Origin of the sequence: Echinicola pacifica DSM 19836, assembly GCF_000373245.1 — a bacterium.
GTDB classification, from domain to species: domain Bacteria; phylum Bacteroidota; class Bacteroidia; order Cytophagales; family Cyclobacteriaceae; genus Echinicola; species Echinicola pacifica.
The window spans coordinates 1-57,671 of sequence record NZ_KB890740.1 but is presented as its reverse complement, the minus strand read 5'-3'; the positions used below and the strand labels follow the sequence as shown (position 1 = coordinate 57,671).

46 protein-coding genes and 1 pseudogene (1 of these 47 running past the window's edge) are annotated in these 57,671 nt (G+C 43.7%); 22 read left to right on the top strand and 25 right to left on the bottom strand.

The features are described from left to right. Window positions 1–281: the end of a SusD/RagB family nutrient-binding outer membrane lipoprotein gene (locus tag B050_RS0108980; RefSeq protein ID WP_018473581.1), read on the top strand. 1,117 nt of this gene lie to the left of the window's left edge; 281 of the gene's 1,398 nt are visible here — the last part of the coding sequence; its start codon lies beyond the left edge, outside the window; its stop codon occupies window positions 279–281. 69 nt (window positions 282–350) lie between these two features. Beyond that, on the top strand, window positions 351–1,649 hold the full coding sequence (locus B050_RS0108975; RefSeq protein ID WP_018473580.1) for a D-alanyl-D-alanine carboxypeptidase/D-alanyl-D-alanine-endopeptidase: 1,299 nt from the start codon (window positions 351–353) through the stop codon (window positions 1,647–1,649). 453 nt (window positions 1,650–2,102) lie between these two features. Here the strand turns inward: B050_RS0108975 and B050_RS22195 are convergent, their stop codons facing one another. From B050_RS22195 to B050_RS0108960, 3 genes are all read right to left on the bottom strand, one after another. Continuing rightward, on the bottom strand, window positions 2,103–2,462 hold the full coding sequence (locus B050_RS22195; RefSeq protein ID WP_044202181.1) for a PEGA domain-containing protein: 360 nt from the start codon (window positions 2,460–2,462) through the stop codon (window positions 2,103–2,105). A gap of 578 nt (window positions 2,463–3,040) precedes the next feature. Next, window positions 3,041–3,529, bottom strand: coding sequence for a thioredoxin family protein (locus B050_RS0108965; RefSeq protein WP_018473578.1), 489 nt, complete (start codon window positions 3,527–3,529; stop codon window positions 3,041–3,043). A 35-nt stretch (window positions 3,530–3,564) separates the two neighbouring features. Further along, the gene (locus B050_RS0108960; RefSeq protein WP_018473577.1) at window positions 3,565–5,931 is read right to left on the bottom strand and encodes a TonB-dependent receptor; all 2,367 of its coding nucleotides are present in this window, start codon (window positions 5,929–5,931) and stop codon (window positions 3,565–3,567) included. Window positions 5,932–6,327: 396 nt separating this feature from the next. Here B050_RS0108960 and B050_RS0108955 point away from each other — a divergent pair, with 396 nt between their 5' ends. Then, on the top strand, window positions 6,328–7,659 hold the full coding sequence (locus B050_RS0108955) for a hypothetical protein (protein ID WP_018473576.1): 1,332 nt from the start codon (window positions 6,328–6,330) through the stop codon (window positions 7,657–7,659). Between the two features lie 94 nt (window positions 7,660–7,753). Here the strand turns inward: B050_RS0108955 and B050_RS0108950 are convergent, their stop codons facing one another. From B050_RS0108950 to B050_RS0108910, 9 genes are all read right to left on the bottom strand, one after another. After that, window positions 7,754–8,551, bottom strand: coding sequence for an MbnP family protein (locus B050_RS0108950; protein ID WP_026235756.1), 798 nt, complete (start codon window positions 8,549–8,551; stop codon window positions 7,754–7,756). Between the two features lie 137 nt (window positions 8,552–8,688). Further along, window positions 8,689–9,057, bottom strand: coding sequence for a hypothetical protein (locus tag B050_RS0108945; protein WP_018473574.1), 369 nt, complete (start codon window positions 9,055–9,057; stop codon window positions 8,689–8,691). 4 nt (window positions 9,058–9,061) lie between these two features. Next, entirely contained in the window at window positions 9,062–10,156 is a 1,095-nt protein-coding gene (locus B050_RS0108940) for a transporter family protein (protein ID WP_018473573.1), read from the bottom strand. Window positions 10,157–10,165: 9 nt separating this feature from the next. Next, complete coding sequence (locus tag B050_RS0108935; RefSeq protein ID WP_018473572.1) at window positions 10,166–11,227, bottom strand: cytochrome-c peroxidase; 1,062 nt, start codon at window positions 11,225–11,227, stop codon at window positions 10,166–10,168. Further along, a complete protein-coding gene (locus B050_RS0108930) occupies window positions 11,227–11,970 on the bottom strand; it encodes an MbnP family protein (protein ID WP_018473571.1) in 744 nt (247 codons plus the stop codon). Before B050_RS0108930 ends, B050_RS0108935 begins: the two co-directional genes overlap by 1 nt. A gap of 5 nt (window positions 11,971–11,975) precedes the next feature. Next, complete coding sequence (locus B050_RS0108925) at window positions 11,976–13,100, bottom strand: cytochrome-c peroxidase (RefSeq protein WP_018473570.1); 1,125 nt, start codon at window positions 13,098–13,100, stop codon at window positions 11,976–11,978. 359 nt (window positions 13,101–13,459) lie between these two features. Continuing rightward, the gene (locus B050_RS0108920) at window positions 13,460–13,840 is read right to left on the bottom strand and encodes a hypothetical protein (protein ID WP_044202188.1); all 381 of its coding nucleotides are present in this window, start codon (window positions 13,838–13,840) and stop codon (window positions 13,460–13,462) included. Window positions 13,841–14,430: 590 nt separating this feature from the next. After that, window positions 14,431–15,771 carry an oxygen-independent coproporphyrinogen III oxidase gene (gene hemN, locus B050_RS0108915; RefSeq protein ID WP_018473568.1) on the bottom strand — a complete coding sequence of 447 codons (1,341 nt, stop codon included), beginning with the start codon at window positions 15,769–15,771 and terminating at the stop codon, window positions 14,431–14,433. 301 nt (window positions 15,772–16,072) lie between these two features. After that, on the bottom strand, window positions 16,073–16,354 hold the full coding sequence (locus B050_RS0108910) for a hypothetical protein (RefSeq protein ID WP_018473567.1): 282 nt from the start codon (window positions 16,352–16,354) through the stop codon (window positions 16,073–16,075). Window positions 16,355–16,601: 247 nt separating this feature from the next. Here B050_RS0108910 and B050_RS0108905 point away from each other — a divergent pair, with 247 nt between their 5' ends. Then, the gene (locus B050_RS0108905) at window positions 16,602–17,966 is read left to right on the top strand and encodes a sulfatase family protein (RefSeq protein WP_018473566.1); all 1,365 of its coding nucleotides are present in this window, start codon (window positions 16,602–16,604) and stop codon (window positions 17,964–17,966) included. 265 nt (window positions 17,967–18,231) lie between these two features. On the opposite strand, the gene B050_RS0108900 is transcribed toward B050_RS0108905, so the two are convergent. Next, window positions 18,232–19,593: a Gfo/Idh/MocA family protein gene (locus B050_RS0108900; RefSeq protein ID WP_018473565.1), complete on the bottom strand. Its 1,362-nt coding sequence runs from the start codon at window positions 19,591–19,593 to the stop codon at window positions 18,232–18,234. A 522-nt stretch (window positions 19,594–20,115) separates the two neighbouring features. Here B050_RS0108900 and B050_RS0108895 point away from each other — a divergent pair. The 3 genes from B050_RS0108895 (at window position 20,116) to B050_RS0108885 (ending at window position 23,418) form a co-directional block, all read left to right on the top strand. Continuing rightward, complete coding sequence (locus B050_RS0108895; RefSeq protein WP_018473564.1) at window positions 20,116–21,351, top strand: DUF4861 domain-containing protein; 1,236 nt, start codon at window positions 20,116–20,118, stop codon at window positions 21,349–21,351. 336 nt (window positions 21,352–21,687) lie between these two features. Then, window positions 21,688–22,527 carry a 5-dehydro-4-deoxy-D-glucuronate isomerase gene (kduI, locus tag B050_RS0108890; RefSeq protein ID WP_018473563.1) on the top strand — a complete coding sequence of 280 codons (840 nt, stop codon included), beginning with the start codon at window positions 21,688–21,690 and terminating at the stop codon, window positions 22,525–22,527. A 102-nt stretch (window positions 22,528–22,629) separates the two neighbouring features. Then, entirely contained in the window at window positions 22,630–23,418 is a 789-nt protein-coding gene (locus B050_RS0108885) for a gluconate 5-dehydrogenase (RefSeq protein ID WP_018473562.1), read from the top strand. A 180-nt stretch (window positions 23,419–23,598) separates the two neighbouring features. On the opposite strand, the gene B050_RS22190 is transcribed toward B050_RS0108885, so the two are convergent. Then, the gene (locus B050_RS22190) at window positions 23,599–24,300 is read right to left on the bottom strand and encodes a 2'-5' RNA ligase family protein (protein ID WP_044202178.1); all 702 of its coding nucleotides are present in this window, start codon (window positions 24,298–24,300) and stop codon (window positions 23,599–23,601) included. Window positions 24,301–24,509: 209 nt separating this feature from the next. On the opposite strand from B050_RS22190, the gene ygiD reads away from it, so the two are divergent. Then, window positions 24,510–25,349 (top strand): 4,5-DOPA-extradiol-dioxygenase, encoded by an 840-nt coding sequence (ygiD, locus tag B050_RS0108875; RefSeq protein WP_018473560.1) that lies wholly within the window; start codon window positions 24,510–24,512, stop codon window positions 25,347–25,349. Between the two features lie 30 nt (window positions 25,350–25,379). On the opposite strand, the gene B050_RS0108870 is transcribed toward ygiD, so the two are convergent. Then, a complete protein-coding gene (locus B050_RS0108870) occupies window positions 25,380–26,555 on the bottom strand; it encodes a hypothetical protein (protein WP_018473559.1) in 1,176 nt (391 codons plus the stop codon). A gap of 319 nt (window positions 26,556–26,874) precedes the next feature. Between B050_RS0108870 and B050_RS0108865 the strand changes: the two genes are divergently transcribed. Then, on the top strand, window positions 26,875–29,718 hold the full coding sequence (locus B050_RS0108865) for a glycoside hydrolase family 2 protein (protein WP_018473558.1): 2,844 nt from the start codon (window positions 26,875–26,877) through the stop codon (window positions 29,716–29,718). Window positions 29,719–29,869: 151 nt separating this feature from the next. Here the strand turns inward: B050_RS0108865 and B050_RS0108860 are convergent, their stop codons facing one another. Genes B050_RS0108860 through B050_RS0108850 form a run of 3 tightly spaced genes read right to left on the bottom strand, consistent with a single transcriptional unit; the run spans window position 29,870 to window position 30,963 of the window. Beyond that, window positions 29,870–30,313 (bottom strand): MarR family winged helix-turn-helix transcriptional regulator, encoded by a 444-nt coding sequence (locus tag B050_RS0108860; protein ID WP_018473557.1) that lies wholly within the window; start codon window positions 30,311–30,313, stop codon window positions 29,870–29,872. After that, window positions 30,300–30,740, bottom strand: coding sequence for an EVE domain-containing protein (locus B050_RS0108855; protein WP_018473556.1), 441 nt, complete (start codon window positions 30,738–30,740; stop codon window positions 30,300–30,302). The genes B050_RS0108860 and B050_RS0108855 overlap by 14 nt, the downstream gene beginning before the upstream one ends. Beyond that, window positions 30,733–30,963 (bottom strand): DUF2798 domain-containing protein, encoded by a 231-nt coding sequence (locus B050_RS0108850; protein ID WP_018473555.1) that lies wholly within the window; start codon window positions 30,961–30,963, stop codon window positions 30,733–30,735. Before B050_RS0108850 ends, B050_RS0108855 begins: the two co-directional genes overlap by 8 nt. Window positions 30,964–31,318: 355 nt before the next feature. Between B050_RS0108850 and B050_RS0108845 the strand changes: the two genes are divergently transcribed. After that, complete coding sequence (locus B050_RS0108845) at window positions 31,319–31,822, top strand: DinB family protein (protein WP_018473554.1); 504 nt, start codon at window positions 31,319–31,321, stop codon at window positions 31,820–31,822. 781 nt (window positions 31,823–32,603) lie between these two features. Here B050_RS0108845 and B050_RS0108835 read toward each other — a convergent pair. From B050_RS0108835 to B050_RS0108810, 5 genes are all read right to left on the bottom strand, one after another. Continuing rightward, a complete protein-coding gene (locus B050_RS0108835; RefSeq protein ID WP_018473552.1) occupies window positions 32,604–33,464 on the bottom strand; it encodes an endonuclease/exonuclease/phosphatase family protein in 861 nt (286 codons plus the stop codon). Window positions 33,465–33,958: 494 nt separating this feature from the next. Further along, window positions 33,959–34,822, bottom strand: coding sequence for a transglutaminase family protein (locus tag B050_RS0108825; RefSeq protein ID WP_018473550.1), 864 nt, complete (start codon window positions 34,820–34,822; stop codon window positions 33,959–33,961). Then, a complete protein-coding gene (locus tag B050_RS0108820; RefSeq protein WP_018473549.1) occupies window positions 34,812–35,555 on the bottom strand; it encodes a hypothetical protein in 744 nt (247 codons plus the stop codon). The genes B050_RS0108825 and B050_RS0108820 overlap by 11 nt, the downstream gene beginning before the upstream one ends. After that, complete coding sequence (locus tag B050_RS0108815) at window positions 35,552–36,532, bottom strand: alpha-E domain-containing protein (protein WP_018473548.1); 981 nt, start codon at window positions 36,530–36,532, stop codon at window positions 35,552–35,554. The genes B050_RS0108820 and B050_RS0108815 overlap by 4 nt, the downstream gene beginning before the upstream one ends. A gap of 12 nt (window positions 36,533–36,544) precedes the next feature. Continuing rightward, window positions 36,545–37,969, bottom strand: a complete 1,425-nt coding sequence (locus B050_RS0108810) for a circularly permuted type 2 ATP-grasp protein (RefSeq protein ID WP_018473547.1) — start codon at window positions 37,967–37,969, stop codon at window positions 36,545–36,547. Between the two features lie 209 nt (window positions 37,970–38,178). On the opposite strand from B050_RS0108810, the pseudogene B050_RS0108795 reads away from it, so the two are divergent. From B050_RS0108795 to B050_RS0108780, 4 genes and pseudogenes are all read left to right on the top strand, one after another. Then, window positions 38,179–38,520: pseudogene (locus B050_RS0108795) on the top strand (glycoside hydrolase domain-containing protein); the annotation flags it as partial. Between the two features lie 222 nt (window positions 38,521–38,742). Continuing rightward, the gene (locus B050_RS0108790) at window positions 38,743–39,618 is read left to right on the top strand and encodes an ROK family protein (protein ID WP_018473544.1); all 876 of its coding nucleotides are present in this window, start codon (window positions 38,743–38,745) and stop codon (window positions 39,616–39,618) included. Between the two features lie 406 nt (window positions 39,619–40,024). Further along, the gene (locus tag B050_RS0108785; RefSeq protein ID WP_018473543.1) at window positions 40,025–42,712 is read left to right on the top strand and encodes a glycoside hydrolase family 78 protein; all 2,688 of its coding nucleotides are present in this window, start codon (window positions 40,025–40,027) and stop codon (window positions 42,710–42,712) included. Between the two features lie 56 nt (window positions 42,713–42,768). After that, complete coding sequence (locus tag B050_RS0108780; RefSeq protein WP_018473542.1) at window positions 42,769–43,677, top strand: serine hydrolase; 909 nt, start codon at window positions 42,769–42,771, stop codon at window positions 43,675–43,677. Between the two features lie 151 nt (window positions 43,678–43,828). On the opposite strand, the gene B050_RS0108775 is transcribed toward B050_RS0108780, so the two are convergent. Further along, a complete protein-coding gene (locus tag B050_RS0108775) occupies window positions 43,829–44,416 on the bottom strand; it encodes a TlpA family protein disulfide reductase (RefSeq protein WP_018473541.1) in 588 nt (195 codons plus the stop codon). A gap of 382 nt (window positions 44,417–44,798) precedes the next feature. Here B050_RS0108775 and B050_RS0108770 point away from each other — a divergent pair, with 382 nt between their 5' ends. The 3 genes from B050_RS0108770 (at window position 44,799) to B050_RS0108760 (ending at window position 49,098) form a co-directional block, all read left to right on the top strand. Further along, complete coding sequence (locus B050_RS0108770; protein WP_018473540.1) at window positions 44,799–47,051, top strand: Tex family protein; 2,253 nt, start codon at window positions 44,799–44,801, stop codon at window positions 47,049–47,051. Window positions 47,052–47,869: 818 nt separating this feature from the next. Next, entirely contained in the window at window positions 47,870–48,463 is a 594-nt protein-coding gene (locus tag B050_RS0108765; protein WP_157492665.1) for a hypothetical protein, read from the top strand. Between the two features lie 2 nt (window positions 48,464–48,465). Continuing rightward, window positions 48,466–49,098: a hypothetical protein gene (locus B050_RS0108760; protein ID WP_018473538.1), complete on the top strand. Its 633-nt coding sequence runs from the start codon at window positions 48,466–48,468 to the stop codon at window positions 49,096–49,098. Window positions 49,099–49,307: 209 nt separating this feature from the next. Here B050_RS0108760 and B050_RS0108755 read toward each other — a convergent pair whose 3' ends face one another. After that, window positions 49,308–51,632, bottom strand: coding sequence for an outer membrane beta-barrel family protein (locus B050_RS0108755; protein WP_018473537.1), 2,325 nt, complete (start codon window positions 51,630–51,632; stop codon window positions 49,308–49,310). A 567-nt stretch (window positions 51,633–52,199) separates the two neighbouring features. Here B050_RS0108755 and B050_RS0108750 point away from each other — a divergent pair. The 5 genes from B050_RS0108750 (at window position 52,200) to B050_RS0108730 (ending at window position 55,977) form a co-directional block, all read left to right on the top strand. Continuing rightward, window positions 52,200–52,430 carry a hypothetical protein gene (locus tag B050_RS0108750; protein WP_308428822.1) on the top strand — a complete coding sequence of 77 codons (231 nt, stop codon included), beginning with the start codon at window positions 52,200–52,202 and terminating at the stop codon, window positions 52,428–52,430. Window positions 52,431–52,442: 12 nt separating this feature from the next. Then, the gene (locus B050_RS0108745; RefSeq protein WP_018473535.1) at window positions 52,443–53,213 is read left to right on the top strand and encodes an XRE family transcriptional regulator; all 771 of its coding nucleotides are present in this window, start codon (window positions 52,443–52,445) and stop codon (window positions 53,211–53,213) included. Between the two features lie 456 nt (window positions 53,214–53,669). Further along, window positions 53,670–54,368, top strand: coding sequence for a carbon-nitrogen hydrolase family protein (locus tag B050_RS0108740; RefSeq protein ID WP_018473534.1), 699 nt, complete (start codon window positions 53,670–53,672; stop codon window positions 54,366–54,368). Window positions 54,369–54,601: 233 nt separating this feature from the next. Continuing rightward, window positions 54,602–55,372, top strand: a complete 771-nt coding sequence (locus B050_RS0108735) for a 3-keto-disaccharide hydrolase (protein WP_026235752.1) — start codon at window positions 54,602–54,604, stop codon at window positions 55,370–55,372. Then, a complete protein-coding gene (locus tag B050_RS0108730; RefSeq protein WP_018473532.1) occupies window positions 55,369–55,977 on the top strand; it encodes a 3-keto-disaccharide hydrolase in 609 nt (202 codons plus the stop codon). Before B050_RS0108735 ends, B050_RS0108730 begins: the two co-directional genes overlap by 4 nt. Window positions 55,978–57,671 lie beyond the last annotated feature (1,694 nt).

Sequence of the window (57,671 nt, the reverse complement as noted above, 5' to 3'; positions counted from 1 at the left end):
CTCAACCTGATATAGCCTATAATCCTAACACTGCAGTTGAACAAATTGCCACTCAAAGATGGATTCACTTGTTTATGCATGGATATGAAGGTTGGGCAGAATACAGAAGAACTGGTTTTCCTGACAATATGGTATCTCCAGGTGGAGCAGATGTTCCAAACCGACAAATATATATTGAAGCAGAACAATTCAATAATACCGTAAATTATAATGAGGCAGTTCAACGCCAATTTGGAGGAACAGAAAGCCTTTACGGAAAAGTTTGGTGGGACGTCAACTAATAAAATCACATCTACTTATGAAATCTCCTGCAAGCAATGCAGGAGATTTTTTTTAGTTAAAATAAGACTATGAAAAAGCTTTTACTGGCAGCATTGGTGGCTTTGTCGGCTTGCACCGCTCAGAAGGTCAAAAAATCGATGAAGCATTCCACCGTTTTTGAACAGGGTTTTACAGGATTTATGCTCCTGGATCCCCAAAAAGATAAGGTGGTCTATGCCCTGAACGAAGACAAGTATTTTACCCCTGCCTCTAATACCAAACTATTTACCTTCTATGCAGCTTATAAGGTGCTCGGAGAGCAGGTAAATGCCGTCAACTACCTTGAAAATGAGGATTCATTGATCTTCTGGGGAACAGGAGACCCCTCATTATTGCACCCGGACTTTAGCGATAATAGTCTGATGGAGCTCTTGAAGGACTCTGATAAACAACTGTACCTAGCAGATAATTTTGATCAACTATCTGCCTATGCCTCTGGATGGTCTTGGAATTGGTATAATTACTATTATGGACCCGATCGATCCGCATTGCCGATTTATGGGAATATAGTCCGCTTCCAAAAAGAAAAAAATGCCTCTGGGATGACCTTTTCACCCACTTATTTTAAAGATAATATTCATATTGACCCTAGCCTGACCACCAGTGGATATAGAATCCTCCGCGATCAAAAGAAGAATGATTTTCGGATAAATATGGCCTCCAAAGGTCTCGAATTTGCTACCGACAAGCCTTTTATGACCTCCAGTGCTTTGGCGATGAATATGCTGCAGGATACACTGGACCAAGAGCTTCGCCTGATAAGTATGGATCATGTCAAAGGTAGAAGTCACCAAAAACTCAAGGGGATAGCAGCAGATTCACTTTATAAACAAATGCTCAAGATAAGTGATAACTTCCTAGCTGAGCAGCTGATGGTTTTGGTAGCAGATGAGTTGTTTGATTCCCTAAATGTGGACGAGGCCATCGATCAGGTAAAGCAGAAATACCTTGGGGATCTGCCAGACGAAGCGCAATGGGTGGATGGATCCGGCCTTTCCAGTCAAAATAAATTTACCCCTAGAAGTATTATTAAGCTCCTAGATAAAATCAGGAAGGAAGTGCCTGAGGAAAAAATATTTGCCTATTTCCCTTCAGGGGGCCAGTCAGGCACTATAAAAAACTGGTATCCTTCTGATGATGAAAATCCTTATATCTATGCCAAAACAGGCACGCTCAGCGGTGTACATTGCCTTAGCGGCTATTTGCTAACCCAGCGTGGCAAAATCCTTTATTTCAGTTTTATGCATAATAACTATGTGATAAGCTCTGACGAGCTAAAGAAAGAAATGCAGAAAATACTATATATGGTCCATACAAATTATAAATAAGACGTTTCAGTACTTTTTGCCATTTCACCATTATACAGATTCAAATATCGAAGGTGTATAATGGGGATTTTTGCTTAGCTATCTCCGTTATACACTTTTAGGCCTTGACCTAGAAGCATACTTTTACGATCTCAGCCTCCATTTTACCTCCCTCATTTTTCCTCATAGTGCCAAAGGGCTTAAGATGATTGAATGTATTTACGTTAAAAAAAGGACGAAAAAAAGCCCTCGAAAGAGGGCTTATAGTTATAGAAACTAGCATAGAGAATAAATATAGTGGTTCATATTTAGAATAAACAGACATTCATCTTTAAGTTTAAAATGAATTGTAATAATATTGTATATTCTTAGGACATTTATATTTGTAAGTTTTTATGCTTTTATCAGTAGCTGGTTTTATTTACCTATATTGCTAAACTTAATTAAGGTTTCTATTTAATGGTATCCTATAAATTACTGTTTGTCAGTACTTATTGGTTTTAATTCATAGGTTCTTTCCGGCTTGTATTTCATAGTCCAAATGAAGGGGAATAACAAAAATACACCTCCGATAATGGCGCCCACATCGGCTTTTTCATTTCGTGAGAAGTAGCCATAAAATACTTCATAGCCTTCCATTTCGATTCTTACATCGGTGGTGCTACCGACAATTTTAGTGTCTCTGTGCTTATAGGGGGTGATTCCTGCATATTCACCGTTCAAATACAGTTTGCCTCCTGCCGGAATTGTCCTGATCATTGTACTACTTGCGCAGCTACAGATTAGGAGTAACATTGATAGAAATAAGGCCATGCTATTAATTGACTTTTTCATAATTGTTTGTTTTTTAGTAGAGTTTCGAAGCTTGAAAAATAATTAATATTTTTCTATCTAAAAAATATTATTGATAAATAAATTGATTTTTTAAATTTTGTCTAAATTACAAAATTAGATAGGAGGGTGGTTTATAATAAGTGTTAAATGTTTGTTTAAAATTAGTTATTATTTTAATGCTATTTGAACCCTTGTTTTTGTATCTCCGTCCAAAAAGTTAATAATACTAGTTTCCCGAGGTGGTTTGGTGGCTATTTCCACAGGTTTAGGCTTTACCAAGAATAAAATTATAATAGGCAGTGGTTTTCTTTATAATCTTAGCAGGTCTGAAGATTGGAGGGTTTAAATAAGGGTTTTTTCTAGCCACAATCACTTAGATATCCCGCGAGCTTTTACCTACTTTGCTTTCCTACCAAATCGTGGGATGCTTATATCTATAATTTGTGCTGGTGGTTGACGAGGGGGGTAGGCTGCTGTTTATCCATTTCTTTTGCATCGTCCTGAGTAGAAGAAATGGGGGCTAATTGGTTAACTCTGACTGATAAAATGGAGAAGGTAATGGGCGGTGATTATTGGTGTCAGGGATTATTCACTAGCTCTTTTCGCAACCAAGCCATGAGCTTTTCACTGGAGAGGTACTGGAATTTGCGGTCGATAACGGTGAACTGTTCATCGAGCAGAAGAAAAACCGGAGGGACAAATTCACCTTGCCGGCTGCCCAGCAGCAAGGCCAATTCGTGAAACCCCTCGCGTTTGGCAGTGGCTTGGCGATTCTTCCACCATCGCCCGTCAAAGTAAATGTTATCTCGGGATTCAGCATCCATCCTTACAGCATATACCTCATTATTAATCCATTGGACCACTTCCGGTTTCGTAAAAACCTCCTTGTCCATCTTTTTGCAGTAGCTGCACCAGTCGGTATAGAAATCGATAAAGATGGCTTTGGGAGCAATCGCCAAAGAATCTTCCAATTGCTCAAAATCCATCCACCGAATGGATGCCTGAGCATGGGCGAAGGTGGATAAGAGGCTGCTGCTGAGAAGAAGTAAGACGAGTTTATTTTTCATGAGTCCTTGTTTGATCTATTTAAAGGGATTCCCAACTAGTGGAAATCACCAATTTTCAGTCCGAAGAAAAATGTTCTTGGCCGGCCAGGCCCATAGATATAATTGGAATCTCTTAAGGCACCACGGTCGAAGTCACTTTGATAGCTGTTGAGGAAGTTTTGGACTCCTCCCGCAAGTTCGAGATGATAGCCCTTTATCAGGTCAAAATGGTAAGAAAGCTTTAGATTGGCATCAAAGAAATCAGGGGACTGGACCAGGTCCATATAACCGGTGGTGGAGATGATATGGGGCAGGAGCATGGGGCCGGTATAGGCGCCAGTGAGGTCTATTCCCCAGTGCTCCGATAAGGCAAAAGACCCACTGATATATCCATAGCTATTGGGAGATCGTAGGAGGGTGGTGCTGCTCACTACGGGTTCACTCTCTAGCACCGGATCGGTCTCAAAAAGCACTTGTGGGCTGTTATAGGTCGACTTTTGGAAGGTTATCCCCGATTGGATATTTATCGGGGAGGAAGGGGACAGGTTGAGTTCCAGATTTAAGCCACGGACCTTTGCCCCTGTACCATTAATGACCTCCTCTACAATGGAGCCATTTTCCAGGCGCCTACCTGTGCTAACAGTCGTGAAGGGTCTATGCAGCAAGGTATAAAATCCCTCAGCGAGGAGGCTGAATTGCAGATCACCTATGGTATGGCTATAATTTAGGGAGCTGGTATAAGCATCAGAAAGCTCATTTTGGAGCTCATCAGAAAGGATCACAAAGGTAGGTTCTCCGCCTACCGAACTGATGTGTAGGTCTTCATTAAAAGCTTGTGGAGCCCGAAAACCCCGGGCATAACCGAGCCTGAATTGCAGATTTTCTCTAAGGTCGTACAGAAGGTTGATCCGTGGGCTAAGTACTGCGGTGCTGATATCGGAGTCCCTGCTGAGCTGTCCAAGCTGATAATATCCATCCACCTGCGTCAGATCATATCTTCCGCCGGCGAGGGCAGTAAGCTTATCATTGGGTCGCCATTCATATTGCCCATAAAAACCCAGGGTATTTACAGACTGGTCGATCGTCCTTAGGTAGCCGGGAATATGGTCTTCGACCTGACTGATCTGGTATTCTAATCCCATGATGAGCATGTCTTCATTGGTGAAATTCCGGGAGAATTGGCTGCCCATCACTAAGGAAAAGTCATTTGTTTTTCCATAGGCATTGGCGGCCAGCAGGCTGTCGGCCTTGGTTCTTCCGCCTCCTAAGCCCCCATAATAGCTATCTCTGGTGGTTTTCTGACCTGATATATAGGTGGAGAAATTATTTCTATGATCGCCGCTAAAGGCCTCATAAGTAATCCCGCCAATGAGGGTGTTATGCGTGAGTTGCTCCGTGATATCAGTAAGATGCGCGGGGAGATCCAGTTGGTTGCCGCCTCGCCGGTATTCTTTTATGGCCGAGAAATCAAGGCTTATTTTATTTCTCTTGCCGGGCTTCAGGAAGGTTTTCATTCCGAAGGTATTATTTTCCAACTGGGTGATTTCGGTAAAACCGTCCCCATTGGCATCATAGCTGCCTCTCTGCCGATACATACCATGGAAGGTGACGCCTGAGCTCAGGTCCTCGCTGGTCATGGAGCCGTTGAAGTTTAGGGTATTGTCTACTGTCTTTCCGTCGATTAAGGCAAAGTTGGAACCGATCTGCCAGGTATTTTCTACGGGTTCCTTGGTGATGATGTTGATGGTTCCCCCAATAGCATTGGAGCCGTATAAGGCTGAGCCTCCACCGCGCACCACTTCCACTCTTTCTACTATATTCGCGGGGATTTGGTCCAAGCCATAGACGCTGTTTAAGGCGCTGAATACGGCCCGGCTATTGATCAAAATCTGCGAATAGGCACCTTCAAGGCCATTCAGCCGCACCTGTGTAAAGCCACAGTTTTGGCAATTGGTTTCCACACGTACGCCTGGCTGGTAGTTTAGTCCCTCCGAAAGCGCCATGGATTGGGTCGCATTGAATATTTTGGAGTTGAGTACGCCTACCACCACCGGAGATTCTTTTCTGTCTAGCTCATACCTCGTGGCGCTGATGACCACTTCATTTAACCCTAACTTATCCTCTAGCAGATGCAGGTTTACTTCAGCGGTCTTTCCTGCCAATACCTGCACCCTTGCTTTCTTGGATTGATACCCCATGTATTTTACCTCTATCTCATATTCTCCAGGACTAATATCGTCCAGAACAAAACTACCATCTGCCTCAGTCATGACCCCTCTACTGCTGCGCAAAAGCTGGACGGAGGCATATACACCATCGGATTCGCTAATGGTTATTTTCCCTATTATTTTACCTACATCCTGTGAATATGCCATGGTATTAGTAATCAATACCAGTATCAATACAGTCAAAAATCTATTCATATGAGTTATAAGGTGTTCTAAATATATTTTTCGATATATACAAAAATAAATATTAAGGTAGTGTAAATAAAATATTAGGTAAGACTAAATAATATATTTTGATGATCCGATGCTGCTCATAGTCAGTGGAAAGGGACTCGTGGTCATGAAGAGGGTGATTTGTGGACAAATAGAAGCGTCAAAAAAAAATGAAAATAATGGTAAAACATCCAACTGAGACCAAAAAATGGCCGTATGATAGAATTTCAGGGATGTTTTTTTAGAATACCCCTAAAAATTTACCTGAATAGAAACCATGCTATCTATTGTCCTACTTAATCTGCGTAGGCAAAGCCCTGAAAGCACCCCTAAAAACGAGTTAAATTCAACTTAATATATTTCATTTTTACAAGTATTATGAAAAAGTTTATCATCTGTGCAGCCATGTCAGGGCTGTTTTTTGCCAATGTGGATGCACAGGAAACCGAATCAAGCAAATTCCCAAAGGAACTTAAATTCAAGTTAAACGAAGATGGCTCTCAGTACATCAAGGCGAACTTCCTAAACCAGATTTGGCTGAGATATACCGCTGCTAATCCTGGCTCGGAGGTATTCGGAACTGCCGATGAGCATCTGCTGGATGTGGGGCTTCGGCGGACACGGATTGTGCTGTATGGCCAGCTTACTGATCGGGTGTTTTTCTATACCCAGTTTGGACAAAATAACCTTTCCTATCGCTCACCGAGGAAGCAAGGCCTCTTTTTTCATGATGCCCTAGCCGAATATGCCGTGGTTAAGGAGAAAATATCCCTAGGAGCGGGCCTCACCGGATGGAATGGCGTTTCCAGATATTCCTCCCCATCTGTAGGATCCATATTGGGGCTGGATGCCCCACTGTATCAGCAGACCACCAATGATATCAATGACCAGTTTGTGCGGAAATTCAGCGTATATGCAAAGGGGCAACTGGGTCAGCTCGATTATAGATTAGCAGTTTCTAAGCCTATGTCCACTGAGCTATCCACCGCGCAGTCCAACCAGCTGGGAGATAATTCTCTCTTTGCGGCAGAACCAGGCTATGCCCAGGTACATGGATATTTCAAATATATGTTTTGGGATAAGGAATCCAATACCACTCCCTATCAGGCAGGCTCTTACCTGGGCCAGAAACGGGTGATGAATATCGGCGCTGGATTCCTAAGTCAAAAGGATGCGATGTGGCATTATGCAGATAATCAGACAGATACGCTGCGGAGTAACCTTACTATTCTTTCCGTGGATTTCTTTATGGACCAGCCTATTAGCGCGAGCAAAGGCAATGCGATCACCGCTTATGCAGCCTATTCCTACAGTGATTATGGCAAAAACTATATCAGAAATATTGGAGCTATGAATCCTGCCACGGGGGTCAATGAAAACGGAACCTTCAATGGCCCAGGCAATGCTTTCCCTACCATCGGAACCGGGAATACGGTTTTTGCTCAGCTGGGCTACTTATTTGGTCGTGAGGTATTGGGCAAGTCGGGTACCTTACAAGCTTATTTCTCCACCCAATATTCAGACTTTGACCGGCTGGAGGATGCGATGTTGATGTATGATGGTGGCCTAAACTGGCTGATCGATGGAAATCGTGTAAAGCTCACCATGGGCTACCAAAGCAGACCTATCTTTGACTATTCCAACAGCGGAGCCCTGGAAAGTACCAGCAGGAAGGGCATGGCCGTTATGCAGTTTCAAGTAGCAATTTGAGGTTATTATATTATTGCTAAAACAAAAAAAAACCACCCTCAACCGAAGTGCTGAGGGTGGTTTGTTGTTTTTAAGCTTATAGGATAAAAGTAAATTATTTCACTTGCAACGATTGCTCAAAATTGCCTGATAGCTTCATCATCTGCTCTGGTTTACTCGCCCCAATGGTATAAGTAGTGCCAGAAAGTATCGTCTCATCAAAAGCAATTCCTCCCAATAGCTTCTCCACATCATTGCTGATATTTATGAAATTATCCTCGGTGTCGCTCAGAAGGATAGGCTCAGGAAATTCCAGGCTGACGGTTTTATAGCAATCGTTGCTGCCAGTTTCGAATGAAAAGGCCATCGCTTCCTCTCCAGTTCCCACGGTTCCATGTACCTTGGTGAAGATATAGCTCGTAAACCACATCCAAGAGGCGCTCGCCATATTTTGTAAAGCATTGAGCTCACCTGCGATCAGTGTGAGGTCATTATTATAAACAGGATCGATACCTATGGAGAAGTTGATTTTTGAATAAGTGCCAGTTGGCACGTCTTTCAGTATCACATGCTCCCTTACCGAATCTGGAAGCACAAATTTGTCCTGTACCAACTGCTCCTTCATATGCTGGATTAGATAATAGGAATCGGGAATGCTGACCACTTCCCCTTCCATCGTATGCAGCTCCACATTCGAAATCCAGTATCGCAATTCGTCAAACTGAATGGCCTGTCCCTTGGAACTGGTATAGGTCTGATCCAAAACGAAATCATCCTCCCCAAAAGTGTGGGAGAGATGGAGAGAAACAGTACTATTGCCGGGGGCCATCATGGCCTCATCCATATTCTCAGTACATGAAAAACCTGCTAGGATAGCTCCTAATGCTATTATTGACTTAAAGTTAACTTTCATTTTTTGATAATTGAGTAAAAATCTATTGACTAAAATAATTCGATTTCTTTCTGAAATCTCATCTCATTCCTATGGAATGGAGGTTAACAAAGACAAATCTTTGCTTCTGGCATGAACTCCACTTATCATTGTGGGCGTCAACATATATACTCGGGAGGTTTTTCGATATTGCTGCTAAAGTCCTCATTGATCCAAGGGAAATATACATGGATAGGAGCGGAGGTGGCAATTCCTAAAAAGTCGAAATGCGGCATTTCGCTAATTATAAACTGCTCCAGCTCCTTACTGGACTTCATGCTTGGCTGCTTCTCCTCCGACTCATTGCTGATCTCCAGTTTGCTTACAAGAACACAATTGGCGCGACAGATGGTGATGGGCTCATTTCTTTGCACACACTTTTCCCTCGCAAGTTGCTCTTGATGTAGCTTGAAGTCCAAGTAGAGAATGGCGCTTCCAAGGATTTTTAACAGCACTACTGATAGGAGTATCAGTACTGATAGCCGCATATGATTATAATTTAAATGCCTTGATAAAGCCTATGCTCATCCGGTCTTGATGATGGATTTGGTTGCCGTTTAGGTTTTGGGTCAAAGGAGATTGATACAGGAAGCTGAGTGTCCAGTCCTGATGATTAAGGTCCATTCCTGCTTGCCCAAACAGCACATTGCCACCGGTAAGGCTTTGGTTTTCATCGTTCCAGGTATCCTCTTTGGAGCTTTCATAGTACCCACCAATATTGGGGATTACCAGCCACTTTTCCGCGATTGACACTTGGTGAAAGCCCACCAAAGAGGCGTTGACACTATTTCCAAACTGATAACTTTGGGCGCCTTCGGTAGATTGCTTGAAATTGGCTCCTGCATTTAAGCCTGTTTTGTTGATGAATAATTGATAGTTGAAGCGTAATACATAGCTCCAAGCGTCCGTTCCCGGCTGGATGATGGGATCATAAAGGCCTCCAACAGCGGAGGCTTTTCGGGCCTGGCCAGTAGGGGCGATCACGGCAAGGCCTGGGCGGAAGGTATGCCGGGCTTTGGAGGAATAGATATAGTGAATAAAGTCTGCCGCCAGGGTCAGGTCTCCCCATCCATGCACGGTCATCGTGGTGTCACGGGAGGGGTTTGGCAGGTCTAGCATCTTTTCATAATACACCTTATTGGACTCATATGGAAGCAGGAAGGTGAAGTTCCACTTGTTCTTAAGGGTGAAATTCCCTCGGACTTCCACCGTTTGGTAGGTTTCCCAATCCTGGTCCGTTTTATTGACATATAAACCTGTGCCCTCTGGCTCATGCATCAGCTGATGATCAGGGTTTATCTGGTCCACGATCGCAGGCGCGGAGGTGCGGGCATTGGGACTGTACTGATTTGCTAGGCTGTTGGTAGATCCACTGTTCAGGCTGGCGGCAGTATTGGGCAAGGTCCCCGAATAGCCATAGCGGTCATATCCTCCAAAATGACGGGTACGGTAGAAGATTCCGAAATAACTTCTGTTTTGTAATAAGCTATATTCAAAGAAATTGCAGCTATCACAGGCTTGTGCTTCAGGAGTGAGGACACTGCTGAGACAGATCAGGAGAAGTATTACGAGTGGTTTTTTGGTCATGATATTTTCCTAAGGTAAATAGGCTTGGTTAGTAATAAATGTATAATCACTTAAGCTATGAAGGAAAGCCTTTAAGGCCTCCTTTTCGGCATCGGTGATAGTAATGCCAGCCCTGAGCGCGGGAGATAGGCTGTGAGAATGTTGAATTCCGGATCGATAATGGTCCAGCACTTCATCCAGGGTTTCGAACCTCCCATCATGCATATAAGGGGCAGAGAACGCGATATTTCTCAGGGATGGGGTCTTGAAAGCCCCGAGGTCGGAGTCTGCAAAACTGATTCTGAAACGTCCTAGGTATAAGCCTTCCAGCTCCATAGGGTCTGGAAATGAAGCGTCCAGGCCATTATTATGATAGCCAAGATCGGTAAATAGTCCCTCTGTGTGGCAGCTTTTACAGTGCTCCTGATAGAGCTGATAGCCTTGCAGCTCCAGGCTGTTCAAGGCATTTTCTCCTGATTTCCATTGGTCATATTTACTGTTTTGGGATAGAATGGAGCGGACAAATTGCGCCAGAGATCGTCCTATGGCAGCACTCGTGATAGAATCCGTTCCAAAGGCCCTATAAAACATCTCCGGGTAGTTGCCACTGCTATTTAGATAGGCTATGGTCTCATTGAGATTCGCGCCCATCTCATCGGGATGTGTCAGTGGCCCAAAGATCAGGGATTCCAGGTTCCGCGAGCCACCATCCCAAAATAAGCCTTCATTCCAGGCGAGGTTGAAGAGTACCGGGGCATGGCGGTGCAGAGGCTTCCCGGATACCCCCTCTGCAGATAGAGATATCCCATCTCCAAAAGCCAGCTCCAACGAATGGCAGGTGCCGCAGCTTACCTGGCCATTGGCAGAAATTAAGGGATCATAGAATAAGGTTTTGCCCAGCAATACGCCCTCCTCCGAAAGGAGATTGGACTCTGGCTGGGGGAAGGTGGACTGCTGTAAGCTGGCCGCCAATGTAGGGATGAAATACCTGGGTGCAGGATCTTCCACTTCCGGAAGACCCTCCATACAAGAACTTAGCCCAAGCACTAGGATCAAAAGATAGGCGGCGGTATATCCCTTTCTAATTCGCATTATTTTAAGGTAAACATGCCTTCTTGATAGTTTTCAGCCACTTTGATAGCCCATTCGCCACCCATGATGCTGGTGTTTTCCAGCTCGTGAATCACTATCTCGTTTGGCGCATCAAAGAGCGCACTGAGCTCGGCCTCAAAATCTAAATTCACCTCACTATTCCTCTCCAAATCGATAGCTGCCTGATTAAGGTCAAAGGTGATTTCCCTGAAATTAATCGTGCTTGCAGGATCGTTATTGCCTATATGAATGATAAGGCCCTCGCGGACTGATTCTCCGTATTGCCATTCTCCTTCCAGCACCAAAAACTTATACCCGGTATTCCAGTTCCACACCATATCATTACTCGGGTCGAGGTCACCCACCTGGTCAATGGACAGGTTACGTTCCTGATCCACCCCCACATAAAAACTTAGTTGGTCGTAGGCAGCTGTCGGGATGACAAAGGAAAAACTCTTCTGTCCCGCCTGGTCAATTAGGTAATAGCCATCTTCCAGGGTATAGGTTTCTTGGTTAGAGGTATTGGTGAAGGTGATATTGGAAATATAATATTTGAACTTATTGGGAGTAAAGACCTCGCCTGTGGGCAGCTCCATCATTGAATTTTCAAGGTCAAATTCCTCTCCATTGATTAGGTGGGTGAAGTTAAAAGTCACCGAAGCACTGGTAGGAAGTGGATCCACATTGGAGTCGCAAGCCCATAGTGAGCCTAAGAGTGTCGCAATTAAAACTATTTTTTTCATCTTATTTATTGATTAAAGGGATTTGAAAATTTGGGATTACTGATGAATTTTTCATCGGTAAGAGTATGTAGGAAGGCAATAATGGCCTTCTTTTCAGAAGCGCTGAGATGCAATTTTACTTCCGGATCGCCAGCGATAATTTCATTGCTAGCTTCCAAAACCAGTAGATCAAGGTGACTATTCTCTTGCACATGCTGATCGTAATGGTCCAATACTTCCTCCAGGCTATTGAAGCGACCATCATGCATATAAGGAGCGGTTAGGGCGATATTTCGGAGGGTAGGGGCTTTGAACTTCCCCTTGTCGGAGCTGCGGCCAGTGACTGCGGCCAATCCTTCTGCCAGATTTTCATCGCTGTCTAAGCCGTTATTATGAAATCCCAGGAGATCGTCTCGGTTGCCAGAAGTCAGGAAACCAAGGTGACAGTCCCCACAATTGCCCCCTCTTATCTGTAAGGAGGGCTCAGGGTGGGTGTAGAAAAGCTCCATGCCCAATTGCTCTTCAGCCGTCAACTCTACCTCTTCTTTTATCCACTGATCAAATTTGGAATCGCCCGATACCAAGCTGCGCATAAACTGACTAAGGGCCTTGCTTAGCAGCTCCGCCGTGATGAGCTCCTCGCCAAATGCTTCCTGAAATAAATCGGGATAGTGCTCATCTGCCTGCAGCCTGGCCACCGCTTCCTCGATGGGGAGATTCATTTCCCTAGGATCAGAAATAGGCTCCAGGGCTTGATCTTCCAGGCTTGCGGCTCTGCCGTCCCAAAAAAACCTGCTCGTCCAGTGCAGATTGGCTAAAGACATGGCATTGCGATCTCCCAGCTGACCATCAACGCCTCGGCTGAATTGCAGCCCATCGCTGAAGGCTTTAGACTGCTGGTGACAGGAAGCACAGGAGAGACTCTGGTCCAGAGAAAGTTTGTTTTCATAAAATAACATCCTGCCCAATGCAAAGCCTTTCTCTGTCAGTGGATTGTCAGCGGGCATGGCAATGTCGTTAGTGAAATAATCAGGATGCTCCAGCTTGAGGATTGGATTATCAGTGGCGGTCTGCTCCAGATCTTCCTGGCAAGCGCAGACCATTCCCCCGATCACCACCGGCATCAGCAGGGATACGATTCGTAAATGCATAATTATAGGTATAATATATAGGGGAAAACCAACTCTAATCACCTCCAAAACGCCCCTTATAGTGGGTTTTGGAGATTTGCGAACTAGCAATCCATTGATCCTGTAAAATACTTATGAAGCATGCGGATCATAGCAAGTGACGCTAGACCTCCTTTCATTGAAGCGCTATAGACTATATAAGTACCCAAACTGCTTCCGAAAAGACGAAACGGGACTCATGAGGCTATGCCTGAAATGAATAGTGGAGATAGTGATCAGAAGAATAGAAAATCCCTATACTATCGATAATGAATTCCATAAACTGCCGCAAACCAATCCCAATGGGACTAGAAGGACTATTTTAGGAAAAGAAAAAAGGATTAAGAATAAAAACGAGGTGGGTGAAAAATGTCCATGCTGGCCTTATTAAGGATAGATGGAGCGTAAGGGGACTGATGGATATAGGTAATCAAATGGTTGGATATAAATCCTATGGTGTTTTCCTGAAGGATAAAAAGTCCAAAGTCACGACTGAAATCGATACTTCCAGGTTGATCTTCTTGCTGCTGTTTTGCCTCGTTGAGCTTCTCCATTAAGAAACACTTCCCATCACAATGCATTTCTGGCTTGTCTTGATTGACGCAGAAATTATCAATGATATACTGCTTGTTCATGGCATAATCCATCTTAATGACCGAAAACACCATGCTGTTGAGCACAATGATCATAGATAGCCATATGTAAATGATGGATTTGAGCATTTGCATGCAAAATTAGCCTAAAAATTTAAATGAAAAAGGTATTTTCTAAAATTAACTAATACAAAATAGCTTGATGTGAGCTTATAAATTATACTATGAATCGCCATTTCAATGGTAAATATGCCCTCTTTAAGGCTTGTTTATGAGGAGAAAAACAAATGAATTTTAATATTCAGATAATAGGTACCTGAACCTCAAGTAGCTTTAACGCTTCGACTTAAATTTTCTTTTAGATTTCCACTTTACAAGAAGGAGGCGATAATTGCGCTCTAGATGTGGAGGAATCACTTCGTCTGTAAAGGGAGGATAAAAAAAGGGATCAAAATACCAATGGTAATCTGATCCCTGCACATAAAAATACACCAACTTTTAAACTCTTTACTGACTTTAGTTCTAGACAGAATATTGCCGATCAAAGACATTTTGTCTAGAGGATCATTTAATGAAAAGAAAAGCCTAATATCAGCTAATTATAATTTTTGTACCGGGGGGTAAGGCCAGGAATGTATTTTTTGCCTTGGCCATTTTCGGTGGATTTTATTTAAGAAGAATTATAGGAGAGAAGATTTTTTTCTTCCCCATTCCTTTGCTTAGATAGCTCTGCTAAATACATAGGTTTTGGTCTTCCCTTCCTGCAGTCGCTTATCAAATGCGGCGCATACATTTCTCAGGTAAGGCTTTCCGATGGCCGTTAATTCGACCCAGCCATCCTTAATTGTGATAATGCCGTCTTTTTGCATATCCTGAAGTCTCCTGATCAGGTCCATGGAAAGAGGGCCTTCATTGAGTTTTACTTTTTCCAGACAGATCATTTTTAGAATTATATTTCTGATTTCATGATCTTCATTATGCAGGAGATGAGTTTTGCCAGGGGAGAATTTTCCTTCCATCACCGTCTTTTTATAGTCATCCACCATTTTTGGATTCTGAGCATAAGCGTAGTGAATATCACTTATTGCGTTATTTCCCAAGCCTAAAAGCATGCGAGCGCTGTGGGTGGTAGATCCCATAAAATTTCGATGCAGGGTTCCTTGCTGTTTGGCCTTAAGAAGTTCATCCACAGGAAGGGCAAAGTGATCCATTCCTATTTCCTGATAGCCTAGCCTTTGGAGGGTTTTACGGCCTACCTTATAGAGCAATTGCTTCATCTCCCCAGGAGGAAGGTGGTTTTCATACCTTTTTTGTGCTGGAAATGAAGAGGGCATATGGGCGTAACTGTAAAAGGCAATTCGCTCTGGTCGGAGGGTTCCCACTTGCTCCATGGTATGGATGATGCTCTCAGGGGTCTGATGTGGCAGTCCATAGATCAGGTCGAAATTAATACTCGTAAACCCCGTAAGCCTTGCCAAATAGGAAGCTTCCCGAACTGTTTTGAATGGCTGTATGCGGTGAATCGCCTGCTGTACACTAGGATCAAAATCCTGAATGCCAAAGCTAATGCGCTTAAATCCTAATTCGCTAAGCGCTAATAAATGCTCATAACTGGTCGTATTAGGATGGCCTTTGAGGCTATATTGAGCGTCATTGAGTGGAGTACTGGTGGCTTGTATATAAGAAATCACCTCTTTGAGATGCTCCGCTGAGAAAAACGTTGGGCTGCCTCCACCTAGATGGATGCTTGCCAGTTTTGGCTTCTCTGGAAGGTGCTTTAAGTAAGCATCCCATTCCTTCTTCAATGCTTCTATATAGGAAATCTCCTTGCCATGGTCACTGGTGTTCTGCTTGGTGCATCCACAATAGGTACAGAGACTCTCACAGTATGGAAAGTGCAGGTGTAAATTCAATCCCTCTTCGTTACCAAAATCATCGTAGGACTTGCGGACTAGTTTTATCCATTCTCCCTCTTTTATATTGTCTTCCCATAGGGAAACGGAAGGATAACTCGTGTACCTCGGAAGAGGTTGGTTGTACTTTTCAATCAAATCCGCCATTGCTATTATTTTATACCAGTATTGCTAACAAAAATAGCAGGTACGCAAAGGATAAAGAGTGACTTGAATCATTCCGTTTTATGACTTACGTCATGTATTTAGGTTTTATGGCCTAGTTTAAGAATTAGAGGGGTTTTTGAATTTTATGGATCTAGTTATTTTAGTGCGCTAGCACTAAAAACACAAAATAAAAGGATTAGGGTTTCGATTAATATACTGATTTTAGTTATTTATCAGTAGAAAATAGTAGCGAGAAAGCGGGTTTTTTGAGAGTTTTGGCATAAAAATACTGGCCAAAAACCTATAAAAAGTAGCTCACCAAATCTTCCCACTCGGCATCTAGGCTTTTGGAAGGCTTGGGTTTACCAGCGTTTTTGTACCAATAGGAGGCGTTCCATTCATCGCCTTCTTTACGATGGAGATAGGCATGCACATAAGCTGAATCCTTGTCGGTAAGGTCATTGACCAGATCGTGGGCTTGAGTCCAGTCTCCCTTGCCATCATGCCACAGCGCTTGGAGTGCGAGGCTAAGTTTTGGTGCTTTCGGATCGGAAAGGCTTGCTTTAAACTCGTCTAGGGTCATAAAAATTGGTGTTTGGTAAATTATGAAGTGGTAAAAATAAATAAGTCTTTGCAGAAACCATTATTGTTGAGGAGGAATTTAATGGATTCTTCCCTCCGAGCATTTATGGCTTAATAAAAGCAGGCCTAAGGGTGTTCAATGAAAGGTTTTAGCTAATTTAAAGGTTTGAAATGGTATTATAGACAAGAATAGAGTACCATAATTGAAGATAAACCGATTTGATAAAAGTCGAATAACCTATACCTTAATGAAAAACCTTAGTTTCCCCATCTGCATTTTTACCTTTTTAATACTGCTTAGCTTACCCAGCTATGGTCAGAAAAATTCCAAGCCTAATATCATTGTCATTTTTGCAGATGACTTGGGCTATGGCGATTTGGGCTGTTATGGTCATCCGACCATTCAGACACCATATCTGGATCAGATGGCGGCTGAGGGGATGCGTTTTACGCAGTTCTATGTGGGCGCGGATGTCTGTACTCCCAGTCGGGCGGCTTTATTGACGGGGCGCTTGCCAATTCGCTTTGGCATGGCTGGGGAAGGCCGGGGAGTCTTATTTCCTGATTCGGGTGCTGGCTTGCCCCACTCGGAGGTTACCATTGCCAGCCTTTTGAAGGAAGCCGGCTATTCGACAGGGATGATTGGGAAATGGCATCTGGGTCATCTTCCGGAATTTATGCCCAATACCCATGGCTTCGATTATTTCTTTGGGACACCCTATTCCAATGATATGAGACCCGCCAGCAACCCTAAGTTGCCACCTTTTCCATTGTATAGAAATGAAGAGGTCATTGAGCGAGGCATTCAGCAGGAAACACTCACCAAGCGATATACAGAGGAAGCGGTTAAGTTTATAAGAGAAAATAAGGAGGAGCCCTTTTTCCTCTATTATCCCAGCAATTTCCCCCATGTCCCATTATATGCTTCTGAGGATTTTGTGGGTAAGAGTAGGAGAGGCTTATATGGAGATGTGGTGTCTGAGCTCGATTGGAGTGTGGGGGAGATATTAAAGGAGCTGAAGGATCTAGGGATTGATGATTCTACCTTGGTGATATTCACTAGTGACAATGGCCCCTGGCTGAGCCAAAAAGAGGAGGGTGGCTCTTCAGGTTTATTATTTGAAGGCAAAGGCTCCACCTATGAAGGAGGTATGCGTGTTCCTGGGATCTTCTGGTGGCCAGGGACCATTCCTGCCAAAGGAAGTACCGAGGCATTAGGCACCACCATGGACCTATTACCCACATTTGCCCGGTTGGCGGGAATTCCTTTACCTAAAGGCAAGGTCCTCGATGGGGTGGATCTGATGCCTGTGCTAAGCGGTCAGGAGCAAGCGGTGAGGGAATTTGTCTATTATTATCATAGAAGTGAATTGTACGCGATCCGGAAAGGTCCTTGGAAAGCCCATTTTACTACTAGACCTTCTTATAGCGCGGAGCCAGCCAAGAGGCATGAAACACCCTTGCTGTATAATATGGAGGCGGACCCTTCCGAAAAGTATAATGTGAGCGATCAATACCCTGAGCAGCTGCTAGAAATACAAAAGGAATATCAGAGACATGTGGAAAGTTTTACCCCAGCTGCATCCATCATGGAAATTAAAATCGCCGACTAAAACAGGAGAAAAATGTGGTGCATTCCAGTTTCTTAGTACTTCCGAAATTTCTTGCGACAAGTTATAATGAGGCGAATGGGAAAAGGTGGCTGGCTTAAGTTTCCTCAATTAGGAATAACTCTACTTATTATAATGAGCCTCTAACAAAAAAAACAGATAAGCAGGGAATATATCCGGTGCTTATCTGTTTGACATTTTGTCGATCAATAGAGAAATTGTCTGAAAGGCGATTTAGGTCCTTAGTTTTATATTTTACTTTGCTCCCTTATTGATTCCAGGGATGTTCCCATCCCTCCCTATAGGTTCTTTTTAGCAATGCGGTGGCTTCAGGGTCTCCGCTAATTTCTTTTTTGTCAGGATCATAGATCAAAGGCCGGCCCAGGGCCATGGACATATTGGCTAAGATGCAAGAGGCAGAGGAAATATGACCTTCCTCAATATCGGCTACCGGCCTAGATTTTTGGTCGATGGACTGTAGAAAGTCCAGCATATGATTTCTGGTGGCCGGAGCGGCATGGAGCTCAATGCGCTCCTCGGTAAGGTCTTCGGGGTATTTTTCTCGTTCATAAACCACCTCTCCATGGATTGCTTCCCCTTCTCCCTGCGGGATAAAATCATACTTCATGACGCTGGCTTTGAGGGTGCCTTTTTCACCATATAAGATGAAAGCCCATGGGTATTCGGGGTCATCGGCTGTTCCCCAGGAGCGGTGTTGCCAGACGCAGTTGAGTTCATTATATTCGAAAATAGCGGTTTGGGTATCGGCAATGGTGGATTTACCCTCTTTTTGGACATAAATGCCACCTGTGGAGCTGATTCTTTGGGGCCATCCCAGGTCTAGCATCCAGCGCACCGTATCAAACATATGGACGCACATATCGCCCATTATTCCATTGCCATAGGCCATGAATGTACGCCACCAACTCCCGTGCGGGAGCTTATCATAGGGGCGCAAAGGGGCAGGACCCGTCCAGTTTTCATAATCGAGAAAATCAGGTACAGGCTGCTCCGCAGGATTACCATTGGCACGCATATGATAGTAGCAGCACATTTCCACATGGGAGATTTTTCCCAATAAACCCTTATCAACAATCTCTTTTTTGGCTTCTATTAGGTGTGGGGTGCTCTTCCGTTGGGTGCCCACCTGGACCACGGCCTTATGCTTCCGGGCGGTTGCGAGGATCGCTTCTCCCTCGAGTACATCGACGCTGATTGGTTTCTGAAGATAGAGGTGAGCCCCCGCTTTTATGCTGGCAATAGCCTGCAAGGCATGCCAATGATCAGGAGTCCCTATTAGCACAATATCGAGCTCATTTTCGTCCAGCATCTCCTGGTAATCTGCGTAAAGCTTGGGCTTAGCCCCGGAAGCCTGCCTTTGACTTACCAGTTCTCCAGCCTCCCTGAGGCGTTTTCTATCCACATCACATAGGGCTACCACCTCCACTGGGGCCACTTGGATCAAGCGGAAAAGATCACTCTTTCCATACCAACCCGTGCCGATCAAGGCTACACGATAGGATTTTTGGTTTTCTGCCAGGCTAAGGTTAAAAGCTCCAAAGGAAGCTAAGGTTAGTCCGGCAGCCGTGCCTTTGATAAAGTGCCGGCGGTTGAAGGTGTTTTTGGGCATAGTAATTAGACTTAGGTTTACTGTAGGTTTACGGTTTAACTATTCAATGGTAAAAATTAATTTAAACTAGATAAAAATCACAGGCTTTGATAGTTTTTATTTGTTCATAATAGGGAAACGTCTGTTCATTCTTACTCCCTAGATGGCTTTAGCTTGACCCTTTAGGAGGTTTCCTTGTGCTTAAATGCTGCCCATTGGATATTATTTGTAGTGAAGGCGAATTAGGCATTGACCTATTTATTATGGATTGAAACATCTTCACAAGCAGTCGCTTTGCTGCTGTTTTCGATTTCATCCTAGCAGCGCTACGCTTCTATCTTCAAACCGGCTGATTTTACTGTGGTTTCACCCCACCTTATAATTCCTAATGCCTATTGCGGGTTGAACCATAGGGGTATTTCATAAACCCATCAATATTTGCCGAATGCTTATTTTTTGCACTTGCTTATTGGGGAATTGGCAGGATAGGCAGTACTTTAGAGGAAGAATGTGATTTTCCATCAATTAAACCAAATTATTTTTATGAAGTCGATTAAAATCAGGCCCTCTTCACTCCTCAATCGCCTTAGGACTGCTGGAGCAATGGGCTTTTCAGGGATTTTACTTGCCACGACCGCTTGCCAATCCTCTACAGATCAGATCACAATAAACGTCAAAAACCCTGCTGAGGTGGCTAGAAAAATGGCTACCGTAGAATTGAACGCAGATGACTTTCGGAGCCTTATAGATCAATACGGTGCTGAGAAGCTGGCCCTTATTGATGAATCAGGCAAGGTGCTCTTAAGCCAATGGGTGGATCTGGACAGTGACCAAAAAATGGATCAGTGGCTTTTTCAAGTGAACCTTGCTGCTGGCCAGGAAGCTCAGTATTCAGTCAGACCTCTGGCAGAAGGGGAGGAGCCAGCAAGTTCCGAGCAGCAGACTTTTTCGCGGTTTGTGCCTGAGCGAACGGATGATTATACTTGGGAAAATGACCGTGTCGCTTTCAGGACCTATGGCCCGGATGCCCAACGTAGAATAGAACAAAAACTTCCCGATGGCACTCTTTCCAGCGGAATGGACTGCTGGCTAAAACGGGTGGATTATCCGATTATTGACAAATGGTATAAGGAAAATGATGAGAAAAAAGGGGCTTATCATATCGATACCGGCGAAGGTCACGATCCCTACCACGTGGGATCCAGCCGAGGCATTGGAGGTACAGGACTGTGGGCTAATGACTCCCTTTATACTTCCCGAAATTTTGTCAGTTATAAACGCATCGCCGTTGGGCCGATCCGCACCCTATTTGAGCTCACTTATGCGCCATGGGAAGCCAATGGGCAGATGGTATCAGAAGTCAAAACGATTAGTCTGGACCTAGGCAGTAATATGACTCACCATGTGTCCACCTTCCACAGTGACCAGAAAATACCAAATATTACTACTGGAATCACCCTTCACAATAAGGAAGGACAGGTAATGTTGAATGATGAAGCGGGTATCTATCGCTATTGGGAGCCGATGGATAAGAGTGAGCTTGGCTTGGGTATCGTGATCAGCCCCGACCAGGTGCAGAAATCCATAGACCATAGAGTAGATTACCGCGATGGTAGCCAATTGCTCGTACTCGCTAGCCCGTCAGACGGAAGTATAAGCTATTATGCTGGATTTGGCTGGAAGAAAAGCGGGCAGTATAGCTCAGTCGCCGAATGGGATGCTTACCTGAGAGACTTCTCTCAGTCCTTGCAAAACCCGCTAGTGGTGAGCATCAAATAATGAAAAGGGTAGAAGTATCCTATTTATATAGTCCAGATGAGGATAATTTCACGAAGTAATGACGGCTTCGCCTCTTGCCTTTCATAATTCATGGGAAAGGCAGAGTGCCCGGGTTTCATTTCTCGTGAATTATGCTAGTTTTGTTTAGCAAAGGGGAATTGACCTCTTATTAATGCAATCAGTTGCACATTTCTTAGTTTGTATATTCAGGCAAAGTAAAAGGTTAAAGTATATATTAGTTTAATCAAAATTCTTGGGCTTGGCAAGGAATTTGGGTAATCGATTGCACCAGTAATTTTGAAATAATTTTCACACCAATAAAACGATACAATTAACATGCATACGAACATCGTAACCCGTTATGGATCACATCCAGATGATGTAAAGAATTATGACACTCAAAAGCTAAGAGATCATTTCCTGATCGAGGATATTTTTCAAGATGATAAGATCACGGGAGTTTACTCCATGTTTGATCGATATATTGTTGGGGGAATTGCACCGGTGAGCAAAGCCTTGGAGCTGGAGACGGTGGAGCAACTGAAAGCTGAGCATTTTCTGGATCGCAGAGAACTAGGAATTATCAATGTGGGTGGATCTACGAAGGTGACTGTTGACGGTACAGACTACCAGTTGGGCACCAAAGAGGCATTATACATAGGTAGTGGTGCCAAAGAGGTGGTATTTCACCCTTCTACTGAAGGTCAGGCCTATTTATATTTTAATTCAGCTCCTGCTCATACTTCATTCCCCACCAAGAAAGTAGGCCTTGATGATGCCGAAAAAGTGGAGCTAGGATCTATGGAAGAGTCCAATCACCGGGTGATCAACAAGTTGATCGTCAACAGTGTGGTGGAATCCTGCCAACTTCAGATGGGAATGACCCAGTTGAAGCCCGGTTCTGTATGGAATACCATGCCTGCCCATACACATGACAGAAGAATGGAGGCCTATTTTTACTTCGATCTAGCCGAGACTGCTGCGGTATGTCACTATATGGGGCAGCCTCAGGAGACCCGTCATATTTGGATGAAAAATCATCAGGCGGTACTTTCCCCAGCCTGGTCCATTCACTCTGGTAGCGGTACTTCCAATTATACCTTTATCTGGGGTATGGCTGGTGAAAACCTTGATTATGGAGATATGGACAAGGTAGCTCCTACCGACTTAAGATAATATTGCGTCAGCAATTAACATTATTTCTTCCCCGAGAGGCTGACCTGGCCTCCCGGGGTTCATTTACCAAATCATTAACAACCAATTAAAGAATAACCAATAATGAAGGAATTATTTGATCTTTCCGGAAAAGTAGCTTTGGTGACAGGCGCTACTCACGGTTTGGGTATGGCGATGGCCAAATCCCTGGCTAAAAGCGGTGCCACCTTGATCGTCAACGGTCACACTCCTGCCAAAATGGAGAAAGCCCTGGCAGAATATGCCGCTGATGGGGTGGAAGCTCATGGCTACCTCTTCGATGTGACCAACGAGAAGGAAGTGGATGAAAAGCTCTCTGAGATAGAAAGTAAATTTGGCACCATCGATATTCTGGTGAACAACGCCGGCATGATCCAGCGTACCCCTGCTTTGGAGCTGGAAGTAGCTGATTTTGCCAAAGTGATCAATATGGATTTGATTTCTCCATTTCTTATGTCCAAGCGTGTTGCCAAAGGCATGAAGGAAAAGGGCGGAGGAAAAATCATCAATATCTGCTCGATGATGAGTGAACTGGGTAGAAATACCGTTTCTGGTTATGCTGCCGCCAAGGGAGGTTTGAAGATGCTTACTAAAAACCTGGCGACGGAGTGGGCCAAGTATAATATCCAGGTCAATGGCATCGGCCCGGGGTATTTTGCAACAGACCAGACCGCACCTATTCGTGTGGATGGACACCCGTTCAACGATTTTATCATCAACAGAACACCGGCAGGCAGATGGGGAGATCCTGAAGACTTGCAAGGTGCCACCGTTTTCCTGGCTTCCAAAGCCAGTAACTTTGTCAATGGACAAATTATTTATGTGGACGGAGGAATTTTAGCCACTATTGGTAAGCCTCACGGCGAAGAATAATCCATATTCTACTACTAAAACTATCAGCCTTTTCGGAGACCTTCCGAAGAGGCTTTTTTTTGTATGAAATAGAAGCAGGCAGCAGTATATTGCCAGAAATGCAATTGATTTTTAACTAAGGAAGACTTGGGAGCAGGACTTTTGAGCAATGAATTTCAATCTGCGAAAAGGTCGAAAACCTCAGCTTAGTACTGTCTTATTTTGTAAGTCAATCCGGGCAAGTAATTGGACATTCTGTGCCCTTTGGTACCAGTCATTATACACCAGCTCCACACAGGAAATTTCAAAACTCCCGAAATCCCGGTCCTTATTTTCCTGAACAAATGCCATGAATTCGGAGATTTTAGCCAATGGCTTTCTGTATCGCATGATCGTACTATGGGCAGTCTGGATCGTATATCGCTTGTCCAAGCTCTGCTCCAGAGGCGAGGCCTTAAAGTTATAGCGCAGGACCTCCCTCAAATACTGAAGACTCTGATCCTCTGGATAGCCCTTGACTAAGAGACCAGCTGGACTAAGTGTCACTCCCTGAAATCTCACCCTAAATGGACTCAGACCCGTCAGGCTGCTTTGGATCAACTGAATGTATTCTTCGGGCTGGATTTGATCCAATTGAAATCCGGAATAACATGAAATAAGCGATAAAATGGTAAGGTGTAAGTCGGGGGCAGGGTAATAATACTGCTGCGGATCGAGGGATTTTAATTCGCCCAGAAAGCCTATGATTTCTTCCGAAGTGGCTGCATCTGGCCGCGCCAATACGGTGATCCCCCTTCTAAGGTCTCGCGGACTGTCGATTAGAGAATCCATTTCATATTGACCTAGCTCCAACTTCTGCATGGAAGCGTCAAAAAGTGATTGGTAATGTGCCTTTAAGTCCATCCTGAGGGAATACTGGTTTCAACTCCTTAAGATATAAAACCAGCAGGTATCAGGCCAAAGATTTCAGCGCAAAATTCAATTAAAAATGAATGTATAGACTTTGAAGAAAAGGCGGATAGCGACTAAAAATCAATAATCAATGTATAGACATGAATTTTTATTTGAGAAAAGAGGTTAGTAAAATAGTATGTACCTAAGATGCAGAAAGGATGAATGATTTAAAGGCTTTTAAGCGGTTTACGGAGAATTTAAAGGAGACTGGCCAGAGGATGCCGGTACTTTTTGTAGGTCATGGCTCGCCTATGAATGGGATAGAGGACAATAATTTTACGGATTATTGGAAGCAGTTGGGCCGAGAAATACCGCAGCCAGTGGCGGTTTTGGTGGTTTCGGCACATTGGCTGGGGCGAGGAACTAAGATTACTGCGATGGATTTTCCCAGAACCATTCATGATTTTGGGGGCTTTCCGCAGCAGCTTTTTGAGGTACAGTATCCGGCACCCGGAATTCCCGGATTGGCCAAGGAGATAGCGGAAAGTATTTCGAGTACTTCGGTGGGTCTTGATCATGAATGGGGCTTGGATCATGGTACCTGGACAGTGCTGCGGCATATGTATCCCAAAGCGGAAATTCCGGTGTTACAGCTTAGCATCGATTATTATCAGTCACCTAGGTACCATTATGAACTGGCACAGGAGCTCACTCATCTACGCAGAAAGGGCGTTTTGATCATCGGAAGTGGTAATATGGTCCATAATCTAGGGATGATCGCCTGGGACAAAATCAAGGAACCTGAGTTCGGCTACGATTGGGCAATCGAGATGAATGATACGTTTAAGCATTTGATTCGCGAAGGGGATCATCGCGCTTTGGTGAATTTTCATACACTAGGGAAGGCAGCACAATTGGCCATTCCTAGTCCGGATCATTACTTGCCGCTTCTCTATACTTTGGGGATGAAAGACCCAGGGGAGGAAACGACATTTTTCAATGATAAGGTGCTGGGAGGCTCACTGACCATGACTTCTGCGGTCTTTGGGAGTATTTAGTGAGGTTAAATAGCAGCGATTATCTTCAGTCTAAGGACGCTGGGAATCTGAGTCTGACTCATGAGGGACGATGAGGATTTCTTCTAATTTTAGGTTAATGCGACCTTGGCCCTCTGCCATATAAAGCGCTGTAAAATAGGGGCTATTGGTGAGTTTTTTTTGAGCGAAGCGCTCTAAAGAATCCAAATTGGTGAAGAATTCCATCGCAGCCATCACGCCAATATCATGATTGGAGAAGAAATAAAATTGCTCTGAATGATAAGGCCCAGGCAGGTGTGCCACAATGGTGAAGTCCCTTTCCATCGTAGTGGAATTGATGATGATGGTAGAATCCATAAGTTGAGGATGGCCTTTTAGCTGGAGCCTATCCTGATGAATTTGTACATAGGGATTGGCTTCATTAAATAGATAGATGAAGTCTTTTTGGTCTTTCATCCTACCTACATAGATGGTATTTCCACTTTTGAAGTCCGCAAAGGTACTTTGTGTCGCATATTTAATGTCAAAATCCTGCTCGTGTCTGGTGAAGAGCTTACTCAAATAATAGGTGGAATATTCTGCCATCCGTGTGGAATAATAGAAGGTAGAGCTGTGGGTGGTATGCTGCAGCTGTGGGTCCTGCTTGACCAAATTATAATATTCTTCCACATTATTCACTTCAAAATCTCTGGTCCAGCCTTCATTTCCTGAAATGGTCTTGCCGCCATACCCAAAAGCATCCCCAATATACAGGTGAGTAGGCTGATTATTCTCGAAAAACCCCTTCCAGATCTTAGGATTAGTGTTAGGGATACCCTGATAAATCAGCAGCCCTAGAAGTATCGCTGAAAGTAAATAAGGGAATATACGGATGGAAATGGCTGGCAGCAAAAATCTACTTTTGCTCGAGGTTTTCTCAAAGGAAAGCCCATATTGACCTTTTTTGATTATGATCTTCCAGCTATCCTGCGCTCCATCTTCTTCATAATAGGCCTGCAAGCGCTTGCGAAGGTTATAGATATTGACCCTTACCCGTGGATTGCTTTTGCTAGAAACTGGATCTCCCCCAAAAAACTCCAAATCAATAATGCTTTCCTTTAGGTCCCTATTTTCCCTATAGGCCTGCGCCAAATACCGCAATAAAGCAATGCTGGTAGGTGCATTCTTCAGGGAATTACTGGCAATTATCTTCTCGATAATCGAATTTTTCTTTTCTTGGCTGAGCATCTGGTTATTTAGGGTCTAATTATTTGATAATTAGGGTATTGATATCCTGTTAGGCCTGAGGTTAAAAACCGTTATAGGAACCGTTAAAGTGACGTTAAATGTAGTCAATTTTGATAAATTATTCCTTAATTGATCCATTGATTCTGCCTTAGACCCAGAGTAGGGAAAGCAAAGGCTATTAAGTTAAGAAATAGCCCGCCTCAAAAGCAGTGGTGGAAAACCCACCGCAGGAAATAAAAACCAGCTGGATCTAATCGCCAGACTTCAAATAAGAAAAATGCTATACCCAATTAATAAAATAACCATAATAGAATAAGAAATGAAATTACAAAATAGGCCCTTGGGCTTGATCGTTTTACTGATGTTTACCTTTCTGAATGTATATGGAAGGCAGGAAAGCGAGAGCCAAACACAGATAATATACCTCTCTGGCACGGGAAAAGACGATATGGTGGACTGGGATTTTTATTGTTCCGCAGGTATGAACAGCGGCAAGTGGTCCAAAATAGGGGTGCCTTCCTGTTGGGAGTTGCAGGGATTTGGAGCCTATAATTATGGCCATGATCCCTTTGAGCAGCGGCTGAATGAATATGGACTGTACAAAACGACTTTTGTGGCTCCAGAGACTTGGGCAGGCAAGACGGTAAAGTTGGTGTTTGAGGGAGTGATGACGGATGCAGAGGTAAAAGTGAATGGGAAGCTAGCTGGTGAAATTCACCAAGGTGCATTTTATGAGTTCAACTATACGATCAATGACTTGGTGAATTATGGAGCAGAAAATACCTTGGAGGTGAAGGTGAATAAGAGCTCCTCTAATGAGTCTATAAATTTCGCTGAACGCAAGGCAGATTTCTGGATTTTTGGCGGAATTTTCAGACCTGTTTACCTTGAGGTGCTCCCCGCAGATCCTATCGATAGACTAGCTATTGACGCCAGGGCGGATGGCAGTATTGTGGCGGATGTTTTTTTTAACTCCTCCAATGTTCATGAAATTCAAGCTAGACTATTGGATGATGAAGGAAAGGAAGTACAGGAATTACCCATCACCATCGCCTCCCGAACGGCCGGGAAATGGACGCTAAAGACCTTCGCGAAAGAGGTCCGGGAATGGAATCCTGAGTCGCCGAACCTCTATATCCTTCAGGTCAATCTGCTAGACCATGAGCAGAATATTCTTCATCAACGTCAGCAGAAGATTGGATTCAGAACCGTGCAGGTAAGGGCAGGAGATGGGATCTATGTCAATGGTCAAAGGATAAAATTTAAAGGAGTCAACAGGCATTCTTTTTATCCTACTTCTGGCCGCACCATGTCCAAGGCACTGAGTATAGAGCATGTTCAGCTGATGAAAGAGATGAATATGAATGCGGTGAGAATGTCTCATTACCCTCCCGATAAGCACTTTTTGGATGCTTGTGATTCATTGGGACTATTTGTAATTGACGAAGTCTGCACCTGGCAGAGCCCCGCATTAGATACCCAGGTGGGACGTAAACTCGTCCGTGAGACGGTGGTAAGAGATGTCAATCATCCCTCGATAGTCCTTTGGGCCAATGGGAATGAAGGCGGATGGAACCCGGAGCTGGACGATGATTACGCTTTGTGGGATATCCAGCAGCGTGAGGTGATACATCCTTGGGCGGTATTCCGCAAAACCAATACCGTGCATTATGGAGGATATCATGGACTTGCTTACGATGCCTATTCCCAGGATAAAATATTTTTCCCTACCGAATTTATGCATGGTCTGTATGATGGGGGCCATGGGGCTGGACTTGAGGATTACTGGAACCTTATGTGGCAGATGCCTTTAGGCGCTGGAGGATTCCTGTGGGACTTTGCCGATGAGGCGGTGGTGCGTGTGGATAAGGATGGGGTCCTGGACTCCGATGGAAATCACGCTGCCGATGGGATAATTGGGCCATATGGCGAAAAAGAAGCTAGTTTTTATACTATAAAAGAAATTTGGTCACCCATTTTTATCGAAAATCGATTTATCCGTGAGGGATTTAATGGGAAGTTTACGATAGAAAATCGATTTCATTTTACGGCGTTGAATCACTGTAAAATGTACGCCAAATGGGTGAAATTTACGGGTTTACCCACTACGCCAGCGGAGAAAATTCTTGCCAGACAGGAGCTAAGCCTGCCTGCTTTGGAGCCTGGCCATAGGGGAAGCTTTCAGGTCCCATTGATTGATGATTGGCAGTCGGCCGACGTACTATACCTTACTGCTCATGGTCCACAAGGAGAGGAATTATTCACCTGGTCATATCCTGTAAAGTCCCCCGAGCAGCAGCAACTTCCTATCTCACATGCTACAGCCGATCAGGAGCTGGAGGTACAGGACATAGGAGATCATATTACTGTCAAAACCTCCGATTTTGCCTATAGATTCTCCAAAATTAACGGGCAAATCATGGGGCTTGAGCGCTTAGGGAACTCTATCCCTTTAAATGGTGGCCCCTTGATCCTGGGACAGTCAGCGAAGGTGGATACGGTGTTACAGGAACGCCTGGGAGATCAACTCATATTGACCATCTTCTTTGAGGCGAAAGATAATACCCAGCAGTGGTCTTCCGAAAAGCGGATAAGCTCTGATAAGATTAGCTGGACCATTTACCCCAGCGGACAGTTGGATCTAATGGTGAGCATGAAGAGCAGAAAAAACCTGGATGACTATAAGGGCATTACTTTCTCCTTTCCGGAGGAGGAAGTGAGAGCGAAGCAATGGATAGGGGATGGACCTTACCGGGTCTGGCGTAATAGAACCAAAGGAACGCAATTTGGCCTATGGGAGAATGAGTATAATGACACTGTAACGGGGGAAGAAGGCTTTATTTATCCCGAATTTAAAGGATTTTTCTCCAATGTATACTGGCTAAATGTGCAGGGGAAGCATGAGAATGGATTTAAAGTTTACTGTAAATCTCCTTTCACTTTCCTGAGAATGTTTACCCCAAAACAGCCTTCTGACCCTAAGAATGGAGCGGGAATTCCTGCTTTTCCTGAAGGCAATATCTCCTTTGTCAAAAATATCCCTCCTGTAGGGACCAAATTCCACACGGCAGATGAATTAGGGCCTCATGGGAATGCACAAACCATCGTTGGCAATGATGATGAGGCCATTAATATGGAGTTTACCTTTATATTCGACCACTAATATTTTTACGCTTATCCTTAAAGAAGAAAGCTCTGGACTTGATCTGGAGCTTTCTTTTTGCTTTTGGAAGATGAGGTTAATGGAGATAATTAGTTCTTCGCCTCAGGAAACCGGAGGCGACATAGCCATAATAAGGTTCAATATGTGCCTTTCAATTTCCTGTAATCTTTCTCAATTCCTGCCCGAAATTAGCTGGATCGGATAGTTTACTGAAGAAAGTATTATTTGATAATGTCTTGATTTCAATGGCCTTTTGGAGTATTTCTCGCCCTTTTGGAGTTAGAAATACACATTTTGCACGAGTGTCTGTCTCATGCTCCCTTCGCTCTATCAATTCGTTTTTCTGCAGGGTGCGCAGTATTTTGGACACCATCATCCTATCGGTATTGCTATGGTCAGCAATCTCTTTTTGGGTCACCGCATTAGATTTTTTTTGTAGCCAGCCTAAGGCGGCCAAGATCACAAACTGGGTATGTGTCAAATTTATTTTCTCCAAAGCACGATTCATCTGTCGTTGCCATTGCATCGTCGTTTGCCAAAGTAAATAGCCAAGACTATCCTCTGGTTTGTCGAAATCAAAATTAATTTCCTTCATCAATGATCATTAAGTTAGCTATAGTATCAAAATCGCCTTTACTAATGGATAGTGTGCCCCATCGAAATGGGTATCCCCATTTGGATTTGTTAGGAATAAAATCCAAACTTTCGATCAAAGGGAGTATAGACAAATCCTTAGTCTCCAAAAATTCAATATTTAATCGAGAAGGACAAAAATCCGCTGACATTTCATAAGAATAAGGAGCCTCCGATAGCACCTGGCCTATCGCCGTAAATTGCTGACATTTTTGAGGCTTATTGAAGAACTCTTTGCTGGAATAGTAAATGACAAAGTCTCCTTTTTTCATCTTTTTTAGCGGACTGGCTTTTCCATGGCAAGCCTGAGCAAAGCCCCCGCTCACCCCTTCCTTGACATGCTCCTTGGAGGCGGTTATGATCCAATATCTGGGTTTCTTATCATTCATGAGGAGCTAGTTTGTTGATTAATTTCTGAGAAAGTGGGGCAGCGAGCATGGAAGTGGGCACCGCCACTGCAAAACCTAATGCAAAACTTTTCATCCAAATGGACAAAAAGAAAGGGGTCAAGCCCACATTAATAAGGACCATGAGAAAGGACATGGTAAAAGCCATGAAAAATGCCATTAGCAGGCCAAAGGTGATCTTTCGTTGTTTGTGAGTAAATTTCATAATTATACTATTTTAATGTAGTTGTAAATATAATATATACGACTACTAAATACAAGTGACGAGTGAATTTTGTTCAAAATCAGCGGTTAAGACTCAGTAGGAAAAGGTTATTGTGTGTTTTAGATCAGTTTTGGTAGGGGGCTTAGGCCTATGAACTTCTTGGCTAAGTGCTTCGTGAGGGATATACCTTACTAATATTTCCTATTCTTATCATGATATGGGGACCTGATGGAAATGGAGTGGAGGAGCATTGATAAGTTTTTTAAAAATAGCTGAGCACTGCTGACATAGGGCTGTCACTAGCAGGTGTTTTCTTTGTAATACAAATTAATATTTACCATTTAAAGACAAAAACATGAAAACGCAGGAAGTAGCAAGCAGCCAGGAATTATTTATCAGCACAGCAGCCATGTTGGGTCATTGGCAGGGGCACAGAAGCCTTACAAGAAGAGCCATTGAGGCTTTTCCGGAGGATAAGTTGTTTAGTTTTTCGATAGGAGGGATGCGCCCATTTGCGCAAATGGTGATGGAGATGATCGAGATTGCAGGTCCCGGAGTTGAAAGCCTAGCGACTGGCAAATGGGAGAAGGTGGAGGAGTTTGATCATACCAAGTCCATGCCTTCCACCAAGGCTGGTCTTTTGGAGCTTTGGGATAAGGTGACTAAGATCATCGATGATACTTGGCCTACGATTAGTCCTGAGCGATTTCAGCAGTTAGAGGTGGCCTTTGGCCAATATGAAGGTCTCAACTATAACACCTTACTCTATTTTGTGGACAATGAGATTCACCATAGAGGCCAGGCCTATGTTTACCTCCGCGCAATGGGGATCGAGCCTCCCTTCTTTTGGGAGAGATAATAGCGTGGATAAGTTCAATAGTGGAAATAATTTAAGACTAGGCTTGGGTTTTCCTTTTCTCAAACGGGATGCGTTTAATTTAAATGCGAATATCTTTTTTGAACAAAACTATTTTGATTTGGAAGGTTCGATTCCTTTATTAGGATATACGAATGAACGTCCCAATAGACTATTAGTAAAATCATATGGGATCAGTTTCGGGGTAAAGTTTTAGAAGTGATCAAAGGTTAGTAAGGTTAATAAAGTTCTTCCTCGCCTTATCTTCTAAAATTGGCTACCGCTTCTAATTCTGCCCGCTTGGGTGTTGAGAATGGCTTGGCCAAATAAGGTGGCCATTCCAAGGATTGGTGACAGTAAGACGCATTAATTCGCAAATCAGTCATAAATGGGAACAAGTGTAGGTTTTCAGTATTATATTCCAAAAAGCAGGAGATCATTATGACTTTTGGAGTTTCTGATGTCCTTGCCTTGCCATTTGGCTCCCTAAAGTTGCTGTTTTAATAGTTGATGAAAATATGAACTAAGCAAAGGAGCTGATCTTGCCTTACTATCTTCCTGATCGCAGACAATGACTAGAATCCATTAAGAAAGGACCTATATAGTTTCCATGGGGCTCAAATGGCGATATCCATCGGAAGTAAAATAATGGAACTCTGAGTTTTATCCGCAGATTATTCAACTGGATGTTCCCGTAATTAAAAAATAAGATGATATGAAAAAGCAGTCCAGGGCGAGAGCCTTGGACTGCTTTGGTTTATAATTACTGCTAAGTTGTGTTTCCTCAATGGCCCCACTCAATCACCGCCATGACAGGGAAGTGATCCGATGGGTAGCGGTTTTTATAGGTATCGGTCAGAATTCCGTATTTCTTAACCTCCAAAAATTCACTTACAAAAATATGATCTATACGTTTGTTGGTGGTTTTGGAGCTGTCAAAGCTATTAAATGTTCCGTTATTCGCATATTGGACCGCAGCGGCTTCATAGCAATCTTTCAGTTCCTCGGAGTCCTCCAGCAATAAATAGGCAGGATTTTCCTGATCGACATTAAAGTCTCCTGTGAGCATCACCGGAATCCCCGCCTTATCAGCCTCTTTGATTTTGCTTAGGATCAATTTGCCACTCTCCTGGCGAGCTTCGGTCCCTACATGGTCAAAATGAGTGTTGAAGAAGTAAAATTGCTTGCCAGATCTTAAGTCCTCCATTCTGGCCCAAGTGCAGATTCTTGGCAAGGCGGCATCCCAGCCCTTTATCGGTTTGGTGGTATCTGTTCCCAACCAAAAGATAGCACTTTCCAGCACCTTAAATTTTGTGTTATCATAGAATATAGCTGCATACTCACCTTTTTCCTTCCCATCATCACGACCATGCCCGACATAGCTGAAGTCGCCCAGCTCCTGGTCCAAATACTCTACTTGGTGATGAAGTCCTTCCTGGATCCCAAAGATTTCAAATTCATGAAATTGAATCAGATCTACTACCACTTCCTTACGATTATCCCAGTTGTTGGGGGCGTCACCAGGATTGTCATAGCGAAGGTTGAAGGTGGCGATGGTCAGGTCATCCTGTTGTGCCTGTAATGCCGGGGCGGTGAAGCCATATACCATCAGAAGAAGGAATAGTAGGGAGAAATATTTTTTCATAGTTTATTTTATTTAGTTCATACCTTAATCTGGGATGAGTAGGGTATGATTTCTTTATTATTTATCGCTAATTATAGTGTAATTAACTCATCTTCAATGTGTAGCATATGTTTTTTTGCATTGCAATCGCCATATATCGTCTTCCATTTTAGCAGGCTGAGGCTTGGTGGATTATGGTTAGATTCATTCTCCGCTATTATGCATCTTTAAAGATATTAAATAAAGCAGGACTAAGGAACCCGTTTAGAGTTATTTGTATGTGAAGTTTGTTAGAAAGAGTAGTAGTGTGCCTTGCTAAAAAGGTTTAGTACCATATATCTCTATAATCACCTTCTAGGCTATGGCAGGTGAATGTTTGAAGAATGGATCTATATAGTATGCCAGGGAATTTTTTCCTTTTGTGAGGAGGAAGGGGCTGAGATTATGGAAAGATTAAAAAAATAAAGGGATAAGCATGGTAAATAATCGCTTATCCCTTTACCAAATAGTAAGTTTTAGAACTCTTTAATTTCTACAGTGCTTTCAAGATTTGAGGAGGCAATTCCGGAGAAGGTGCCGATCACGGGAAGCGTCAGGTGAGCGAGATAGCTTGCTGATAGGGGGATATAGCCGTGGTCGGTCAGTAATCCCAAGCTTGGATCCAATCCGATCCATCCAGCTCCGGGACAATAGGCTTCCACCCAGGCATGAAGCTCGTGGTTTTCGTCTAGCTCAGGATTATAAGCATAGCCACTTACAAAGCGACTGGCAATTCCTTCTGCCCTGAGGATCATTATCAGCAACCAAGCAAGGTCCCTGCATGAGCCTTTTTCTTCTTTTAAAGTCTTTTCAGGTTCCCAGATTCCCGGATCATCCCTGATGATATGGTCACATACCTGATGCAGGTGTGCGGTAATCTTTACCATGAAATCTACCACTCCATCACTTTTGTTGAGGTATTGAGCAGAGAGACTGCGGATGGGAGAGGACACCTGATGAATCAGGTAAGGGCTCAGGAAGGTCTTTTTTTCGTCTGTATAATGGAAGGTAATATTGCCAAATTGATCCACCTGTTCGAAGCCTTTTTCGATGATAAATTCAAAGGGATTTACCGCCGAAGTAGTCAGCTCTATTAGGTTATTGATTTCGAAATAATTGATCTTTTGATTAAACCAAATTTGCTGAAAGAGATTCCCTTCCATATCCAGGCGTTGATTTACGCCCTGAGGATGAGGCAAAAATTCGGTCTTATGAGACAGAATATGCACATGCCTCCTGGTGGATGGAGAAAGGAGGATTTTCTGAGGCGTCAGTTCTACAGGACTATCATAGGTATAAGCTGTCCAATGTTTGATGCGGAGGCGTTTCTTAATGTTCATCGAGTTGAGCCTCCTGGTAACCAAACGCCCTATTTAGTGCATCCGCTGGCAAATGGGTAACGGCCTCTTTCAACTGCGTATTCCAGTAATCAGAGATGTGTACCAATTCGTTTTGCTCAAATCGATGTTCTGTAATGGAGAAAGTACCATTTTTTAGCACCACGGTGTCTATAGGAAAGTCCACATCATTGGCAGAAATCCGAGTGGCATCGAAGGCCAGGAAGGCGCTTTTGATCGCAAATTCCAAGCTTTCATCAAAGGTAATGGATCGACGCAGCACAGGATTCCCAAAGCCACTATTGCCAATAATCACAAAGGGAGTTCCTTTCTGAATTTCTATCCAGTTGCCCTGTGGATATAGCAAATAAAGCTTAGGCTCCTCATCATCTTGGAGCTGACCTCCTATGATGGCGTGGAGGTTAAACTGCAGGCCAGCTTCCTCCAAATGCTCCTTATCCTCTGTGGCTACCTGCTTTATTTGATTGCCCAGTTCGTTTACCGTCTTGTATAATTTATTGAATTTATCATCTTGCTGTCCTATTGCCTCGGTAAAATAGGTGATAGCCTTATCCCTTACGGAGCGCAGGCCCGAGGTCATGACAAAGAAACTATGCTTGTTCTTATTGACCACAAAGACTTTCTTAGATGTTGTGGTTTCATTGCCGGAGGTGATCCTAGTATCGCTAAGCCCTACTATTCCGTGTTTGGTTTTTATCCCTAAGCAAAAGGTCATGCTTCTTCTTGTTTTTGAGTAGTATTACTCGGTTTAACTTGAAAGAAAGTTAATTCTATTTCTGATGATATAATATTTATTTTCTGTTGAATTTCATCAATCGACTCATGCAGTCCCCTATTGATGATATCATCGATATCACTAAAAGCTAATTTTGACCGTAAACTTCCAATTTCCTTCTCCGCTCCATTTTTAAAATCATTAGAACTGGTATGAGAAATCATATGCAGACAATCTTCCGCTTCTTTGAGACAGAAGAAAATGGAGCGTGGAAACTGCCGGTTGAAGATCAGGAATTCCAGCACTCCGCTGGAGTCAATCGTTCCATACATCTTCCGGTAGGTATTGAAGGAAGAAACGGATTTCAGCAAGGCCGTCCAATGCAGGAAATCCAAAGGTCCACCCACTTCCTTAGGAGAGGGGAGCAGCGTATGGTACTTTACATCCAGCACTCGGCTAGTCTTATCGGCACGCTCCAGGTACATGCCCAAGGTCCGGAAGTACCAGCCCTCCGTACGGGCGACGGTACTATCTGCCAGCCCATAGAGGAGCTGAATCTGCACCTTGATCTGCTCAAAAAAGCTTCTAGGATCCTTATTGTCCCAGATTTTCCTCTCGTTATACCGAATCAGGAAGTGGTAGAGTTCATTGATTTTCTCCCAGGTTTCTTTACTTAAGTTCTCTCGGATGATCCGGGCATTTTCCCGGGCATTGGTAATGCTGGAGATGATGGAGTTAGGATTGTTTCGATCCAATGCCATGAAAAATATTACCGATCGCTTATCGAAAGTGGTTTTATTTTTTAAATACATCTCATGGTCACCGGTCGCTAGGATCAGTGGCTCCCACTGAGCTTTCATGCCCGGAGGCAGGTCCAGCATCAGATTAAAGTTTACATCAATAAAGCGGGCGTAATTTTCTGCCCTTTCGAGATATCTCCCCAGCCAATATATAGAATTTGCAACACGACTTAGCATAATAAATTTTAGTTAATAGAGTACCCAAGTATCTTTACTTCCACCGCCTTGTGAGCTATTGACCACAAGTGAGCCCTTTTTTAGAGCCACCCTGGTCAGCGCTCCAGGCACCACATCGATTTCCTCTCCATATAAAATATAGGGACGAAGGTCCACGTGGCGGCATTCGATACCCTCCTCGATCAGCGTGGGCACCGTGGATAGGGAGAGTGTCGGTTGGGCGATATAGTTATTAGGATTAGCGCTGATCAGCTGGCGAAATTTCTCATGCTCCTCAGCAGTGGATTTTGGTCCGATGAGCATGCCATAGCCACCCGCAGCATTGGTCTCCTTGACCACCAGCTCTTCTATATGGTCCAAGACATACTGTCTATCTTCGGGATTTCGACAGAGATAAGTAGGTACATTATTGAGAATAGGTTCTTCATTGAGGTAGTATTTGATGATCTCTGGTACATAAGCATAGACGGCCTTATCATCCGCTACGCCTGTGCCCGGGGCATTTGCTAGCGCAATATTGCCGGCTTTATATGCTTCAAATAATCCGGGAACTCCCAGCATAGAGTCTGGATTAAAGACCTCAGGGTCTAAGAAAGTATCGTCAATTCGTCTATAAATCACGTCTATCTGCTCAAATCCCTGCGTGGTTTGCATATATACTTTCTTGTCCTTGACCACTAAATCCTCCCCTGTAACCAGCTCGACCCCCATCTGTAGCGCTAAGTAAGAGTGCTCAAAATAGGCGGAATTGTAAATACCAGGTGTCAGCACCCCCACCACGGGTTTAGTTTTATTGGAGAGGTGCTGGAGCATCTGAAGTAGGCGTGCAGGATAGTTGGAGACAGGCATGACCCCCGTTTTGTTGAGGATATTAGGAAAGGCCTTCTTGATGATTTCACGGCTCTCGAGCATATAGGATACCCCGGAAGGGCAGCGCAGATTATCCTCCAGTACATAATACTTTCCATTGATATCTCTGATCAGGTCCGTCCCGGTGATATGACACCAGATGCCCTTAGGGGGCGTCAGGCCTATACAAGGCTTCAGGAAATCCTTGCTATTTTCTATTAAGTCCCTAGGCACTATACCATCCTTAAGGATCTTTTGCTCATTATAGATGTCTTGTAAGAACTTATTTATGGCATTTATCCGCTGCTTAAGGCCCGCCTCGAGCTCCAGCCATTCCTGATTGGGGATGATCCGTGGAATGATATCCAAATGTAGGATTTTCTCTAATCCTTCCTCATTATGATACACATTGAAGGTCATGCCCATGGCCAACTGGGTTTTATTGGCCGAAAATTGAACCTGTTTGAGTTTCTTGGGATGCGCTTTTTGTAAGAGTTTTTCAAATTGTTGATAATGAGGCCTACAAGTTCCGTCTTCCAGAAACATTTCATCAAAAAGCCCCTTGCACTGATAGTTGCTTAAATCCATACTTTAATGGTTGAGTTTGTAAAAAATGTTCTTATAATTTAATGATTATTTAATTTTGAAACAATTTTTTGAAAAGATTCTTGGAAAAACCAATTTTGATTTTCGATTTGATATTAATAATTGGATTAAAAAAGGTCATTTGTTATCATATTCCGTAAAATTGACCAGCCCAATGCGCTAATGGCCATTAGTGGTATTACCTATCATTTCTACCTCCGCAAAAGACAGGCACCGGGGGAATCTATGGGAGAAAGCATCCTTTTAAGCAAAAATTAGATACTTTGTTTACAAAACCTTGGAATCCTGAATATATTGCAAGGAATGTGACTGGCTTCCTGAGACCCTACTGTCTGAGGAACCAGCCAGATCATGAAGCACCATATTCTTACTATTTTGTGGGTATAGCGGAGCAATCCCAAGCAATAATAGATAAGCTATTGGTGGATTACTATGGAATTGGGGAGCATAGTCTGGCCCTCTCAGGGATGGACGATTGCTGGAGAAATGTCTTTTCTGGAAGTTTAGGAGCACTTTGGGCTGGTATCCACTGAATTCAGCGGATACAGTGTATTTGCTGACCGAATCTATCTTTTGATAGGGTCCTGTGGACCAATCCTTCAGGCAGATCTTTCAATAGTGTGAACCCTGAAAAGGTGCGAAACCTTCAAAAAAACATAGTAAATGGGGAGACTTTGTCGGGGAATTTTGTTGCCCATGACCTTATCGCTTCTGGCGGAGAGATAGAGTGGACCACCATCAAAAACAAATAAGCAATGAAGAATCAAATAGTCATAGGAATAGATGTGGGAGGTTCTCATATCACAGCAGGTATAGTGGATTTGGAGGCTCGGAAACTACAGGAAAAGAGGCTGATGCGCTGTCCTGTGGATTCTAAGGGCGAGGAGAAAATGATATTGGAGCAGTGGTGCGAGGCGATTGTGCCCTTAGTTCCTGAACTCGGGCTCGAGTCCTTACGATTAGGGATCGCAATGCCCGGCCCTTTTGATTATGATGCGGGGATCTCTTTTATAGGGAGTACTCAGGATAAATATGAAGCCCTGTATGGTAAGAATATTAAGGAACTTTTAGCGAGTAAATTGGGCATAAAAACCAGCCAGATCAGGTTCAAAAACGATGCGGCCTGCTTCCTCCAGGGAGAGCTCTTTGCGGGTTCTGCCCAAGGCTTCAAAAGAGCAATAGGCATGACGCTAGGCACAGGCGCAGGAACCGCCTTCTTCCATGGTACCGAAGCTCATGATGCCGCTAGGTGGGGAGATTCCTTTAAGGAGGGTATAGCAGAGCAGTATTTTTCCAGTCGCTGGTTTTTGCAGAAATACCATGAGCTCACTGGCAAGGAAATTATTGGGGTAAGGGACTTGGCAGAGCTTGAGGATTTGCCGCTAAAAACAGCCATTTTCACAGAATTTGGACAAAACCTGGGCTTGTTTCTGAGCAGATTTGCCTCTGAGGAAGAGGCGGAAGTGGTGGTCTTAGGTGGAAGTATCACGCATTCCTCCGATCTGTTCATGGCGGAAGTGAAAAGCCAGGTGGCCAGGGAATGCGGAAATGTGTCAATCAGAAAAAGCCTCCTTGGGGAGCAAGCCGCCCTCATAGGTGCCGCCAGTTGCTGGTATGAATCCATTTCTTAAAGGTATTCCTACTCCTTGCCTAATCCCTTAAAATACAAAATAGGATAGGAATGCCTCTCAAAAAATAAGAAGGACAACTCATCTGTAAATACCCTTTGGGGGAATTTGATCCGGTAAATTTGAGTGGATGATTATCAGAACGATTATATATTTGTTTACCTAATGATTAGATATCTTGCTAATAAAAAGCTTATTATATCTTAATAAAGAAAACGAATTCACGACTTGACTTAGATTTAACACTATCTCCTTAAAATATACAGGGAATGCTGAGAACTCAGACGGCTCTTTTTATCGTATTGATCAATCAGTATAGAACCAAAGTCAAAAAATAGTTAGCTGAACAATAGCATCGGCTAGCGCCAACTTGAATTGTACAATAAAAACTAATATTCCCCACCCCCCAATGATCATGAACACCTTACACCGAATCATCACTTTTTGTATAGCTCTTTTAATTTTTCAAAAAGCCCAAGCGCAAAAAGCGCTAAAGACGGAGTATATGGTGGAACCAATAGGACTGGACAGCAGTCAACCGCGATTTACATGGCAGATGAATTCAGACCTGCAAGGTGCGGCTCAGTCGGCGTATCGACTGCGAGTGGCCACAGATTCCACTGCCTTCGGTGGCCAGGGAAAGCTAATTTGGGATAGCCAAAAGCAGGCAGGTGACCGTCAGCTGATAATATATCTGGGAGAGGAATTGCAGCCCTTTACGAGTTATTATTGGACGGTGGAGGTCTGGAATCAAGAGGGCAAAAGCTTGGGGCAGTCCCGTCTGGCGAGCTTCGAAACGGGGATGATGGATGAGGAAAACTGGCAAGGGGCCTGGATCGGAGACAATGAATCAAGGGACACGAAAACGGCTCCTTATTTTAGGAGAGAGTTTGGCATAAGCAAAGAGATCCAGTCCGCCCGGGCTTATATCGCTGTGGGAGGGCTGTATGAGTTGACCATAAATGGCCAGCGAATTGGAAACCATAGGCTTGATCCAGCTTATACACGATTTGACCGCAGGCTGCTGTATGTCACTCATGATATCACAGAAAGCCTGACTCAGGGTCAGAATGCTCTTGGGGTTCTGCTTGGCAATGGATGGTATAATCATCAATCCACGGCGGTGTGGAACTTCCATAATGCGCCATGGCGAAATCGGCCCACCTTCAGCATGGACTTACACATCCGCTATAAAGACGGCAGCAGAGAGGTGATCAGCACTGGCAAGGACTGGAAGACCTCTCTGAGTCCAGTGGTTTTCAATAGCATTTATACTGCGGAGCATTATGACGCCAGACTAGAGCAGCAGGGATGGGATAGGCCTCATTTTGAGGATAAGGAATGGAAAGGGGTGATCTTCCGCTCCGCTCCGGCGGAGAAAATAGTCGCTCAGGTAATGCCTCCCATTCGGTATAATGAGACGATCGAAGCCCAATCCATAAGCCAGCTGAATGATTCCACTTTTGTGTTTGATATAGGAAGAAATATTTCTGGTGTCAGTGAGTTTACGATTAGTGGAGAGCGGGGGACCCTATTTCGCCTGAAGCATGGCGAAAGGCTAGCCCCAGACGGCAGTGTGGACCTCTCCAATATTGATGTGCACTATCGTCCCACAGATGATAGCGACCCCTTCCAGACCGATATATTTATCCTTAGTGGTAAAGGAGAGGAGCAATTTGCTGCCAGGTTTAATTATAAGGGTTTCCAATATGTGGAGGTGACAGCTGACAGGCCCGTGAAGCTTTCCAAGGATCATCTCAAAGCCTATTTTATGTACAGTGATGTGCCTCAGGTGGGAGAGATATCCTCATCTAATGCCACCTTGGATGCGATCTGGTGGGCGACTAATAATTCATATCTGGCGAACCTATTTGGCTATCCCACAGACTGTCCCCAGCGAGAAAAAAATGGCTGGACGGGAGATGCACATATAGCGGTGGAAACTGGCTTATATTCCTATGAAGGCATCAAAATATACGAGAAATGGATGGATGACCACCGTGATGAGCAGCAGCCAAACGGCGTGCTGCCCTCCATCATCCCCACTTCAGGCTGGGGATATGAGTGGGGAAATGGTCCGGACTGGACCAGTACCATTTGCCTCATCCCATGGAATGTTTACCTGTTCTACGGGGACCAGCGCATATTGGAGGAAAACTATGAAGCCATGCAGCGCTATGTAGATCATATTACGGAGATCAGCCCGGAGGGATTGACCACCTGGGGCCTGGGCGACTGGGTGCCCGTCAAGTCCAAATCTCCGGTGGAATATACCTCCTCAGCGTATTACTTGGTGGATGCAAGGATATTAGCGCATACAGCCCAGCTGCTGGGCGATCGGGAAAATGCAGAGAGATATGATATTCTTGCTCAAAAAATCCAACAGGCCATTAATGATAAATACCTAGATGAAGAGAGGGCCATATACGGTTCTGGCTATCAAACGGAACTGAGCGTAGCGCTCCAATGGGACATCGTGCCGGAGCATCTACGAAGCAAGCTGGCTCAAAACCTTGCTGACCGTGTGGAGCAAGACGATTACCATTTGGATGTGGGCCTTTTGGGTACCAAGGCCATCCTTAATGCCCTTAGTGAAAATGGTCATGCAGAGGTGGCCTATCGTGTGGCGGCTCAGGAGACTTACCCTTCCTGGGGTTGGTGGATCGTGAATGGAGCCACGACCTTGTATGAGAATTGGAGGATAGATTCGGAGAATGATATATCCATGAACCATATTATGTTTGGAGAGATCGGAGCGTGGATATATAAAGCTCTAGGAGGCATCAAGCCAGACCCAGCGCAGCCAGGCTTCAAAAACATACTTTTACAGCCTCATTTTGCAGGGGATTTGGATCATTTTGAAGCAAGTCATGAGGGGCCTTATGGCAGAATACATTCTCAGTGGGAGCGGGCAGCCAATGGACAGATCCATTTCGAAGTGGTGATCCCCGCCAACTCCACTGCCAGCCTGCGACTGCCAGGCACACTTTCTCTGCCCTCAGCTCAGGAGAGTGGCATCAGCAGCAAGATGGATAAGGATGGAAGTACCGTCTATTCCCTGCCTTCCGGCGAGTACAGCTGGACTTTGGGTCAATAAGATCTGGGATGGAGTATAAAGGAAATTAATAGGTAAATCTACCGTAAATTAGATATATGAAACAGCTACTAATAGGATGGTTTATAGTCATAATTGCATTTGGCTGTAATTCAGGATCCCAGGACCAAAAAGAATCTATATCCGACCTGGAGGCGCAGATCACTTCACATTTTGCGGAGGTGCAGGGAGACTTTGCTCTGGCCTTTGAGCTGCTGGACGAGGATTCAATAAGACTGCTGATCAATGATAAGGCTATATTTCATGCTGCAAGCACGATGAAAACCCCAGTGATGATAGAGTTATTTAAGCAGGTGGAAAGTGGAAATCTATCTATGGATGATTCGGTGAAGGTGATCAACCAATTTAGCAGTATTGTGGATGGAAGCCCTTATAAGATGGATCTGTCGGTGGATAGTCAGGAGGGCTTATACCATCGGATAGGAAAAAATAGCACCTATCGGGAATTGAATTATGAGATGATCACGAGGAGTAGTAATCTAGCGACAAATATCCTGATCGAAAAACTCGATGCAAAGAACATCAGCCATACTATGCGTGAGCTGGGGGCGATGGATATTGAGGTTCTTCGAGGGGTGGAGGACTTGAAGGCTTTTGACCGAGGACTAAGCAATACCACCAATGCCTATGACCTGATGCTGATCATGAAGGCCATTGCCACTGGAAAGGCCGTCAGTAAATCCGCATCTGAGTCCATGATCAAAATTCTGGAGGATCAACACTTCAGAACCCTCATCCCAAGGCTACTTCCCAAGGAGGTCATAGTAGCTCATAAAACGGGGGGAATTACGGGTGTCCGGCATGATTCGGCCATTGTTACCCTTCCTGACGGACGCCAATATGTGCTGGTGATCCTTTCCAAAAACCTATCTGATGAACCTGCCGGCGAGCAGCTTATCTCGGAGGTATCCCGCATGATTTATGATTTCCTGACCAAGGGTCAATAGCGTGCTTAGGCAATAGTGATTTGGCAGTTATTCCTGAAAATCTAAACTCCCTACTCTAAATAGAATAAGATGTTTAGGTGCTGAAGCTAGTTAAAATTGAGAAATAAGGCGATTTATCGCACTAGAACAGGTGAACTTTTTTGATCAGCTGTCAATTTGATTCATCGGGTCCATTTAGCAGGAATTCCCTGAATTCTTCCGTATCAAAATTACTCATTCCTTCCTGTCTAAAGATAATTTTTCCCTCAGGGCTAACGACCAGGGTGGTAGGGATGCTTTGGTGGCGTAGGGAAGGGGTGATACCATAGCTGGCATGCACGACAGGAAAGGTATATTCTTTTTTAGCAATAAACCTTACTGGCTTTTCCGGATCTTCGTCCAGGTTAATCATCAAAAAACTAATAGACTCATTATCCTTCATCTTCTGATAGAGGCTTTCTATATGAGGCATCTCGGCAATGCAGGGAGGGCACCAAGTGGCCCACAGGTTAATGAAAATCGTTTGGTTTCGGTAAGATTGTAAATCTACAAGTTGACCATCGAGATCAAGGAATTTGCCGGAATAATCAAATTCCCGGCCTACTTCATTGGCTTTTTCCAGATTAGGTTTGATCAGGCCGGTGGATAAGACGATAGATTGCAATTTTCCCATGATGGGTGCATACCAACCCATGGCATAGATGATGCCGAATACTCCCAGAATGATAGCCCAACTTTTGATTTCCTTCTTCCAATCCATAGATCCTATTTAGTTATTTTATAACCATACGCATGCCCCCAGCCAAGGTTGGCCAAACGCCAATTTTAGCCTTTTGGATATTCTCTTTATTGAGCAAGTGTTTGAGTTTTATAGACTTGCATTATGGTTCATTGGTCTGTTAGTCAGTTGAGTACAGTTTGAACCAATGGCTGTTTATTTTGCATGCTGTTCTATTAGCCTAAAAATAAGTTTCTCAATTTGGTCAATCTATGGTATCCATTTTCCGAACTGATCAAACATTCAAAGCCTTCTTTGACAAATCGTTATCCATGAACTGGGGAATTAAACCAAATTCCATTCAGAAAACTCTACAGGAAGCTTTAAATTGCGCTCCATTAGCACCGCAAATTTGACTGGATTTATGAATATCGATCATTATTTTAAGATAGCCGAAGAGCTAAATGTCAGACATAAACAAGTGTCTGATACTATTGAATTGTTGGATGAAGGGGCCACAGTGCCATTTATTTCGAGGTACCGTAAAGAGGTAACCGGCTCACTGGATGAAGTACAAGTTGCCGCTATCCGAGATCGAGTGCAGCAATTGAGGGATCTTGATAAGAGGCGGGAGGCCATTCTTAAGTCTATCAGAGAGCAAGAGAAACTCAGCCCTGAATTGGAGGCGAAGATCAATAAGGCAGAGACCATGACGGCCCTGGAGGATTTGTACCTGCCGTATAAGCCTAAGCGAAGAACTAAGGCTACCATTGCCCGGGAAAAGGGCTTGGAACCTTTGGCAGAGCTGATTTTTGCCCAGGAATCTCTTGACCTTGAGCAGGAAGCCAGCAAGTATATTGATGCAGAGAAAGAGGTGAAAGATATCGAGGAAGCCCTACATGGTGCCCGCGATATTATGGCCGAGTGGATCAACGAAAATGCTGAGATTCGTACCAAATTGCGTAAGCTATTTATTGAAGAAGGTAAATTCGTCTCCAAGGTAATCCCTGGTAAGGAAGAGGAAGCGATCAAATATAAAGATTATTTTGACTGGACGGAGCCTATCAAGACAGCCCCATCCCACCGCGTTTTGGCCATGAGGAGAGGAGAGAAAGAACTCTTCCTTATGCTAGATTCCAGTCCTGAGGAACTGGATGCGCTCGCCATAATGGAAAAGCAGGTGATCTCCTCGCAGAATACCTCCTCCGAGCAGGTAAAACTAGCGGTCAAGGATTGCTATAAGCGCCTGATGAAGCCTTCTATGGAGACTGAAGTGAGGTTATTTACCAAAAAGAAAGCAGATGAAGGAGCGATCAAGGTTTTTGCTGAAAACCTCCGCCAACTATTGCTAGGCGCTCCCCTCGGCGAGAAGTCGGTGATGGCTATCGATCCTGGTTTTAGGACTGGATGTAAACTGGTCTGCTTAGGGCCTCAGGGGCAGGTATTACATTATGATGCCATCTACCCTCATGAGCCTCAGCGAAAGAAAGCAGAATCTGCTGCCATGGTAAAACACTTGGTGGAGAAGCATCAGGTGGAAGCCATCGCCATCGGTAATGGCACGGCAGGTAGGGAATCGGAGCAGTTTTTTAAGTCAATCGGCTTGCCAGCCAATGTGCTGATCGTAATGGTCAATGAAAGCGGGGCCTCTATTTACTCCGCCTCTGATGTGGCGAGAGAGGAGTTTCCTGACTTGGATTTGACGATTAGAGGAGCAGTATCCATCGGCAGAAGACTGATGGATCCCTTAGCCGAACTGGTGAAAATTGACCCGAAATCCATAGGAGTGGGCCAGTACCAGCATGATGTGGACCAGTCGGCACTAAAAAACTCACTGGATGATACGGTGATGAGCTGTGTGAATGGCGTAGGAGTGGAAGTAAATACCGCCTCCAAGCAATTGCTGACCTATGTGTCTGGTCTGGGGCCTTCCTTGGCTCAGAATATAGTTGCCTATAGAAATGAACATGGGCCTTTCAAATCCCGCGAGGAAATCAAAAGCGTCCCTCGTCTGGGAGACAAAGCCTATGAGCAGGCCGCAGGATTTCTCAGAATTCAAAATGCCCCAAATCCATTGGATAGAAGTGCGGTACACCCTGAGCGCTACGGTCTGGTCCAAAAGATGGCCAGCGATATAGGGAGCAGTGTGACGGACCTTATGAATAGTGAGGAGCTGCGCCAAAAAGTACTGTTGAAAAACTATGTGACTGAAACCGTAGGACTGCCTACCTTACAGGATATCATGGCCGAACTGGCCAAGCCAGGCCGAGATCCACGGGAGACTTTTGAGGTGTTTAGCTTCCAGGAGGGAGTAAATGAAATGAAAGACCTCAAAGTGGGAATGAAGCTTCCTGGAATCATCACCAATATTACTAACTTTGGGGCCTTTGTGGATGTGGGCGTTCATCAGGATGGACTCGTACATCTGAGTCATCTGGCGGATCGCTATATATCGGATCCTAATGAGGTCATTACTGTCAACCAAAAAGTGGAGGTTACCGTCATTGAGGTGGACCTTGCTCGTAAACGCATTGCCTTAAGTATGAAGTCGGATCCTTTTGCCGAAAGAGGAAAAGCAAAAGCCGGTGGCGGCAAGAGAGCCAAAAGAGAAGAGAAAGAACCTGAAGGTGATATGGCCGCAAAACTAGCCATGCTTAAGGGGAAATTTGGCAAATAAATTATTTTATATCTCCAATAGAAGTGGAGATGGAGATGATAAACCATACAATAGATTACAGCCGGTGGACCCAAGTCTAGCCGGCTGTTTTTTTTGTGAGGGAAATGCTCGTTTTCAGCATTGTTGAATTGACCCTGTATCTATTCAACTTACACTTTGTAATAGTTAATTATTTGTGCTCTCCAGGTCTGATTTTTAGAATTGATACAGGACCTCCTTTCTTTCCAAATAGTGCCTGCGTTTGGTAATATCCGGGTCCTTGCCTGTACGGGGGGGCGATTTTGGTGGATATCTAGCGTTAAAGTCCCAACCGTGAATGTAGTAATTTTGAGACAACTCTTTTTGATTTAGAAGAAGGAGGAATATTGGTGTTTCGGGAGTATGTTTTTTTTGATTTCAAGTCATTTTAATATCCTATATTTATATTTAACTACAGGTATATATCTGATAATCGGGTAGATAAAGTACAGAGTGAACTATAGGCTAACTGTAAGTACCTATTGAATCATTATTTTGGAAGGAGCTTGACTTTTTTTAAGTTTTTAAGGGAAATATAATGCTCCAGGATTCTTTTCTTCACCACGCTATAGAGTAGATTTTAGGAAATGGTTTACGGTTTTTTATTTTGCCCTGGGCAAATAAAAAGAGAAATACTGAATTAATAAAGGGGCTGACGGTCACTGCCTATTTTTTGAGGATAAAAGCATGCTGACCCATGATATAATCCATCATGCTGCGTACTACTGCGTATCTAAATTTTAGGTAAAGGGAGATTCCCGAGGTAATTTTAATAATTCTTTCAGCATTAAAAAAAGACGATGAGGATTTCACATATATGTTTTGGGGCCTGCTTTTCAGTGCTACTGATGATGGCTTCTGGGGCTAGGGCTCAGGAAACTGAATATTCACGAAATGCCATTCAAGCGGGAATAGGTCTGGGCGTCCTAGAGGGCAAGTCGGAAAGTGGCAGTGGTCTGATTTATAATCTGGGTTATTTAAGAGAGCTTGACGCTAAGGGTAGAGTCCGGTTTAATCCCTCAATATTGTTTGGAGGATTCCGTTCCATAGGGATTAATGATGCCAGGGACCAGGAATTTCGTCTGAGCAGTCTGGGGCTGGACCTCCATGTGGATGTGGCGAGGCTCGGCGCATTTTCGCTCATGATCTCGGGAGGTGCTTTTGGGGCATTGTCCAGGGGTATGATCGGCACAGGAGGAGATAGTAATGGCCTTCCACAGCAATCCAGGTACTTTTCTCATTTCTATATTGGTGGAAAAGGGTCTTTTGGACTTAGGGTTGCCCCAAAAAAGCAGTCCACCAGCTATGAGCTTCGCCCAGTTTCAATCTTGGTGGGTAATCAGGGATTTGTATTAGGCTATCCAAGTTTAACAGTGAATTTTAAAATAAAATAAGCATGCTGCAAAATCTGATGAATCTCTTTCTAGCTAACTATAAGGCCCTAAAATGGAGTCATTTATTGCTGATGATAGTGGCTATAATGCTCAGTTCTGCCTCCTATGGCCAATGCAGCAGCCGTCAGAGCAAGAGCATCGCGGCGGGAATGGGATATTCCTATAATGGAGGAGCGGTGGAAGGACGATCGGGCTTGGTCTATACCTTCTCCTATCAGAATAAAATCGGCCGAAGGGATCAGCTGAGGTTTAGTCCTAATTTCACCTTTGGAACCTATAAAGGGGCAGGAGGGTATAAAGGAAGAGATGAATTCTATAGGGTATCCAGCATAGGGATTGACCTCAACTATGATTTGGTCAGAATAAAGCATATTTCTCTCGTTTCCTCGGTGGGCGTTCTTGGAGCTTATAGCCGTGGCCTATTAGGGACTGGAGGTTATGAGCCTAATTTTATGGGTTCCGAGTATTTTAATAGAGTCTATGGCGCAGCGAAGGCGGCGGTGGCGATCCGGATTAATAAGCCTACAAGTCGGGTGGCAATGGAGCTGGTGCCTGCCTCACTTTCCCTTGGTCCCAATCATTTTAATTGGACCATGGCCATGTTCAAGCTGGAATATAAGTTAATAGGGAAGTAAAATTCTATTGACCCAATAGCTTCTTATGCTCATTTAAAGAACTTGTATTCAGAACTTTTTAACCTTCTGCAAAATGCCTAGGATCAGCACTTATGGTAGGGACGAGGTCCAATAGTGGCATTTCTTCCATAAATAGGCTGAGGAAGGAACCATGAGAAATACTTCTGCTATTCCTTAAGTCATATAATAAAAGGGGGGGTGGTGATGAATCAGAAATTATATCTAGCGCTCACCAAAGCAATCCTGCTTTCCCAATTTCGTTCGAACTCCTGATAGAAGCTGCTTGATTGATTATACCCGCCAAAGGTGCGTGTATTAAACAGATCGCGAACACTGACCGATACGCTCAGACGGTCTTCCATAAAATTCTTCAGTAAGGTCGCATCCATGCTATAGCGAGCATAGTCCCGTCCCTGCGCTTCTATCTCCGGAGATTCGTAATCTCCCACCAGCTGCAAGGTGAGGGCATATGGGAGACTGAAATCGGTGGTGATCTTGGAATTCCACGAGAAGCCCTTACTCACAAATTCCTCCCCAATATTGGAGCCGTCCACTTTACTCTGAAACATGGATACGCTGCCGTTGACATTCCACCATGCACTGATATCCCACATACCAATAAACTCCACCCCGTAAGCTTGGGCGGTATTGAGGTTCATAGGCTGTTGATAGGAGATGCCGTTTTCTACCGTGGTAATATAGTCGAGGACCCCGTCCACATGACGATAAAATAGGTTTGTGGTAAGGCTGGCTTTTTCCCAGTTTACCATATGGCCCAGCTCTAGGCTGTTGATCATTTCAGGTTGAAGGTTGGGATTTCCACGACGCACACTGAGCGAATCTGTGATGTCCGGGAAGGGATTTAGCCTCCAGGCTGTGGGACGGTCGATTCTGCGACTATAGGTGAATTTAAAGATGTTTTCTTCGTTGACCTTATATAAGGTTTGTACACTTGGAAATAAATTGATATAATCGTGCACGTTGAGATCGTCGGTATTAAAGAGGTAGCCTTCCACATGGGTATATTCGGCACGGGTACCCAGGGTGAAATCCCATTTTTTGCCCGTGCGGGAATAGATAAAATACCCGGCATGAATTTGATCTTTATACAGGAAGCGGTTGCTTATCTCGGGATTCTCCACAAAGTCATTTTCACTATCTAATTGGTAGTACTTATAGTCATTATCAAATTTTCGTAAGGTGGATTTCAGCCCCATCTCCAACTTTACTTTTTCATTTACAGGATGCACGTAGTCGGCCTGGACCACGGTAATATACCTCTTCTCGTCCGTTAGTGCTTTTTCCTGGCCATTTAGGTTTTCTGGAAGTAGCTCGGAGGCGTCCCTATAGATGGAGATATTTTGCGTTTTATACTGGTTTTGGTAGGAATTATTAAGGCTCACCTTGAGCTCGCGGCTTTTGTCATCGAAGGTGCGCTCGTAGATCAAGGCATTGTCAAAGACATCATCAGTTTCACTTTCCTGATTTTCGCGGATATATTGGAGGATCAGTTCGTCAGTTTGGCTATCCTCCATGCGCGAATAGAGGGTATTAGTTTCCCGCTGCAAGCCCGAATTGTACACCCCTTGGTAGCTGATGATATTGTTTCCAAAATAATAGTCCCCGCCATAATTCATACTATGAGTCTGCTGTCTCTCGTTGCCTTCCGTCCGTTGGTTGAGTAATTCATTGTCCTCATACAGTTCTCTAAATACAGTCCTTTCGCCACGATTTTTCCAATCCCGATAGTTATACCCTGCATACACATTGTATTTGGTGGTGGTATGGTTAAATCGAGCCCCAGTATTGAGCCGATTGCGGGTGCCATAGGTGAGTTCGGCCCCGCCATGTGTACCCATGTCTTCTCCTCTTTTGAGGATAATATTGATGACCCCTCCTTCAGCTTCCGCATCATACCGAGCATTTGGATTATTGATGACCTTGATTTGCTCAATCGCTGAGGCGGGAATCTGATCAAGGTTTTGACTGAGGGAGGAGTTTCTACCATTGATCAGGATATTCGTGCCTGAGCTTCCTCTCATGGAGATGGAGCCATCCTCTGAGACGCTGATGGATGGGGTATTTCGAAGGATATCCAGGAGCGTCCCTCCGACATTGGCTAGATTCTGTTCGGGAGTGATGACCAGGCCTTCCACATCGGTGCGCATAGGGATGGTGCTGGACTGGACCAATACCTCATCCAGCTGCTTTCCCTCAGAGGTAAGTGGAATCAGCCCCAGATCTTTATCCGCCTTTAAGTTGAGGCTGCTGATTTTTTTGTTTTCATACCCTAAGAGATATACCTTAATATCATAGGTTCCTTTTTTGGTGTCGAGGGAAAAGTGCCCTTGTTCATCCGACTGGGTATAGGTAATCGTGTTTTCACTTCCTGCTTCGAATAGTGCCACCTGAGCAAATAATAGCGGATCATCATTCTCCCCATCCACAATCTGGCCCTTGACGGTAACCTGCCCCTGTGCGGCAAGGCTGATTCCTGACAGAATAAAAAATAAATAGAATTTAGATAAAGTCATTGTTACTAAGGTTTATAGGTACTGTTAACCAATATTAATTGGTGAAGGTTTGATATTTAGCCTCTTTTAGGACTAATGGAAATATGCAATGATTTGCGGTATTCTAAACACTTATAATTAGTACCAAAAAAGGTGCTTTGAAATGGATCCCCCGAATAGAGCTCAGCTCTTAGATCGCTGGTAGCTGCGGTAATTTGTCGCACTACTTAGAAGGTAGGTTCTATGACGAATTATGTTATTTATAATAAAAGGCCTCCTTTAGGGCTGAGCTGTGGGGTGTTTAAGCTTCTTAGGTTAGGGAAGTTTTTATAGGCTATTTTTATACTAGTCAAAGAAAATATAGGGGGGAACAGGGGATTAATATTAACCAAGTTAAAAGCGCCTAAAGGCTGTGTGGGCCCATATTTTGGAGAGTTAAAATCATTTTTTCAATTTTTGTGACAGTTACAGTCAAAATAATGTTGATTTTAAAAACATATCTTTGTTTGTTTGATGAACATTGCTACATTAGATGCATCATAAAAAATAAAAGTAATCCCCATGGAGCAGGCACCAAAAATCAGAATCGTGAGTAAGTTATTACCATCAGGCAATCATCAGGTGAAATTTTACGTGGAGGATCAGGCGCATCCACGATACGGATATCTGCTGGTCCAGGGAGATAGGGCAGTAGGTGATGTGATCCGTGAGATTCGTGAGCGAATGGCGCAGATGGAGCGATCAAGAATGGATCTGCATCGTTTTTCTTTCAAAAATCAGTGGCATGATGATCATAACTTTTATCTTTATAGCGCATAATCTTAGACGCAGATGTTTTTAGCCCAAAATTTACGTTTCCTGCGAAAGCAGAAAAGCATGACCCAGATGGAGCTGGCGGATAAACTGGCGGTAAAAAGGACCATGATTTCTGCTTATGAAGACGGTCGCTCCGAACCAAAATTAAGCACGCTCTCTGATTTAGTGTCCATTTTTGGGTTGGCTATGGATGAGCTACTCTTTCATGATATAGAGCATAAAGGCCGAAGGTCCAGCGCCAATAAGGAAGTGAAGATTTTGGCAATTCCTCTGGATCATGAGGAAAATGAGACCATCGCCATGGTGCCCCAGAAAGCCTCTGCGGGATACCTGAATGGCTATTCTGACCCTGAGTATATGCAAGAACTCCCGATGTTTCACCTGCCGCAGTTGCCCAAAAATAAAACCTATCGCGCCTTTGAGATTAGCGGAGATAGTATGCTCCCATTGCCTTCTGGCACAGTGGTGATCGGGGCTTATGTGGAACAAGTGGCAGATATCAAGTCAGGAAAGACCTATGTCCTGGTGACCGAATCCGAAGGGGTGGTTTATAAAAGAGTGTTCAACTACCTAGAGGAAAAAGGCAAGCTCTTTTTGGTCTCCGACAATAAGCTTTTCCAACCCTATGAGATTGCTGGAGAAGAGGTGCTGGAGATATGGGAGTCCAAAGCCTATATCAGTACTGATTTCCCCAGCCCAAAAGATAAGTCCAGCGATATGACATTGGAGGATCTTGCTGATATGATCACCGATCTCAGAAGCTCAATTATCCATTCCTCTAAATAATATCCATCATTGTGTAATTGCTATTCCTTCCCATTTTGATAAAAAGGAGCCTCTAGTTTTGCCTCCTCATTTTTTTAGCGCTGTAGGTAAAGACATTAAATGGCCTTCCCGCAAGACAGGCGATTTTATGGGGTTTATAGCCATTTACATTCTCCAAATAAACATCCTTATTTTCTCCAGGAAATTCATAATATATCTTTGGGTTTAATCGGCTTTACCTGTAGTTTTATTTTTATACCGCACTTTACATTAGGAATCATATTGAGGGCTGAAAACTGCAAGAAAATCAGGCTGTTTTGAGGTAGAAGCATAGTGCCGCTATGGTGAAATCGAAAACGGCAGCGTAGCGACTGATTTAGAGGTAGTCTCTGGTCGTAATAGATAGGCTAATGCATAATTCGGGTTTATTTCCCCATAGGGGATTTTAGACATTTACCGGCACATAATCAGGAACCTATGAAGATCGCTTTGGCACAATACAAATCCCTCGCCGGGGAACTGGAGTCTAATATTAAAGGACATGAGGAATATATCAGAATGGCTTATAGAGAGCAGGCGGAAGCCATATTCTTTCCAGAACTGTCCCTGACAGGCTATGACCTTTATACAGATCTATCTATTGGCTTTAGTTCCACAGATCCAGTTTTGGACCGATTTAAGGAAGTGAGCAAGGAGCTGGGAATGGTCTTAGGCATAGGCTTACCGATAAGGAAAGAAGCAGATCTGATGATAAGCATGCTTGTGTTTTTTCCTGATGGATCTATCCACCAATATGATAAAGAGCTGCTGGATGCAGATGAGGAGCCTTATTATAAGGCAGGAAATTCTTCGCCTATTATTAATATAGGGGAGCGGACCATTGGTTTAGGGATATGCTATGAAACTTTGCATGAAAAACATTATGCCGATAGGAGCGATAGAGGTGCCGAGGTATTTTTAGTATCGGTGGCCAATAATGCTTCAGGGATCGAAAGAGCCTACCCTTTTTATGCCGAAATGGCAGGCAAGTTTTCCAAGGATCTTCTTATGGTGAATGCCATAGGTTCCTGCGGGGATTTTGAAGCCTGTGGTAGGTCTGCGGTCTGGAATATAAGGGGAGAATTGGTGGCAGCAGCGGGAGTGGAGGAGCCTAAAATCTTATATTGTACTATATAATGGAGGTGATCGTCCTCAAAAGCCATATTATGAACGGTCTAGGGCAAGGGAATAGGAAAATTATTAATGAAAAAAATTAACTAACCATTATACTATTGTTAAATAATATTATATTTATGATCTAGGATTTGTAATAATATGAACTAAAAAATTTTCTTTTCCTTATGAATGCCAGTATATGGGCTAAAAGGAGGAAGAAATAAAGATAAAAAACCATTTTAAACTAAGCACAAATGAAAAAAAGAACACTGAGCGTTTTTGCAATAGCCGCGATTATGGCTGCATGCAGCGGTGGAAAACAGGAGTCTGCGGAGGTAGTTACTGAGCAGCCTGCTGAAACCCAAAATGTATCGAAGGAAAACAGTTTGTCAGCAGCGGAAAAAGATGCTGGATGGCAATTGCTTTTTGACGGAAAGAAGGCTGATGGCTGGAGAGGCTATAATCAAGGCGAGCTTCCATCTGGATGGATTATTGAGGATGAGATGTTTGTAGCGCTTGGCAAAGGTGGAGATATTGGAGGGGATGTAGTTTACGGCACTGAGGAATTTGGTGAGTTTGAGCTTCAGTTGGACTGGAAGATTGCAGAAGGTGGAAATAGTGGTATTTTTTACCATATAGTGGATGAGGACAAGCATGATGCTCCTTATTATACTGCACCAGAATATCAGGTGATTGATCAGATCGGTTTTCCTGAAAAACTAGAGATGTGGCAATCTATCGGTGCTGATTATGGCATGTACACGCCGGATTTTGAAGGTGCTGTGAAGCCTGCTGGGGAGTGGAATACTACGCGAATTGTATTTACGGAAGACCAAGCCGAATATTATCTCAATGGTAAGAAGACGGTTTCTTTTGATCCTTGGTCTGCGGATTGGGAGAAAAGAAAAACGGAAGGCAAATGGAAGGATTTTCCTGATTATGGCGTAGCTAAGCAGGGATATATTGGTCTTCAGGATCACGGAGCAAAAACTTGGTACAAAAATATTAAAATTAGAAAACTATGAAATCAATAAAAACGCTGCTTTTATTATTGCCTATCATGGCAGTCCTTACCGCTGGAGATATTGCGGGTAAGAAAGTAAAATTATTTAATGGTAAAAACCTTGATGGCTGGACGATATATGGTACCGAAAAGTGGTATGTAGAGGATGGACTATTGGTTTGCGAAAGCGGTCCTGACAAAGGTTACGGTTACTTAGGTACCAATGAAGAGTACAAGGATTTTGAACTAGAGCTGGAGTTTAAGCAAAGTGCCAATGGAAATAGTGGTGTGTTTATTCGCTCCAGTGTGGATGGCACCAAGGTGTCAGGATGGCAAGTGGAAGTGGCCCCTCCGGGTCATGATACTGGCGGAATCTATGAGTCTTACGGTAGAGGATGGTTGGTGAAGCCAGATGCTGAGAAAGATAAGGCCCTGAAATTTGGCGAGTGGAACAAGATGAAAATCCGTGTGGAAGGTGACCGAGTGATCAGCTGGGTGAATGGCACTGAAATGGTGGATTTTTCTGATGCTAAAATCGGAGCTGGAGAAGGCGGGATTTGTCTTCAAATTCACGATGGTGGAGGAATCAAAGTTTCATGGAGAAATATTAAGCTTCGTAAGCTATAAGAACTATAAAGTACAATAGGAAGAAAGGGAGGCTCACTGAGTCTCCCTTTTTTTTGTGACTATATATATAGAGTATAAGTCCGCTTATGGGGGCTTGCATCCAGTCGGTGATAATTATAATGAAGGAAGCACAAAGGGATAAATGGGCGGAGTTGTATAAAGTATCAATCCTGCTAAGCGCAGTGGTTATCCCACTATTTCAACTGAGCGAACGGGATAATTGGAGTACCGATTACAGTGTAGGATATATATATAGTATAAGTCGACTTTTTGATGCTTGGATCTTGTTCTTTCTGTGGGAATTATAATGAAGGGAGCACTAAGGGATAAATGGGCGGAGTAGTATGAACTACCAATCCTGCTAAGCATAGCTATAATTGCACTATTATAACTAAGGGAATGGGGATTGGATTACCTTTCACGGTTTAGTGTATATATATAGTATAAGTCGATTTTGTGATGCTTGGATCTGATCCTTTCCGTGGCAATTAAAATAAGGGGAGTACTGAAGGATAAAAGGAGCGGAGTAGTATGACCTACCAATCCTGCTAAGGGCAGCTATAATTGCACTATTACCACTGAAGGAATGGGGATTGGAATACCTTTCACGGTTTAGTGTATATATATAGTATAAGTCGGCTTTTTGATGCTTGGACCTGATCCTTTCCTTGGCAATTAAAATGAGGGGAGTACAAAAGGATAAAAGGAGCGGAGTAGTATGAAGTATCCACTCTGCTAAGCATACCTATAATCCCACTATTTCAACTGAGCGAACGGGATAATTGGAATACCTTTCACGGTTTAGTGTATATATAGTATAAGTCGGCTTTGAGGGTTATTCCCTGGTCCAGATAGTTGCAATTATGATGGGGGGTATATGAAGGATAAAATCAGCTACGTGTTTTTTACTAGAAAGGAAAAGGTGTGGTCCTTTAGGTTGGAATACCTTAAAAAAGAAGAATACAGAATAGTGTATGGTGTATTTCATATTTCCGATAGTTCATCCGACTTAGACATTGATGGTAGTTTTTAGCTTCTGCAGTTTTCACTTTCTATGGAAATCCAGCAGTTTATAAAGATCAGTTGGCTTAAGTGCGTTTAGGTCCTATATATATATAATAAAGGAAACTATATAGGATTGCATGAAACAGAGGTGGATTGCTTTAGAATATAAGCTTAGCTGCATGGCCTAGGCTTTGACAGCCTAGGCTGAGGGCTAAAGCTTCATAAAAGCCAGTCGCTAGCAACAATCCGGGGAGGCTTAAGCTATCTAAAATGAGGGGGTAGGGAGGCGAGAAGGTTCGATTATAAGGAAAGAGGAGGGAACTAGCCTTCAGAATGGGGAGTATGACTACTTATTTAGGAGAAAAAGCCTCCTTATTTTTGGGGGATTGGCTTCTTAAAAGCGGTCTAATTACGCTAAATGTACATTATGGAAGGTTTTATTGATTTTAATTCAAAATTATANGCTTGATCTTAAGTAGGTTAACATATTTTAAAGTTTTTGTTAAGAGGCATGTATTGCATAACCCAAAACCTTTCTTACCTTTGTCATCCTGTTAGACGGATAGGAGACGACATCAAAAGGGATTGGAGAGNGGTTAAGGATTGAGCTTGAGATGTTTAAGGGATTGAAAAATAATAATAAAAAAAGTTTTTGGGATTTAGGAAAAAAGCTTTTACCTTTGTCCTCC

What these genes read in the sequence shown, in the direction of transcription:
- B050_RS0108860 (WP_018473557.1), bottom strand. Translation starts at nt 30,313, where the DNA reads ATGAAGGAAATTAATTTTGATTTCGACAAACCAGAGGATAGTCTTGGC.
- B050_RS0108950 (WP_026235756.1), bottom strand. Translation starts at nt 8,551, where the DNA reads ATGAAAGTTAACTTTAAGTCAATAATAGCATTAGGAGCTATCCTAGCA.
- B050_RS0108955 (WP_018473576.1), top strand. Translation starts at nt 6,328, where the DNA reads ATGAAAAAGTTTATCATCTGTGCAGCCATGTCAGGGCTGTTTTTTGCC.
- B050_RS0108900 (WP_018473565.1), bottom strand. Translation starts at nt 19,593, where the DNA reads ATGCCCAAAAACACCTTCAACCGCCGGCACTTTATCAAAGGCACGGCT.
- B050_RS0108835 (WP_018473552.1), bottom strand. Translation starts at nt 33,464, where the DNA reads ATGAAAAAATATTTCTCCCTACTATTCCTTCTTCTGATGGTATATGGC.
- B050_RS0108945 (WP_018473574.1), bottom strand. Translation starts at nt 9,057, where the DNA reads ATGCGGCTATCAGTACTGATACTCCTATCAGTAGTGCTGTTAAAAATC.
- B050_RS0108865 (WP_018473558.1), top strand. Translation starts at nt 26,875, where the DNA reads ATGAAATTACAAAATAGGCCCTTGGGCTTGATCGTTTTACTGATGTTT.
- B050_RS0108755 (WP_018473537.1), bottom strand. Translation starts at nt 51,632, where the DNA reads ATGACTTTATCTAAATTCTATTTATTTTTTATTCTGTCAGGAATCAGC.
- B050_RS0108930 (WP_018473571.1), bottom strand. Translation starts at nt 11,970, where the DNA reads ATGAAAAAAATAGTTTTAATTGCGACACTCTTAGGCTCACTATGGGCT.
- B050_RS0108780 (WP_018473542.1), top strand. Translation starts at nt 42,769, where the DNA reads ATGAAACAGCTACTAATAGGATGGTTTATAGTCATAATTGCATTTGGC.
- B050_RS22195 (WP_044202181.1), bottom strand. Translation starts at nt 2,462, where the DNA reads ATGAAAAAGTCAATTAATAGCATGGCCTTATTTCTATCAATGTTACTC.
- B050_RS0108760 (WP_018473538.1), top strand. Translation starts at nt 48,466, where the DNA reads ATGCTGCAAAATCTGATGAATCTCTTTCTAGCTAACTATAAGGCCCTA.
- B050_RS0108820 (WP_018473549.1), bottom strand. Translation starts at nt 35,555, where the DNA reads ATGACCTTTTGCTTAGGGATAAAAACCAAACACGGAATAGTAGGGCTT.
- B050_RS0108810 (WP_018473547.1), bottom strand. Translation starts at nt 37,969, where the DNA reads ATGGATTTAAGCAACTATCAGTGCAAGGGGCTTTTTGATGAAATGTTT.
- B050_RS22190 (WP_044202178.1), bottom strand. Translation starts at nt 24,300, where the DNA reads ATGGACTTAAAGGCACATTACCAATCACTTTTTGACGCTTCCATGCAG.
- B050_RS0108825 (WP_018473550.1), bottom strand. Translation starts at nt 34,822, where the DNA reads ATGAACATTAAGAAACGCCTCCGCATCAAACATTGGACAGCTTATACC.
- B050_RS0108735 (WP_026235752.1), top strand. Translation starts at nt 54,602, where the DNA reads ATGAAAAAAAGAACACTGAGCGTTTTTGCAATAGCCGCGATTATGGCT.
- B050_RS0108885 (WP_018473562.1), top strand. Translation starts at nt 22,630, where the DNA reads ATGAAGGAATTATTTGATCTTTCCGGAAAAGTAGCTTTGGTGACAGGC.
- B050_RS0108910 (WP_018473567.1), bottom strand. Translation starts at nt 16,354, where the DNA reads ATGACCCTAGACGAGTTTAAAGCAAGCCTTTCCGATCCGAAAGCACCA.
- B050_RS0108775 (WP_018473541.1), bottom strand. Translation starts at nt 44,416, where the DNA reads ATGGATTGGAAGAAGGAAATCAAAAGTTGGGCTATCATTCTGGGAGTA.
- B050_RS0108965 (WP_018473578.1), bottom strand. Translation starts at nt 3,529, where the DNA reads ATGAAAAATAAACTCGTCTTACTTCTTCTCAGCAGCAGCCTCTTATCC.
- B050_RS0108770 (WP_018473540.1), top strand. Translation starts at nt 44,799, where the DNA reads ATGAATATCGATCATTATTTTAAGATAGCCGAAGAGCTAAATGTCAGA.
- B050_RS0108855 (WP_018473556.1), bottom strand. Translation starts at nt 30,740, where the DNA reads ATGAATGATAAGAAACCCAGATATTGGATCATAACCGCCTCCAAGGAG.
- B050_RS0108925 (WP_018473570.1), bottom strand. Translation starts at nt 13,100, where the DNA reads ATGCATTTACGAATCGTATCCCTGCTGATGCCGGTGGTGATCGGGGGA.
- B050_RS0108870 (WP_018473559.1), bottom strand. Translation starts at nt 26,555, where the DNA reads ATGCTCAGCCAAGAAAAGAAAAATTCGATTATCGAGAAGATAATTGCC.
- B050_RS0108740 (WP_018473534.1), top strand. Translation starts at nt 53,670, where the DNA reads ATGAAGATCGCTTTGGCACAATACAAATCCCTCGCCGGGGAACTGGAG.
- B050_RS0108935 (WP_018473572.1), bottom strand. Translation starts at nt 11,227, where the DNA reads ATGCGAATTAGAAAGGGATATACCGCCGCCTATCTTTTGATCCTAGTG.
- hemN (WP_018473568.1), bottom strand. Translation starts at nt 15,771, where the DNA reads ATGGCGGATTTGATTGAAAAGTACAACCAACCTCTTCCGAGGTACACG.
- B050_RS0108730 (WP_018473532.1), top strand. Translation starts at nt 55,369, where the DNA reads ATGAAATCAATAAAAACGCTGCTTTTATTATTGCCTATCATGGCAGTC.
- B050_RS0108815 (WP_018473548.1), bottom strand. Translation starts at nt 36,532, where the DNA reads ATGCTAAGTCGTGTTGCAAATTCTATATATTGGCTGGGGAGATATCTC.
- B050_RS0108745 (WP_018473535.1), top strand. Translation starts at nt 52,443, where the DNA reads ATGTTTTTAGCCCAAAATTTACGTTTCCTGCGAAAGCAGAAAAGCATG.
- ygiD (WP_018473560.1), top strand. Translation starts at nt 24,510, where the DNA reads ATGAATGATTTAAAGGCTTTTAAGCGGTTTACGGAGAATTTAAAGGAG.
- B050_RS0108845 (WP_018473554.1), top strand. Translation starts at nt 31,319, where the DNA reads ATGAAAACGCAGGAAGTAGCAAGCAGCCAGGAATTATTTATCAGCACA.
- B050_RS0108960 (WP_018473577.1), bottom strand. Translation starts at nt 5,931, where the DNA reads ATGAATAGATTTTTGACTGTATTGATACTGGTATTGATTACTAATACC.
- kduI (WP_018473563.1), top strand. Translation starts at nt 21,688, where the DNA reads ATGCATACGAACATCGTAACCCGTTATGGATCACATCCAGATGATGTA.
- B050_RS0108940 (WP_018473573.1), bottom strand. Translation starts at nt 10,156, where the DNA reads ATGACCAAAAAACCACTCGTAATACTTCTCCTGATCTGTCTCAGCAGT.
- B050_RS0108785 (WP_018473543.1), top strand. Translation starts at nt 40,025, where the DNA reads ATGATCATGAACACCTTACACCGAATCATCACTTTTTGTATAGCTCTT.
- B050_RS0108850 (WP_018473555.1), bottom strand. Translation starts at nt 30,963, where the DNA reads ATGAAATTTACTCACAAACAACGAAAGATCACCTTTGGCCTGCTAATG.
- B050_RS0108920 (WP_044202188.1), bottom strand. Translation starts at nt 13,840, where the DNA reads ATGCTCAAATCCATCATTTACATATGGCTATCTATGATCATTGTGCTC.
- B050_RS0108905 (WP_018473566.1), top strand. Translation starts at nt 16,602, where the DNA reads ATGAAAAACCTTAGTTTCCCCATCTGCATTTTTACCTTTTTAATACTG.
- B050_RS0108895 (WP_018473564.1), top strand. Translation starts at nt 20,116, where the DNA reads ATGAAGTCGATTAAAATCAGGCCCTCTTCACTCCTCAATCGCCTTAGG.
- B050_RS0108975 (WP_018473580.1), top strand. Translation starts at nt 351, where the DNA reads ATGAAAAAGCTTTTACTGGCAGCATTGGTGGCTTTGTCGGCTTGCACC.
- B050_RS0108790 (WP_018473544.1), top strand. Translation starts at nt 38,743, where the DNA reads ATGAAGAATCAAATAGTCATAGGAATAGATGTGGGAGGTTCTCATATC.
- B050_RS0108765 (WP_157492665.1), top strand. Translation starts at nt 47,870, where the DNA reads ATGAGGATTTCACATATATGTTTTGGGGCCTGCTTTTCAGTGCTACTG.